Origin of the sequence: Bradyrhizobium sp. LVM 105, from assembly GCF_003957705.1 — a bacterium.
GTDB classification, from domain to species: Bacteria; Pseudomonadota; Alphaproteobacteria; order Rhizobiales; family Xanthobacteraceae; genus Bradyrhizobium; species Bradyrhizobium frederickii.
Genome location: NZ_QZMV01000004.1, coordinates 226,853 through 280,913 on the forward strand (window position 1 = coordinate 226,853; position 54,061 = coordinate 280,913).

The following is a 54,061-nucleotide window of genomic DNA, read 5'->3' on the forward strand; positions in this document are numbered from 1 at the left end:
CGTGCGGCGATACTCGCGTCCGAGCAGGCACAGGCGCGGCGCAATGCGGCCTCCAAGGAGATTGGTGACGCCAAGAAGGCCAAGGACGAGGCGCGCGCGGCCAAGCTGATGGCCGAAGTCGCCGAGCTCAAGACCACGATGCCGCAGCTCGAAGCCGCCGCGAAGGCCGCCGACGACGAGCTGACGAAAGAGCTGTCCGCGATCCCGAACATTCCGTTCGACGAGGTGCCCGATGGTGTCGACGAGCACGGCAACGTGCAGCGCCACGTGTTCGGCAACAAGCGCAACTACAATTTCGCGCCGAAGCTGCATGACGATCTCGGCACCGCGCTCGGCTACATGGACTTCGAGGCGGCGGCAAAGCTTTCCGGCGCGCGCTTCGTGGTGCTGAAGAAGGGCCTCGCGCGGCTCGAACGTGCGATCGGCCAGTTCATGCTCGACCTGCATACCACCGAGCACGGCTATACCGAGATCAACCCGCCGCTGCTGGTGCGCAACGAAGTGATGTTCGGCACCGGACAATTGCCGAAATTCGAGGACGATCAGTTCTGGGCGATCAAGGGCGAGCTTCTCGTTGCGCCCGACCAGGAGCGGCTGAGGACCGAGCGCCTCGGCCTCATCCCGACCGCCGAAGTCTCGCTCACCAATCTCGCGCGAGAATCCATCCTCGACGAGAAGCAGCTGCCGATGCGGCTCACCGCGCTGACGCCTTGCTTCCGCGCGGAGGCTGGAGCTGCCGGGCGCGACACGCGCGGCATGATCCGCCAGCACCAGTTCACCAAGGTCGAGCTGGTCTCGATCACGACGCCGGAGACCAGCAAGGACGAGCTGGAGCGGATGCTTTCCTGCGCCGAGCAGGTGCTGCAGAAACTCGACCTGCATTATCGCGTGATGACGTTGTGCGCGGGGGACATGGGCTTCTCGTCGCAAAAAACCTATGACATCGAGGTCTGGATGCCCGGGCAGGGCGAGGGCGGCATGTTCCGCGAGATCTCCAGCTGCTCGGTCTGCGGCGACTTCCAGGCGCGGCGCATGGATGCGCGCTCGCGCGGGCCCGACGGCAAGCCGCGCTTCGTGCACACGCTGAACGGCTCCGGCACCGCGGTCGGCCGCGCGCTGATCGCCGTGATGGAAACCTATCAGCAGGAGGACGGCTCGATCGCCGTCCCCGACGTGCTCCAGCCCTATATGGGCGGGGTGAAGGTGATCGCGCGCGGCTAAAGCATTTTCGAGCGAAGTGGATACCGGTTCGCGTCAAGAAAACGCGGCATGACGAGAATCGCGTTGCGAAGATCGGGCAGCCGGCTATCCTGCCGGCCCCTCAACGCGAACCCACCCCTCATGGCCTTGCACCGCGACATCTTCTGGATCGGTCGACAATGGGCGGTGACGGGGGCCGGCATCCAGGCCGTCGATCAGCGCCTGCGCGGCGTGCTCGACATCGACATCGCACGGCTCTGGGACGACCATCTCGTGCAAAGCCGGCGGGCCAAGCCCGGGGTGAATGCAGCCGATTTCGACAAGGCGCTGACGGTGGCCCGCGAGCGCTTTCCGCAGGCGCCGGCGTCGGACCCGTTCGTCGCGCAGCTGAGGGCGCTTGGCGTGATCGAGGCCCCCGTCGTGAGTTCGGCCGTACCGGCAATGCGGCTGCGGGCGGAAGGCCGGCTGGCGCGCTTCTTGCCGCAATGGCGCATCCGCCGCTGACGGGACCTGGCCGGGAACCTGCCGCCAGACCGCAATCACCCGGTTTGCCTGATCGGCCCCAGCCGGATAAGACGGCTCAGACCCCGCTTTTCCGGAATCGAACCTTTCGCATGCGCATTCTCTGCACCAATGACGACGGCATCCACGCTCCCGGCCTCCAGATCGTGGAGGAGATCGCGCGCGCTCTGTCCAACGACGTCTGGGTGGTGGCACCCGAGCTCGACCAGTCCGGCGTGTCGCATTCGCTGTCGTTGAACGATCCGTTGCGCCTGCGCGAAGTCGGGCCTCGGCATTTTGCCGTGCGCGGCACGCCGACCGACTGCGTCATCATGGGCGCGCGCCATATCCTTGGGCCCAAGCTGCCCGACGTCGTGCTCTCCGGGGTCAACAAAGGCCGCAACGTTGCCGAGGACGTGGTCTATTCCGGCACCATCGCCGGCGCGCTGGAGGGCACCATTCTGGGCCTGCCGTCGTTCGCGCTGTCGCAGGAGTTCAGCGTCGAGACCCGCGAGCGCCCGCCGTGGGACACCGCGCGCAAGTTCGGGCCTGACATCCTGCGCAAGGTGATTGCCGCCGGCATCCCGAAGGACACCGTCATCAACGTCAACTTCCCGTCCTGCGCGCCGGAGGATGTGCTCGGCATCCGCGTCACCCGCCAGGGCAAGCGCAATCTCGGTTTCCTGCGGGTCGACGAGCGCAAGGACGGCCGGGGCAATCCCTATTTCTGGATCGGCTTCGAGCGCGCCGCCATGATGGACACGCCGGCCGACGGCACCGATCTGGCGGCGCTGCGCGAGCGCTACGTCTCGGTCACCCCGCTCAGGCTCGATCGCACCAATGAGGCGTTTTCGGAAGAGCTCAGCGCAATGCTGAAATAGCGCCTATCCGCCGCCGCGGAGCGCGGCTTCAATGGTCTTGCCGAGCGCGTCGAGCTGAAACGGCTTCTGGAGCGCCGGCCGGTCGCGGTACTGCTCGGGCAGGCCGGAGGAGCCGTAGCCGGTGGCGAAGATGAAGGGGCAGCCCTTGGCCTTGATCACGTCGGCGACCGGCGAGATGACCTTGCCGTTGACGTTGACGTCGAGAATGGCGATGTCGAAATCGGTTGCCTGGGCGAGCCGCATGGCCTCGTTGATGTCGCCCGCCTCGGCCGCGACCTTGTAGCCGAGCTCTTCGAGCATGTCCGCGACCATCATCCTGATCATCACCTCGTCCTCGACGAGGAACACAGAGCGGCCGGAAAGCCCTGTCGCGGTCATGGTTGAGTCCTTGCCCATTGCCGAAAACGTTCGCAGATATCACGAATTGACGCAATGTGCGTTTCGACCGAGGGGTGCCTGAAAATGGTCATCGCAGTTCGCCCGCGGCAAGCCAATCTGTGGTCAAATGCTCCACTCGAACGTTATCATGAGTTCCTGAGCAGGAACACGATTCTCCTGCCCGGGCTTGACGCCCGCCGGGCCGGCCAAGACAGCACAAGCAGGCAATGACCTCCCATCAGCATCCGCCGGAAAAGATGATGTTTCAGCTCACGCTGAGGCGTCGGGGCATCAGCGATCAGGCGGTGCTGCGAACCATGGAGGAGGTGCCGCGCGAGCAATTCGTCGACGAGGCCGATCGCGACGGGGCTTACCGCGACAGCGCGCTGCCGATCGCCTGCGGGCAGACCATCAGCCAGCCCTTCGTCGTGGCCTACATGACCGAGCAGTTGCAGCTCCAGAAGCAGCACCGCGTGCTCGAGATCGGCACCGGTTCCGGCTATCAGGCCGCCGTGCTGTCGCGGCTCGCCGGCCAGGTCCTGACGGTCGAGCGCTATCGCAGGCTCGCGGACACCGCACGCGCTAGGCTCGAAAAGCTCGGCTGTCACAATGTCGAGGTGATGCTTGGCGACGGCCTCAATCTGCCGCCCAATATTGGCCCGTTCGATCGCATCATCGTCACCGCCGCGATGGAGCAGATCCCGGAGAATCTGATCGAGCGGCTGGAGGTTGGCGGCATCCTGATCGCGCCGGTCGGCCCGCATCAGGGCGTGCAGACGCTGATCCGCCTGACCCGCAGCGCGGCCGGGATCGAGCGCAAGGAACTCGTCGATGTCCGCTTCGTGCCGGCGCTGCCCGGGGTGGCGCGGGAGCTGTAGATTTCCGGATCGGCTGTGCGGCCAATATCTTATTGGGAGGGTTAAGCCGTTATTTACTCGGTGCGTGTTTACTTAAAAGACCAGTTCTGTTGCGTACGAGTGAGTAACCATGTCCGCTGTCGCCGAGTTGCTTTACTCGCGCCGCGTACCGCAGGTCGCGGTGCTGGCGCTGATCTCCTTCAGCTTCGCAGGGTGCAGCGCCGACATGTCGTCGCGGCTGTCCCAGTCGAATTTCTCCAATCCCTTCTCCTCCGAAGCGACCGGTACGGTGCAGCAGGCCCCGCCGCCGCAGCGTGAGTTGCCGCAATATGCGCGGCCGCAGACCCAGCCCGGCTCGTATCAGTCGCAGCCTTTGCCGCCGCCGGCGGTTTCCGCCCCGCAATCCTATCCCGTTGCGGCAGGTGGCGGGGTGTCCGGAGGCGGGCGCGGCGTCGGCTCCTACGCGCCGCCGGCGCAACCGCGTCTGGAGACCACGGCCACCGTGCCGTCGCGCTCGGTCGCGGCTGCCCAGCCGGCCGGCGGGACCAAGATCATCGTCGGCACCAGCGATACGCTGGAGGTGCTCGCCAAGCGTTATCACGTCACGCCGCAGGCAATCCTCGCCGCCAACGGCTACAAGGGCCCGCGCGCGCTGTCGCCCGGTCAGCAGCTGATCATCCCGCATCCGGCGACGGCGGCAGCGCCGGCTCCTGCGCCAACTCCGGTCGCGGCAGCTCCCGCAGCGAAGCCGGTTGCCGTCATGGCTGCGCCGCCGAGCACTCACTTCGTCAATCGTGGCGACACGCTCGCCAGCATTGCCCGCAAGAACCATATCTCGTCGGCTGATCTTGCCCGTGCCAACGGCCTCGATCCGTCGGCCAAGCTCAAGCTCGGCGCCAAGCTGACCGTGCCCGGCGCAAAGACCGCCGCCGCCGCGGCGCCGGTTGCCGCAGCTCCTGTCACGGCCGCTCCGGTTGCGGGCACGCTGCAGCCCGTTGCAGCCGCTCCCGCGCCCGCCACCAAGATGGCCGCGGCCGGCGCGCCCGTGCAGAGCGCGCGCCTCGCCCAGGCCACCACCAATGTCGAAGAGAAGCCCGCCGAGGCCCCGGCCAAGGCTGCGGAGACCACCAGCGCGCTGCCGACCTTCCGCTGGCCGGTGCGCGGCAAGGTGGTCACGAGCTACGGCGCCAAGACCAACGGCAAGTCCAACGACGGCATCAATCTCGCGGTGCCCGAGGGGACGCCGGTCAAGGCGGCCGAAGACGGCGTCGTCGCCTATTCCGGCAACGAGCTGAAAGGTTACGGCAATCTGGTTCTGGTTCGGCACTCCAACGGCTACGTCACCGCATATGCCCATGCGAGTGAGCTGTTGGTGAAGCGCGGCGACACCATCAAGCGCGGTCAGGTCATTGCCAAGTCGGGCCAATCCGGGGAGGTGGCGTCGCCGCAGCTCCACTTTGAGATCCGCAAGGGATCGAGCCCGGTTGATCCGCTTCAATTCCTGAATGGGGCGTGAGGCGCCGCCGGGATCTCACCATACGAACGGTGTCATCGCCCGCCTTGTGCGCAGTTGCGCACTGGAGCGGGCGATCCAGTATTCCAGAGACCTTGTGACCTAGCCGATAAACTGCGGCGTACTGGATTCCCCGCCTGCGCGGGGAATGACAGTTGTGGGTTGGGCGACAGCTCCCGCTACTGCGCCGTGAGCCTCACGCCCAGTCGGCCCGCCAGCTCCTGCACGAATTGCCAGGCGACGCGGCCCGAGCGTGAGCCGCGGGTGGTCGACCATTCCAGCGCCTCGCGCTCCAGCGCCTCATCGTCGACCTTGACGCCGAAATGGCCGCAATAGCCGCGCACCATGGCGAGGTATTCGTCCTGGCTGCAACGGTGGAAGCCGAGCCAGAGGCCGAAGCGATCGGACAGTGAGACCTTCTCCTCGACGGCTTCGCCGGGATTGATCGCGGTCGAGCGCTCGTTCTCGATCATGTCGCGTGCCAGCAGGTGACGGCGGTTGGAGGTGGCGTAGAGGATGACATTCTCGGGACGGCCCTCGATGCCGCCTTCGAGCACGGCCTTGAGCGATTTGTAGGACGCGTCATTGCCGTCGAAGGAGAGGTCGTCGATGAACACGATGAAGCGGAAGCTGGCGTCGCGGAGCTTCTCCATCAGCGTGGGCAGCGTTTCGATGTCCTCGCGGTGAATCTCGACCAGCTTCAGTCGGTCAGCCAGCTTGCGGTCCGCGTTGATGCTGGCATGCGCGGCCTTCACCAGCGACGATTTGCCCATGCCGCGCGCGCCCCAGAGCAGGGCGTTGTTGGCGGGCAGGCCGGCTGCGAACCGCTCGGTGTTCTCCATCAGGATGTCGCGCATCCGGTCGATGCCCTTGAGCAGGAACAGCTCGACGCGGCTGACCCGCGGCACGGGCGCGAGGCGGCCGTCGGGGTGCCAGACATAGGCATCTGCCCGTTCGAACGACTCAGCGGTGACGGCCGGCTTGGCCTGGGCGGAGAGGTGCGCCGCAATGGTCTCCAGCGCGCGGACGATGCGCTTCTGGGAGAGGTTGGGCGTTGCCTCGCGAGGGGCTTTGACGGTCCTCTTGATCGTCCCCTTGGGGCGATTTGCCGCGACGCGGGCCGGCTTTCCGGCAGGGGTACGGGGGCCTTTGCCGGCCGGGCTTTTGCTAAGGTTTTTGGGCATGTCCGAAGTTCCTGAGAACGCAGCCTTATCGGGCCTGAGGAGCCGCCGCAAGGTGGCTAAAAGGGCGGTCTGGCAGCGTTGCAATTGGGGCAATGGCCGCTATAGTCCGCGCGAATTTGACCGAACCGGTCGCCTTTGAAGGCCTGACCGGTTTTCCCCCGTTCCCACGAGGATTGTCCGAATGCTGATTACCCCTGCGTATGCCCAGGCTGCGGGCGCCGGTGACACCAACAGCATGTTGATGTCGCTGCTGCCGTTCGCCCTGATCTTCGTGATCATGTACTTCCTGATTCTGCGTCCGCAGCAGAAGAAGGTCCGCGAGCACGCCGACCTCGTCAAGAACATCCGGCGTGGCGACACCGTCGTGACCTCGGGCGGCCTCGTCGGCAAGGTCACCAAGGTCGTCGACGACGACCAGATCGAGTTCGAGATTTCCGACGGCGTGCGGGTGCGACAGATGCGCCAGATGATCTCGGGCGTGCGTGCCAAGGGCGAGCCGGCGAAGGAATCCAAGGATAGCGCGAAGGACGCCGCCAAGGACGACGCCGCGTCGAAGTGAGCGCGTTCGCGAGCATCTCAAGTCTCCTGATCTGACAGGTCCAGTCGATGTTGTATTTCACGCGGTGGAAGGCGCTCGGGATCATCCTGACGGCGCTGATCGTGTGCCTCTGCGCGGTCCCGAACTTCTTCCCCGAGGCCCAGGTCAAGACCTGGCCGGCATGGGCGCAGCGCCGGATCGTGCTCGGCCTCGACCTCCAGGGCGGCTCCTACCTGCTGCTCGAGGTCGACTCCAACTACGTGAAGAAGGAACGGCTCGACCAGGTCCGCGACGACGTCCGCCGGACGCTGCGCGATGCCAAGATCGGCTTCACTGGCGGCGTCATCGTGCGCAACGATGCGGCCGAAGTTCGCATCACCAAGGAATCCGACGTCCAGACGGCGCTCGGCAAGCTGCGCGAATTGTCTCAGCCGCTGGGCGGCCTGATGGGATCCAGCGGTCAGCGCGACCTCGAGGTGACGGATGCCGGTGGCGGGTTGATCCGCCTCAGCGTCCCGCAGGCCGCAATGCTCGATCGTCTGCGCAAGACCATCGAGCAGTCGATCCAGATCGTCGAGCGCCGCGTCAACGAGCTCGGCACCGTCGAGCCCGTGATCCAGCGCCAGGGCAATGACCGCATCCTGGTGCAGGTCCCCGGCCTGCAGGATCCGACCCGCCTGAAGAAGCTGCTCGGCGAGACCGCGAAGATGGAATTCCGCATGGTCGACACGACCGTGTCGCCGGACCAGGCGCAGCAGGGCAGGTTGCCGCCGGAATCCGAGCTGCTGATGAGCGCGTCGCCGCCGCCGACGCCCTATGTGGTCAAGAAGCAGGTCCTGGTCGCCGGCGGCGATTTGATCGATGCCCAGGCAACCTTCGACCAGCGTACGAGTGAGCCGGTCGTCAGCTTCAAGTTCAATACTTCGGGCGCGCGCAAATTCGCGCAGGCCACGCAAGAGAATGTCGGGCTGCCCTTTGCGATCGTGCTCGACAACAAGGTGATCTCCGCGCCCCGGATCAACGAGCCGATTACGGGCGGTCAGGGCCAGATCTCGGGCAGCTTCACGGTCCAGTCCGCCAACGATCTCGCGATCCTGATGCGTGCCGGCGCGCTGCCGGCGCCGCTCACCGTGGTCGAGGAGCGCACTGTCGGTCCGGGTCTCGGCCAGGACTCGATCGAGAAGGGCGAGCTGGCGGCCTATGTCGGCTCGATCCTCGTCGTCGTCTTCATGCTGCTGACCTACCGGCTGTTCGGGGTGTTCGCCAACGTCGCCGTGGCCATCAACGTCGCCATGATCTTCGGCCTGTTGTCGCTGCTCAACGCCACGCTGACGCTGCCCGGCATCGCCGGCATCGTGCTCACGGTGGGCATCGCGGTGGACTCCAACGTGCTGATCTACGAGCGCATCCGTGAGGAGCTGCGCGGCGGCCGCAACGCGATTTCGGCGATCGACGCCGGCTTCAAGCGGGCGCTGGCGACCATCCTCGATTCCAACATCACGACCTTCATTGCCGCCGCGGTGCTGTTCTACATCGGCACCGGCCCGGTGCGCGGCTTCGCCGTGACGCTGGGCATCGGCATCATCACCACGGTGTTCACCGCCTTCACCATGACCCGGCTCATCGTCGCGGGGTGGGTGCGGTGGAAGCGGCCGCAGAGCGTGCCGATCTAGGAGCTAAGACCGTGACATATTACGTTCTCATCGGGCTTGGCATTCTGATTGCCGTCCTCACCGTGGTCGCCGCGCTCGGCGTGCTGCCGTCGCTGCGTATCGTCCCGGACGACACGCATTTCGATTTCACGCGCTTCCGCCGCATCAGCTTTCCGATCTCGGCGGCGCTCTCGATCGTCGCCATCGTGCTGTTCTTCACCCACGGGCTGAACCTCGGCATCGACTTCAAGGGCGGCACGCTGCTGGAGGTGCGGGCGAAGTCCGGCGCTGCCGACATCGCGGCGATGCGCACGACGCTGGATGGCTTGCGTCTTGGCGAAATCCAGCTGCAGCAATTTGGCGGCCCGGAGAATGTCTTGATCCGCGTTGCCGAACAGCCCGGCGGCGACAAGGCGCAGCAGGATGCCGTGCAGAAGGTGCGCAGCGCGCTCGGTGATTCCATCGAATACCGTCGTGTCGAGGTGCTCGGGCCGCGCGTCGCCGGCGAGCTCCTGGCCTACGGCATGGTCGGCCTGATGCTCGCGATCGTCTCGATCCTGATCTATCTCTGGTTCCGGTTCGAATGGCAGTTCGCACTGGGCGCCATGATCGCCAACGTGCACGACATCGTGCTGACGATCGGATTCATGTCGATCAGCCAGGTCGATTTCGACCTGACCAGCATCGCCGCGCTGCTGACCATTCTGGGTTACTCGCTCAACGACACCGTCGTCATCTACGACCGCATCCGTGAAATGCTGCGTCGCTACAAGAAGATGCCGATGCCGCAGCTGCTCAACGAATCCATCAACTCGACGCTGTCGCGCTCGATCATCACCCACTTCACGGTGACGCTGGCGCTGCTGGCGCTGCTCTTGTTCGGCGGGCACGCGATCCACAGCTTCACCGCGGTGATGATGTTCGGCGTGGTGCTGGTCGGCACCTACACCTCGATCTTCATCGCGGCCCCGATCCTGATCTATCTCGGCGTCGGCGAGCATCGCGAGGATGCGCCGGACACGGCATCGCCGGCGAAGAAAAACAAGGCATGATCCGAACCGCACGCCCCCGCACGAGTTGGCGAGGGCAGTAAGCTCATTCGGACCAAGCTCATGGCCGGCGATCCCAACGCACCCCATTTCCCGCGCTCGGCGCCGATCGAGGCCTATGGCAAGGGCGGCTTCGCCTTCGCCGGCATGTCGCACCGGGGCTCGCTGCTGTGCCTGCCTGACGCGATCTGGGCCTGGGACGTGACGGATCCCCAGAAGATCGACCGCTATTCGCTCGATCGGGTGTTCACGGCCGCCAACGGCATCGACACGCTCCTGATCGGCACCGGAACCGGACCCTGGCTGCCGCCGCCGGAGCTGCGCCAGGCCTTGAAAGCGGTGAGGGTGGTGCTGGACACGATGCAGACCGGACCTGCCGTGCGCACCTACAACATCATGATCGGCGAGCGGCGGCGGGTTGCGGCTGCTCTGATCGCGGTGCCATGAACAGCACATGAGCAGCGCCGCGCCGCCGCCCGATTCCGCCAGCTTCTGCGCCGATCTCGTGCGCCGCCACGACTTTCCGCGCTATGCCGCGACCCTGTTCGTGCCTGCCGCCGAGCGCCGGGCGCTGCTTGCGCTCTACGCTTTCAATGTCGAGATCGTCCGCGTCCGCGACCAAGTGAGCCAGCCCTTGCCCGGCGAGATCCGCTTTCAATGGTGGACCGACCTGTTCTCGGGCCTGGTCCACGGCAGCGCCGAGGGCAATCCGGTCGCGGCCGAATTGCTGCAGGTGATCCGTGATTTCGACTTGCCGGTCGAACCGCTGTCGCTACTGGTCGAGGAGCACCAGTTCGACCTCTACAACGACCCGATGCCGACCATGGCGGCGCTGGAGGGCTATCTGGCCGCGACCTGTTCGGCGTTGTTTGGTCTGGCGGCGCGGATTCTGGCGCCGCCGTCGGAGGCGGTCGAACATGTCGCCCGTCATGCGGGGCTGGCGCAGGGCATCGCGCAGGTCATCACGAACCTGCCGCGCGATGCCTCGCACCGGCAGCTGTTCATGCCGCAGCAGCTGCTGGCGAGCCATGGCTGCCAGATGGAGGACGTGTTTGCCGGCAAGGAGACGCCGAACCTGCGCGCCGTGCTGGAGCAGCTTGCAGGCGAGGCGCAGCAGCACTTGACCACGGCCTTGTCGCTGCTGGCGGACGTGCCGGCAGCGGTGCGTCCGGCGTTCCTGCCGCTGAGCCAGGTCGAGGCGGATCTCAAGCGCCTGTCGCAGCCCGGCCGAAATCCGTTCGCGCTGCAGCCGACCTCGCGGCTGCGCACGCTCTGGACGCTGTGGCGGGCTTCACGTTCCCGGGAATTTACCAAATAGCGGCTGGCTTATCGCCTCGAACCGCCGGATGCTCTATGCTGTCCCATGGCTGAATTGTCCCAAACCACATCGCCCGATCTCAGCGGCTTTCCGGTCGCACCTGGTGACGTTCAAGCCGCCGCCGACACCATTCGCGGCGCCGTCGTCGAGACGCCCTGCAGCTACAGCCGCACGCTGAGCGGCATCTGCGGCTGCGAGATCTGGCTCAAATTCGAGAACCTTCAGTTCACCTCGTCGTTCAAGGAGCGCGGCGCGCTCAACCGTCTCACCGCCCTGACGCCGGAGGAGCGTGCGCGCGGTGTCATCGCCATGTCCGCCGGAAACCACGCCCAGGGCGTCGCTTATCACGCCAAGCGCCTCGGCATTCCCGCCACCATCGTCATGCCGATCGGCACGCCGATGGTGAAGGTCGAGAACACCAGGCATCACGGCGCGGAAGTGGTCGTCACCGGCGCGACGCTGGAGGAGGCGGCCGCGTTCGCGCGTCACCACGGCGAAGCCCGCGGCATGATCTTCGTCCACCCCTATGACGATCCGCTCGTGATCGCGGGGCAGGGCACCGTCGGGCTGGAGATGATGCGGGCGGTCCCCGAGCTCGATACGCTGGTGGTCCCCATCGGCGGCGGCGGCCTGATCAGCGGCATCGCTATCGCCGCGAAATCGATCAAGCCGTCATTGCGAATCCTGGGCGTAGAGGCCTGGCTCTATCCTTCGATGTACAACGCCATTCACGGCGGCAATCTGCCGGCGCGCGGCGATACTCTCGCCGAAGGCATCGCGGTGAAATCGCCGGGCAAGATCACCACCGAAATCGTCCGCCGCCTCGTCGACGACATTGCGCTGGTGAACGAAGCCGAGCTCGAGCGCGCGGTAGCGACCCTGATCTCGATCGAGAAGACCGTCGTCGAGGGCGCCGGCGCCGCCGGCCTCGCCGCGCTGATGTCCGATCCGCCCCGCTTTGCCGGCCAGAAGGTCGGCCTCGTCCTGAGCGGCGGCAATATCGACACGCGGCTGATCGCATCCGTTCTCACGCGCGAGCTCGCGCGCGAAGGGCGGCTGACCCAGCTCTCGCTCGATATCCCTGACAGACCCGGACAATTGGCCGCGGTGGCCGCGCTGCTCGCCGAAGCCGGTGCCAATATCATCGAGGTCTCGCACCAGCGCACCTTCTCCGAGCTGCCGGCCAAGGCGACGCTGCTGCAGCTCGTCATCGAGACCCGCGATGCTGCGCATCTCGACGAGGTGATGGCCAGGCTCAGCGCATCCGGATTGAGCGCGCGCTGTACGTGAGCGGCACGTTTCTCCTATCGCGAAGCCAGACCCGCCAGATGCTCGACCAACCTGTCGATCTCGGCTTCCGTGTTGTAATAATGCGGTGACGCCCGCACCACATGCGGCAACGCGCGAAGCTCGGCATCGATGCGCGTGCTCGACGGATCCGAGGCGCCTATCGTGATGCCGGCCGCCGCGGCGCTGGCGACAACGGCGTCCGCCTCATGCCCGTCCATGGTGAAGCTGACGATGGCGCCCGGCGCGCGTCCGAGGTCGCGAATGGTGACGCCGGCAAGAGCCGCAAGGCCGCTGCGGAGGCGGCCGGCAAGCAGGCGGCAGCGTTGTTCGATCGGAGCGATGCCGATCTCGAGGGCGTAGTCGACGGCCGCGCCCAAGCCAAGCCGGGCCGCGTAGTTGTTCTCCCAGGTCTCGAAGCGGCGGGCATCGTCCCGCAGTTGATAGGCGTCCCGGGAGACCCAGGGGGCGGCAAAGTGGTCGATCATCGGCGGCTCGAGCCGTTGCAGCATCGCGCGGCGGACATAGAGAAAGCCGGTGCCGCGCGGGCCGCGCAGGAATTTGCGTCCCGTGGCGGACAGCATGTCACAGCCGATGGCATCGACGTCGACTTCCATCTGGCCGACCGCCTGACAGGCGTCGAGCAGATAGGCAATGCCGTGCGTCCGCGCGATCCTGCCGATCGCCGCTGCCGGATTGACCAGCCCGCCATTGGTCGGAACCCAGGTGATCGCGATCAGTTTCACCCGCTCGTCGATCATCCGTTCGAGCGCGCCGACGTCGAGCTCGCCGCTGGCATCGCTCGGCACCACGTCGATGACCGCGCCGGTGCGCTTGGCGATCTGAAGGAAGGCAACATAATTGGCGGCGTATTCCGCTTCGGCGGTCAGGATGCGATCTCCTTTCCGAAACGGAAGCGAATAGAACGCCATCTGCCAGGCTACCGTCGCGTTCTCCACCAGCGCGATCTCGTCGGGCGCAGCATTGAGCAGGCGCGCCACCGAGCTGTAGACCGAGTCGAGCCGGTCGGCTTCGCGATCGGCGGCGGCATAACCTCCGATCTCGCTTTCCAGATCGATGTGTCCCTTGATCGCCGCGACAACCGGCGCCGGCATCAGGGCAGAGCCTGCATTGTGGAGATATGCGAGCCGCGAGGCGGCCGGCGTGTCGGCGCGTATTCGGTCGAGGTCGATCAAGTGCTGGTCTCCGCTTCTTGCGATCTCGTGCCTGAATTAGGCGCGTTGCCGAGCCTGAGCAAGATAGCCCGGCTCGCCTCAGATGCAGAGGCTGAGCAGCTTGATATGACAGCTGCTGGATTTCGGCTTGCTCGCGGGCGCAGCCTCGCGCTTCACGGCAACGACGGGCTCCTTGTCCTTCTTCTTGCCCTTGCCCTTGGGCTCGTAGTCGCCCGCGATCACCATGGCCCAGTAGGTGCGCTTGCCGCTGGCGTTCTTGGCGCTGGCGATGCCGACGCGGGAGGCGTTGTGCAGCAACAGGTTCTTGCGGTGGCCGGACGAGTCGATCCACTGTCCCAGGGTCTTATCGAAATTGTCGTAGCCGTAGGCGATGTTCTCGGCGGCGCGGCCCGCGCCGGCCGGCGCGACGCGGCGGTTGAACGGTCCGAGGGCGTCATGGCTGAGATTGTCCTTGGCGGCCATCGCGCGGGCCTGGTCCATGGCGATGCGGTCGAGGACGGCATCGCGGACGACACGGACTTCTCCGTGCTTGAGGCGGAAGTTCGAGATCAGCTCGGCGGGCGAGTCCGCCATTGCCGGCGCGGCTATGAGCAGCAGGAAGCCCGCGATCAGGCCGCCAACGACACGACGCATCATCGTCCCCCAATGCCCATGATCCCGCACGCCCGAAATGATCCGACCGCTTCTCTATCGTCAATGTGGACGCTTCAAGGCGCGGGGCACCCGTCAGCCTGTTGGCAGATCCGCCTCGAAGTTGAAGCGGTCGCGCAGGTTTTTTCGCTGTTCCAGGATGTCCTTGAGAAAGGCGCGGTCCTGGTCGTTCTTCATCATCGGCTCGATCAGATCGAGCTGGTTCATGGCAACCAGTTGCAGGATCTCGGTGCGGGGCTTGCCGCTGGTGTCGCGCGGCAGCGCGTGCACGACCTGGATGTGTTCCGGCGGCTTCGGCCCCTTTGCGGCCGTCAGCTCGTTGCGCAACTGGCCTTCGAGCGTGGCCTGGTCCGCCTCGACGAAGGCATAGAGCCCGACACCGGAGCGGCGGTCGGCGAAGGCGACGATGGCGGTATCGCGCACGGCCGGATTTTTGCGGATCAACGCGGTCAGCACCGGCGCATCATTGACCAGCCGGCGGCCGCCGCCTTCGCGGTCGGTGAAGTTGAACAGGCCGCGCGTGATGGCGCGGTAGACCTTCTTGCCGGTGGCGAGCCACAGGCTCGCGGCAAAGGACTTCTTGGCGAGGATCTTTCGCTCGCGCGGTGTCAGCGCTTCCGGTGCATAGGAGCGCTTGTGCTTGAGCAGATGCCGAAGATCCTCGTAAGCGAGAATGCGGTAGAGCCGGCCGCGGTGCGCGAAGCAGGCCGCGAGCTGGAAGTCGGTCACATAGGCGCGTCCGTCGCGACCGACCAGCCAGTTCTGCTCCTTGGCGAGATCGTTGTGGCAGATCCCGGCACGGCGCAGCCGGCGCAGCGCCGCCTTGGCCGAACGGAAATAGGCGAGGTCGCCATGGGGCTTTGCCAGATGCAGTGCGGCGCCGTCGACGAAGCCGCGCACCAGGGCGCGCTGTCCGGCCCAGAGCAGCTCGGGGCCGACATCGAGGCCCTTGGCGCGCGCCAGAGCATGCTTCTCGCGGGCGAACAGATGCCGCGCCAGCAGGAACGACCACCACGGCACTTCGTCGAGCCGGCGCAGCACGGCGTCGACCTCGCCGTTCTCGCCGCGGAAGCGGCCGCGCTCGACGGTCGAGAACACGTCGCGCTTGAGCAGCACGCCCTCGGTCCAGCGCGCCGAAAGCGCTGCGGCGTCGTCTTTGGGGAGGCTCATCGAAAGCTCACGCGGCGGCGGCCATGCGCAGGTGATCGGCGATCCAGCGATCGAGATCGGCGAGCGCCCGTGCGCTCAGCGCCTGCTTCTTGGCCACCGTCTTCTCGTTGCCGCGCAGCCGCGTGCCGTCGGGCTTCTTGGTCGGCACGGTCGCGAGCGGCGGGAACAGGCCGAAATTGATGTTCATCGGTTGGAACGAGCGCGTGCCCGGCTCGATGGTTTCGATATGGCCGCCGGTGATGTGGCCGAGCAGCGCGCCGAGCGCGGTCGTGCCGGGCGGGCCAACAAGCGCCTCGCCGCGCGCCTCTGCAGCCGCATAGAGACCGGCGATCAGGCCGACGCTGGCCGATTCCACATAGCCCTCGCAGCCCGTCATCTGGCCGGCAAAGCGCAGCCGCGGCTGCGCGCGCAGGCGCAACTGATTGTCGAGCAGTTTTGGCGAGTTCAGGAAGGTGTTGCGATGCAGGCCGCCGAGGCGGGCGAATTCGGCGTTCTCCAGCCCCGGAATGGTGCGGAAGATGCGCTGCTGCTCGCCGTATTTCAGCTTCGTCTGGAAGCCGACGATGTTGTAGAGCGTGCCGAGCTTGTTGTCCTGGCGCAGCTGCACGATCGCGTAGGCCTTGGTGGCAGGATCATGCGGGTTGGTGAGGCCGACCGGCTTCATCGGGCCGTGGCGCAGCGTCTCGGGGCCGCGCTCCGCCATCACCTCGATCGGCAGGCAGCCGTCGAAATAGGGCGTGTTGGTCTCCCACTCCTTGAACTCGGTTTTCTCGCCCGCGATCAGCGCGGCGACGAAGCCGTCATACTGCTCCTTGGTCATCGGGCAGTTGATGTAGTCGGCGCCGTTGCCGCCGGGACCGACCTTGTCGTAGCGCGACTGGAACCAGGCCACCGACATGTCGATGGACTCGCGGTGCACGATCGGTGCGATCGCGTCGAAGAAGGCGAGCGCGTTCTCGTCGGTCAGCGCGCGGATGGCCTCGGCCAGGGGAGCGGAGGTGAGCGGACCGGTGGCAACGATGACGTTGCTCCAGTCGGCCGGCGGCAGGCCTGCAACCTCGCCGCGGGCGATCTCGATCAGGGGATGGTCGTTGAGAGCCTTTGTGACCGCAGCCGAGAAGCCGTCGCGGTCGACCGCCAGCGCGCCGCCGGCGGGCACCTGGTTGGCATCGGCCGCGCGCATGATCAGCGAGCCGAGGCGGCGCATCTCCGCATGCAGCAGGCCGACGGCGTTGTTGGCGGCATCGTCCGAGCGGAACGAATTGGAGCAGACGAGCTCGGCGAGCCCGTCGGTGCGGTGCGCCTCGGTCATGCGGGTCGGCCGCATCTCGTGCAGCACCACGGGCACGCCGGCTTTCGCCACCTGCCAGGCGGCTTCAGAGCCGGCAAGGCCGGCGCCGATCACGTGCACGGGGTTGGATAGGGGTCCTGTCATGGGGCGGACAGGTAGCGCTTTTCGGTGGCCAGTGGAATCGCCGAGATCGAGTTTTCTGCCTCCGGAAACGACAACGCCCGCACGAGGCGGGCGCTATCGGTTCGTCCGGTTGAGGGCTGAACGATTTCAGCCCTGATACTGACCGGCGGCAACGCGCGGGATGTCCGAGCGATCGAGGCCGATATCGGCCAGTTCGCGATCGCTGAGCTGGGACAGCTCGGCAACATTGCGCTGATAGTCCCGGAAGGCCTGGATCATGCGGATGAGCGAGAGCAGCATAGGTAGTCTCCTGTAGTTCGATTCAGCCCTTGCCCGGGCCTCATCGTTGAAATGAATATAGATCAGGGTGGTGCAGTGCGAAAGTTCCGATGTTGCGATGCAGCTAAGCGATGGGCGCATAGCGAAGGTAACGGACGATTAACCGGAGGGCGCTCCTGCACAGAGCTTGCGCGCAAATGTCGAAAGACGGGGCGAAAGCTCCGTGGAATCACGGAGTTAAGTGCATCCCATTGATCTGGATCATTGTGGAAATAAGTTGCTCGCAAGGGCTCGGTTGGCCAATCGAGTAGCGTCCTGACCCAAGTCTCGGCTGCGTGATTCGCATAGGTAAAGTGAACCAATATTCAGTTCATAGTTTGATTCGGGAGCAGGCCCGACTCACGTCGGCGAGGCGAGCGCAGGGATTGGCAAGGAAAGGGTGGGGAGAGGGCAGTCGGATGATTCGGCGGAACGCCCGGCCCGATAAATCCGATAAGGGTTAGGGAGCGCGAGCGAGCTGGGCGGCGAAGTAGGCGATGGTCTTGGAATAGACCTCGCTCTTGTTCCACTGCTTGAGCACCTCGAAGTTCGGACTGCCCGGCTGCCAGTCCTTGCCCTTCTGCCAGCCATAGCCGGCGAGATAATTGGCGGTGGAGGCGAGCACGTCGGGCGCGTTGTGCAGGAGGTCGCGCTTGCCGTTGCCGTCGAAATCGACGGCGTATTTCATCCAGGACGAGGGCATGAACTGGGTCTGGCCGAGCTCACCGGCCCAGGCGCCCTTCATCTCGGCTGGTGCCAGATCGCCGCGCTGGACGATGCGCAGCGCATCCATCAGCTCGGCGCGAAACAGCTCGGACCGCCGGCAATCATAGGCCAGCGTCGCGAGCGAGCGGATCGTGGCGAACTTGCCGGTGTTGACGCCGTAATCGGTCTCCAGGCCCCAGATCGCGACCAGGACTTCGCCGGGAACGCCATAGGCCTGCTCGATGCGCGACAGCACGGAGCCGTATTGCTTCATCTTGTCAGAGCCGCGCTGCAGGCGCGGCGGCACCATGCGTCCGGAAAACTCCTCGAAGGTCTGGCTGAAGACCTTTTGCGAGCGGTCGCGGTTGAGCACGCTCGGATCCAGCGTCACGCCGGCAAGGCCCGTGGCAATGGCCTGTTGTGAGATGCCCTTGGCCGCGGCGTCGGTTTTGAGCTCCGCAAGCCAGGCATCGAAATTACCCGAGCCGCAAGCAACCGCGGCGAACGCTGGCTGGGCGGACAGGATTGACGCGGAGATGGCGAAGGCTGCGAGAGCGAGACGAGAAATCGTCGAGGTCATTCGAGTAAATGAATTCCGTGAAGCGATCTGACCGGTGGCGCAATCTCGGTCGGAACCGCGGCCAAAGCAAGGCGTGCGGCAGGGTGCGATCCTGCCCGAGCCGAATTCAAGCTCAAGATCGGCAGGATCGCATGTCACGATATCGTCAGGCGTCTGTCCTGTTCCGCCAGGGGAAGAGGTTGGCCGGGAAGTCGGCAGCCGGCTTGCGCGGACGCTGTGGTGGGGGCGGCAGCGGACGTGCGCCGGGCTCCGAGACGATCACCTTGCGGTAGAGATGCCAGGTGGCATGGCCGAGCAGGGGGATCACCACGGCAAGGCCGAGGAAGGCGGGAATGGTGCCGAGCGCGAGCAGCACCGCCACGATCAGGCCCCAGGCCGCCATCGGCACCGGGTTCCTCGCGACAACGCGCAGCGAGGTGCTCATCGCCTCGAGCGCGCCGGCATGGCGGTCCAGCATCAGCGGGAACGACACGGCGCTGAGGCAGAGCGCGGCGAGCGCGAACAGGAAGCCGGTGCCGCAACCGACCACGATCAGCCACCAGCCCTGCTGCGTCGTCAGCACACGCGTCATGAAGTCCGAGATGCCGGTGACGCCCTCATAGCCGAACGCCGCGACGTAGATCGCTTGCGCGGTTGCAACCCAGGTCACGAACAGAGCAAGCAGCAGCGCGCCGAGGCCGAGCATCGCGCCGAACGAGGGCGAGCGCAGCACCTCCATGGCGTCCCAGGCGGTCGCTTCTTCATAGCGTTCGCGCCGGCTGGAGAGCTCGTAGAGACCGAGCGCCGCGAAGGGGCCGATCAGCGCGAAGCCGGCGGCAAGCGGAAACAACAATGGCAGCACTGAATAGCCCATCACCACGCGGGCGAGCACGAGGCCGAGCACCGGATAGATCACGCAGAGGATGATGGCGTGGCTCGGAACGGCCTTGAAATCCTCCCAGCCGCGCCGGAGCGCATCGTGCAGATCGGACAGTTGGATGGTTCGGATCACCGGTCCGGCCGCATCTGCGGTCCCGCCCATCGTGGGGACATTGCCCGGGTAGAGTGTGGCCATGGTCGCTAGCTCCCTTGCCGAGCGGCCGAATTCGGCGCCTGCAAACGGCGCGAGCGGCCGCCATTCTTGAGTTTCGCGAGTCCGACCAGACGCGAATTCCGGAAGGCATCGCGAGCTGAATGCAAAGCGTACGCCTATTTCCGAGTCCTGTCCCTCACGCTTGGGTGAGATTCGATGCCGCAGCGCAACTTCGGGCGACGTCATTCTGTCGTCATTTCGCCGCAGATAAGCTGATGCTGCGTGTCGGTTCGCAGAACTTAGCGGGCGCTACGCAGCGACTTGGTCTATAAGTGCCACTCAAGGCCCTTCCAACGGATCCTTTTCGGGGAGCAGATATGAGCATTTTCGGGAAAATCATGAGCGCGATCTTCGGTAGCCAGCCGGCTTCCGCCGCACCCGCCGGCGGCGCGGCGTCGCCCGCCGGCGCGGCGCCGGGAGCGCCGGCTGCCGCGCCGATGGCCGCGGTCGACGTGGCGGCGATCGTCGACAAGGCGGCGGCCGCGCACAAGGGCGAGAAGCTCGAATGGCGCACCTCGATCGTCGACTTGATGAAGGCGCTCGACATCGATTCCAGCCTCGCGGCGCGCAAGGACCTCGCCAAGGAGCTCGGCTATAGCGGGGACATGAACGACTCCGCCAGCATGAACGTCTGGCTGCACAAGCAGGTGATGTCCAAGCTCGCCGCCAATGGCGGCAAGCTGCCGCCCGAGATCAAGCACTGACCGAGCGCCGGTCGTGCCGGAAGGGCCCGCCATCGCGCGGGCCCTTTTGCTTCAGGCGACCAGATCCGCATCCTCCGGATGCCGGTCGAGATAGTCGACGACGAAGCCGCAGCCGGCGATCACCTTCCTGCCGTCGCGGCGGATCAGATCCAGCGCGCCCTTGACCAGCTCGGAACCGATGCCGCGGCCGCGCAGCGCGCGCGGCGTCTCGGTATGGGTGATGATGACCGCCGTCGGGGTCAGCCGGTAATTGGCGAAGGCGATGTCGTTGCCGACATCGAGCTCGAAGCGGCTCCTGTCCTTGTTGTCCCGTACCGATGCCGCCATGCAAGATCCTTCCAACGTGCTGTCTCTCCCTGATCTAGGCGCCTGAACCGGTGCTTGCCAAGGTGCGACCAAGGAAGGTTGCCGCAGGGGAGATATCCGCAAAATGCGTGTCCCGTTCAGTCTCGTGGCGTTGCTCGCCGCGCTGATCTCGACGGCGCCGGCTGCGGCCGAAGGCGGTCCCGCCTGGGATGCATGCGTCGCGCTGACGAGCACGCCGGACCAGCGGGTCAAGGCCTGCTCTACCGTCATCGACACCAAGAGCGAGAGCGGCAAGCGGCTCGCCGGCGCCTATTGCAACCGCGGCCATGGTCTGACCGAGCAGCGCGAGCTCGACGCCGCGCTGTCCGATCTCGACGAGGCGGTCAGGCTCGATCCCGGCTATGCCTGCGCCTACAACAATCGCGGCCGGGTCTATTCGTTCAAGCGCGACTACGATCGCGCCATTGCCGATTACGACCAGGCCATCAAGCTCGATCCGTCGGCGGCGCTGGCCTACAGCAATCGCGGCGAGTCGCGGTTCAACAAGGGCGATCTCGACGCCGCCTTCGCCGACTTCGACGCTGCGATCAAGCGTGACCCCAACTATGCCATGGCCTACGGCAATCGGGCCCTGGTGTACTACCGCAAGCGCGACATGGCGCACGCCATCGCCGACTACACGATGCGGATCAGGCTTGCGCCCGATCTGCTGGTAGTCGCTGAGGAGGCTCGGGGCGCTATAGCGCAGTGCGGCATGAGTTCATGACCCGCGGACACCCGCGGCCAGCGAAATAATCCTCGATCCCGGTCTTGCGCAGCCGCCGGCGGTTCCCACGTCCTATGCAGGACATACGTCCGAATGCGGCCGGCAGGGTCGCGAGACATTCGGAAGTCGTGATCGCCAGCCGCCGACGTGTGCCTCTGTCATAGGAGGGAACGATGTCGGACTTCGGCTTCTTGAAGACTCATCGAACGTGGGAAGACTGGTGCGGGATGCTGCTCGGCGCGATGATCGTGGCGTCGCCGTGGTTTCCCGTCCAGGATGCGGCGATTAGCGGACAGCAGACGGTGATCCTGACTACGGTCGCCATCGGTCTGGTCGTCTTTGGCATCAGCCAGCTCGAATATGTCGCCTTGCAGCGCTGGCAGGAGGTGACGACGATCCTGATCGGATTGTGGCTCATCGCTTCGCCCTACGTCTTGGGCTATTCCGCTGACGGCTTTCTCCGCTTCTATCACACGGGCCTCGGCGCCGTGCTCGTGCTGCTCGGCGTGCTGCAGCTGTGGCAGGACTGGGACCTGAATGACCAGGACATGCTCAAGCACGGACAATAGGCCGTAGATATCGGCAGGCCCGCCGGCTGCAGGCGGCGGGCCCGTCTCCTATCTCGCCACGAGATCCTGATAGTCGGAGTGCTTCTCGATCCACGCTTTCACGAACGGGCATTGCGGGATCAGCTTCAATCCGGCCGCGCGGACCTGATCGAGCGCGCCTTGCACCAGCGTCGAGCCGACGCCCTTGCCGCCGAGCTCCTTCGGCACGTCGGTGTGCTCGAACGTGATGACGTCGCCGTCGAGCTTGTAATGTTCGGCCGCGATACGGCCTTCGACCTCGAGCTCGAAGCGGTGATCGGCCCTGTTGTCGATAACGTCGCTCATGTCGCCTCCGCTGTCGTCGATCTTCCAGCCATTGGCCCGCGCACGACGTCGTAACGCGTGATCAGGCCGGTGGGTTTCCGCTCTGAAGCCGTTCGTTCAATCGGCGGCTTTGGCGAGCCTGGAATCTTCGGGCTGCTGCTGCGGCCGCAGGCATCCCTGGCAGATCACCAGGGAGCGGTTGACCCGGGCATCCTGCTCGGCCTCGCTGCCGTCCTGCTGCTTCCACCATTCCTTCGAAGGCGGCTGAAGCCCGGCTTGCGACCTGCTGCGCCCGGAGCTGGCCACGGCGCGTGTCGGTTGCGAGGCTGCCTCCGGCCGATTGGGATCCTCACCGGCGCCATCCCAGGCATATCGGGCAGGCTTGAACGCGGGATCGTGCGCCAGGTGCGCTTGAGGACCCACGGCACATCCGGCCAGCGCCAGCGACAACAGGAGGAAAGCGGGCGCTTTGACCATGATACGGCACTCTGTACGCGAGAACTGAGCGAGGGTGCGCCGATCATGTTTAAAATTCCCTGAACGATTGCGGCTATGCCGGCGACCAACGCGCATGCGCCACCTGATGCTTCTGCTCGCCCTGATCGCCTCCGCCGCGCGTGCCGAGGATGCAAGGCCGTTCAATCCGTCCGACTATCCCCCCGGCGTGCAGCAGGCGCTGCGCTACGCCAATGAGGAATGCACCAGCCAGGACGGCGGCGAGGTGAGCTTCGCGCCCGATACGGTGCGCCGGATCGACCTCACCGGCGACGGCCGCGACGACTACATCGTCGATTTCAGCGACACCAAATGCGGTGACCGCGAGACCACTTATTGCGGAACCGGCGGCTGCGTCATGAACATCCTGGTGACGCTGCCGGACGGCAGCGTGCGCAAGGTGTTCGACGGCCATGTCCGCAGTTACAAGATCATGCCGCCGCGGAAGGCGCGTGGGGCCGCGCGCATCCGCTTCGATCTGCATGGCAGCTTTTGCGGCGGCTTCGGCCCGCAGGCCTGCGTCAAGCAGAAGGCCATCACGGCGAGCCCGTTCACGTTCAAGCAGCCGTAGGGCAGGTGTGCGGCCGGCGGCCTTGCAGGGGCGCGGGCGATGGCGATAAATGGGCCGCAATGAGCGGGGGGCCCGAGCGCCGTCCGCCCTCGAAGAGGAAGCCCGATGCAGCCCCTGCGCATGTCCCGCCGCGTCATGAATCTCGCTTACATGCTGACGCAGAATGCGCGGCGGCACGGTGCGCGTCCCGGCTTCGTCTGGGGTGACAGATCCTGGACCTGGCGGCAGATCGATGCGCAGGTCTCGGCGCTGGCGGCTGCGCTCGCTGCGCGCGGCATTACCAAGGGCGACCGCATCCTGGTGCATTCCAAGAATGGCGACGAGATGTTCCTCTCGATGTTCGCTGCATTCCGGCTCGGCGCGGTCTGGGTGCCCACCAATTTCCGTCTGATGCCGGACGAGGTCACCTATCTCGCGGAAGCTTCCGGCGCCAAGGCCTTTCTGTGCCATGTCGATTTTCCCGAGCACGCCGCGGCCGTGAAGGGCGGCGCGCTGGAGTTCACCTGGAGCGTCGACGGCAAGGGCGCGTTCGGCGAGACCTCGGTTGCCGAGGCCATCGCCTCGCGAGCCGGAGCGGCGGTCGAGAACGTTGCCGTCGAGCACGACGATCCCTGCTGGTTCTTCTTCACCTCGGGCACCACCGGGCGCTCCAAGGCGGCGGTGCTGACCCATGGCCAGATGGGTTTTGTCGTCACCAACCATCTCGCCGATCTGACACCCGGCGTGACCGAGAACGACGCATCGCTGGTGGTGGCGCCGCTGTCGCATGGCGCCGGCGTGCATCAGCTGGTGCAGACCGCGCGCGGCGTCTGCACGGTTCTGTTGCCGACCGAGAAGTTCGACATCAACGAGGCGTTCCGCCTGATCGAGAAGCATCGGGTCGCCAATCTCTTCACCGTGCCGACGATCCTCAAGATGATGGTCGAGCATCCCGCCGTCGACAAATACGATCATTCCTCGCTGCGTCACGTGATCTATGCGGGCGCGCCGATGTATCGGGAGGACCAGAAGACTGCGCTGAAGAAGCTCGGCAAGGTCATCGTGCAGTATTTCGGCCTCGGCGAGGTCACCGGCAACATCACCGTGCTGCCGGCGGCGCTGCACGACGCCGAGGATAGTCCGCACGCCAGGATCGGCACCTGCGGCTTCGAGCGCACGGCCATGCAGGTCTCGATCCAGGACGACGAGGGCCGTGAGCTCGCGGCCAACCAGAGCGGCGAGATCTGCGTGATCGGGCCTGCGGTGCTCGCCGGCTATTACGACAATCCCGAGGCCAATGCGAAGGCGTTCCGCAACGGCTGGTTTCGCACCGGCGATCTCGGCCACATGGACGAGGAGGGCTTCGTCTACATCACGGGCCGCGCCTCCGACATGTACATCTCCGGCGGCTCCAACATCTATCCACGCGAGATCGAGGAGAAGATTTTGACGCATCCCGCGGTCGGCGAGGTCGCCGTGCTCGGCGTGCCCGATGCGACCTGGGGCGAGGTCGGCGTTGCCGTCTGCGTGGCCCGCGAGGGTGAGAAGCCGGTGAGCGAGGCCGAGATGGCGGCGTTCCTCGGCCCGAAGGTGCCGCGCTACAAGATGCCGAAGCGCTTCTTCTTCTGGGACGCGCTGCCGAAGTCGGGCTATGGCAAGGTGCCGAAGCGCATGGTGCGCGACGAGCTCGAGGCACGAGGCCTGCTCGATCTCGACAAGACGAAGGCAGGCTGAGCGCAGGCGATGCGGAATATCAAGCAGCCGGGCGCGCCAATCGCAGAGCGCATCCAATGGGTGGAAGCGAAGGGGCGCGCCTTCTCGTTCACGCTTCAAGCTGGTCTGCCGCTGCTGGAAGCCGCGCGGCGCGGCTTTGCGGCCGAAGGCTTTACGAGCGGCGTGCTCAACTTCCGGCGCGGCGCGCTCGGGCCGTTCGCCTATGTGATGCCGGCGCTGTCGAAGACCGGCGAGCACGCCGCGTTCTACAGCGAGACCTATCGGCCCGGCGGCATGACGCGCACGACGCTCGGCAGCATGACGCTGGGTACGCGCGACGGCGCGCCGTTCTTTCACTGCCATGGGCTGTGGACGGAGGCGGACGGCAAGGCCGGCGGTGGCCACATGCTGCCGGACGAGACTGTCGTCGCCGAACCGTTCGAGGTCGAGGCCTTTGGTATCGACGGCGCGATGTTCACTGCGGAGCAAGATCCCGAGACTCACTTCAAGCTGTTCGGGCCAGTAGTGGCTGAGCGCAGCGGTGCACGCACGACGCGCCGCGCGTTTGCGCTGCGGTTGCGGCCGAACCAGGATTTTGCCGCCTGTCTCGAACAGTTCTGCCGTGCGCGCGGCATCGCGCGCGCGAAGATCCATGGCGGCGTCGGCTCGACCATCGGCGCGCGCTTCACCCATGGCGGGGTAACCGAGCCGTTTGCGACCGAACTGGCGGTGACGGCCGGGCTGATCGCGCCCGGGCGCTCCGGCGCGCTCGAAGCTGCGCTCGATGTCGCGCTGGTCGACTATACCGGCGGGCTGGCGGAGGGGCGCCTCGTCCGCGGCGACAATCCGGTGCTGATGACCATGGAGCTGGTGCTGGAGGCGCTGGATTAGATCGCCGCCTGGACTTGTCATTGGCTGCTGAAGCCACTTCTTCTGAATGTCTGTTCCTGATATGTTCTACGGATAGCGAGTTACTCGGACAGGGCAGGGAGTGGTGAATATGCGAGGGCGACAGCGCGACGTCAGGCTGCCTGCTCCTTATCTCCGGCGCGTCTGGCTCGACCGCGCGCTGGTTCCGGACTGGGAGGCATATCCGTATTGTCTGCCGATCTTCCGCGAGGAATTCGACCTGAGCTTCGACACTGCGATCACCATCGTCGTGGGCGAGAACGGCACCGGCAAGTCGACCATCCTGGAGGGTATTGCATCGCTCGCAGGTTTTGACGACGCTGGCGGCGGCAAGGGTTACCGCCCGGTCGATCATTCCAATGCGCGCGAGATCATGGGCGGCGAGTTGTCGGCCGCGCTTCGCGCCGGCTGGGTGCCGAAGATCACCAACGGCTGGTTCTTCCGCGCTGAGACCTTCTTCTCGGTTGCAAGATATCTCGACGAGGTTTCCGACAGGCCGCCGGATTTCTTGTCCTATTCGCATGGTGAGGGTTTCCTGCGCTTCTTCGAGGAGCGATGCCAGAAGCAGGGCATTTTCATTTTCGACGAGCCGGAATCGGCGCTGTCGCCGGCGCGCCAGATGGAGTTTCTCAAGCTGCTGCATCGCATGGATTCCTCCCGCAACTGCCAGGTTATCATGGCGACCCATGCGCCGATGCTGATGGCCTATCCGAACGCGCGGTTGTTGCGGTTGACCAAGTACGGCCTCGAGCCCGTGACGGTGGAGGAGACCGATCATTACCGGGTAATGCGCGAATTCTGCAACGATCCGCGCGGGTTCGTTGAGGCGGCGCTGGGGGAATGAATGTGCCATCCATTGTTGTTCAGGGCGATCGCAGGGGACAATGGGCCATGACTGTCAACGAGCGTTGGCGCATTTGTTTCGAATTCAGCAAGGGCGATGCCTACGAGGTAGAAATCGTCGATTATCACAAGGGCTGACATTCATGGCTCCACTCGTTCATCCCGGACGGCTGCTCAAGCGCGAATTGGTGGCGCGAGGGCTGAGCGCCAACAGGCTTTCACTCGACATCGGCGTTCCTTCGGGGCGGATCACCGATATTCTGAATGGACGCAGAGGTATCTCGGCTGACACCGCGGTGCGACTTGGTCGGTATTTCGGCAACAGTCCTCAATTCTGGTTGGACTTGCAGGGGCAGTACGACATCGGTGTCGTCGAGCGGGAGAAGGGCGCGGAGATCGCTCGGCGGGTTAGGCCCGCCGACGCGGCTTGATCGGCTCGCCACGTTGGTGTCCCGGACAAGCTGGAACGCCTGAGCGTTGCGGCGCAGAGCCGGGACCCAGCGGCCGAGCAACGCGCTGCTGCATGTGCCCCGGCTCTGCAGCGCATCGCACCGGACGACGCTTCGCATCGCCGGGAGGGCGCTGCGCTGCGTCCGGGGCACGAGAGCGAATTCATATTTCCGCTCGAAACTTAATCGCAGGCGCGGCGTCCCGTTCTCGCGGCGTATTCCGCCCGAGCTTTGAGTCCGTTGCCGCCCTCAAGAGTGCCGAGGGCGCAGGGAAGGCCGGGTGCCGGCTGGCACCCGCGGTCCACTGTGCGAAAGCGTGTGCTTTAAAAAAGCTGCACAGCGGCATACAGGTGAAGCCAAAACATCCGGCCTTCCCTGCGCAGTGGTTTGACGGCTTATGTCGTGCTCTCCTCGGGGAGCGTTGCACTATTGCCCCCGTCGCCTTGCGGATGGCTGATGCGCTTGCCCGGTCGGGCCGCGGCATCACCGCAAGACTTGGCGCACAGACCCCGGGCGCCGGGACCACACGATTTTGCCGTACGCACGCTGCACCGGTCGTGTCCGCGCAGGTAGTTGCTCACGGTGTGACCCGCCCTGCAACCACCGCCGCGGCAACGCAGCCTGCGTCCACCACGTCCCATCCCGCATGTCGTGACGATCGCGATACGCCCCTCGGCCGGGTGGGATGGCTTTCTATACGATAATCCGAAGTTCTGATAAAGAGAAATGTTTTGCCGCGCCGCCGTTGACCTTCCTGTGGGTGTTTCGCCCATCGGGCGGCGCAACAGGTTGTGGGACGTGCCGGGCGTCGGCCGCAACGGCGCCACGAACCGGTCTCCCCTCGGCCCCAAAATGCGCTAGGATGATCGCAGCGCGCCCGAAGTCGCGCACGATCAACTGGACGTATGAGGAAACGAGATGAGGGTGACGATTGGACGGCGCACGGCCGTGGCGGCGGTGCTGACTGCCGCAGGGGCGGCGGTTTTGACGGCAGCTTTTGCGCCGGCTTTTTCACCAGCCTGGGCGCACGGGCCGACCCGGCAGAAAGTGCGCGAATCCATCGAGATCAATGCGCCGCAGGACAAGGTCTGGGCGGCGATCCGCAACTTTCAGGACATGAGCTGGCTGCCGCCTGTTACCAAGACCACGGGCGAGAAGGGCAACGAGGTCGGCGCGACGCGGCAGCTGACGCTGACGGGCGGAGCGACCGTCGACGAGGAGCTCTACAAATACGAGCCCGACATGATGAGCTATTCGTACCGGATCACCAAGGTCGACGTGAAGGTGCTGCCGGTGACCAATTATTCCTCGACCTTGACGGTGTCACCGGCTCCCGACGGCAAGTCGAAGCTGGAATGGGCCGGTGCGTTCTACCGCGGCTTTCCCAACAACGATCCGCCGCCGGAGCTAAGCGACGAGGCGGCCAAGACCGCGGTGAGCGGGCTCTACAAGGCCGGTCTCGAGGCGCTGAAGAAGAAGATCGAGAGCGGTAGCTGATCGTGCGGGCACAGGCCTTGCGGGCGCTGCTCCTGGCGGCGCTCGCCGCCGGCCTTTGTTGTGCTGCTCTTGGCCCGGGCTTCGGCAGCGCGTCTGCCGAAGAAGCCTTCGTCACCAACCAGCTCAGCGACGATCTGATGATCGTGGATCTCACGACTGCGCGCGCGGTGGCAACCATTCCCATCGGCGGCAAGCCGGCCGGTGTGGCCGTCAGCGCGGACGGGCGCTTTGCCTATGTCACGAGTCCCGATGCCAAGGCGGTGACGGTGGTGGACGCGGCGACGCGGCAGGTGGCGGGCCGCGTTGAGATCGGCGGCGGCCCGCTCGGCATCGCCGTGGCGCCCGACGGCAAGACCGTCTATGTCGCCGACTGGTACGCCGCGGCGGTGCGGGTGATCGATGCGGCCTCGCGCAGCGTCACGGCCAGCATCGCGGTCGGCGCCTCGCCGTCGGGGCTGGCGGTGACGCCGGACGGCAAGCTGCTGCTCTCGGCTGATCGCGACGACGACAGCGTCTCGGTCGTCGACACCGCGACGCGCCAGCGCAAGACGACCATCAAGGTCGGCACCCGTCCGTTCGGGGTCACCATCGATACCGAGGGCAAGCGCGCCTACACCGCCAATGTCGGCTCCGACGACGTCTCTGTGATCGACATCGCGGAAGGGCGCGAGATCGGCCGCGTGCCGGTCGGCATGCGCCCCTACGCCGTGGCGCTGACGCAAGGCCGCGGCTTCGTGACCGACCAATATGGCGGCACCGTCAGCGTGTTCGATGTTGCGACGTTGAAGCCGATCAAGCGCATCAATGTCGGCGAGTATCCCGAGGGCATCAACGCGACCGCCGACGGCCAGCGCGTCATCGTCGCCTGCTGGGAGAGCAACACGCTTCATATCATCGACGCGGCCGAGCTGAAGGTGATCGGCGAGATCAAGACCGGCGACGGCCCAAGGGCGTTCGGGTTGTTTCTGCGCAGGACGGAGTAGGGCGGTCGTAGCCCGCATGAGCGGAGCGACATGCGGGACAGGGCCATCCTCATCCACTGACGTTCCCGGATGTCGCTTCGCTCATCCGGGCTACGGCACCGGGGCAGAGCGTCCATGCAATCTCATCCATCCGCTCGAACACATGGTCCGGGCCGAGCGCCCGCAGCGCCGCCGGGGCCGCATAGCCCCAGCACACCGCGCCGCAGGCAATGCCCACCGCGCGCGCCGCCTCGATGTCGCGCACCTCGTCGCCGATCGCGATCACCTGGGCTGGCTGCACGCCGGCGCGGCGAATGACCCTGCGGAATTTGGCGGCTTTGCCGAACAGCGATGCCGAGCAGTCGAAATGCGCGAACAACGATGCGGCATCTCCGAGCTTCTCTCGCGCATTGGCCTCGCTGTCCGAGGTAACCAGCGCCAGCTGCACGCCGTTCTCGGCCAGCGTCCGCAGCATCGCCTCGACACCCGCGAACAACGGAATCTCGCTGGCCGCCTCCGCCTTCAGCCGCCGCGCATGCCGCGCGATCGCCGGCAGCTTCCACAAGGGGACTTCGAGCCGGGCAAGAATCTCCCGCGTCGAGGCATGCCGCAGCCCCTCGACGTCCTCATCGGCGACACGGCGAAAGCCGAAGCGATCGGCGACATCGTTGATGGTGCGCAGGAACCAGGGGAAGCTGTCGGCGAGCGTGCCGTCGAGGTCGAAGATGGCGAGGGCGTAGGGCATGCGTTCCTGAAGGTCTGGTCGCAATTCGTGGCTGGATGTACAAGAGCGAAACAGGAATGCAAAGATGGCGGTCGATCAGATACACCTCAGCAGATTTCTGAGCTTTGTGCTGCGGCATAAGCCCGATGAGATCGGCCTGACGCTCGGCCCGGAGGGCTGGGCCAACATCGACGAGCTGGTCGAAAAGGCCAACGCGTCCGGGACCAAGTTTGCGCGCGCCGATCTGCTCGGCGTTGTCGCAAGCAGCGACAAGAAGAGGTTCTCGCTCTCCGCCGACGGACTCAGCATTCGCGCCGCGCAAGGCCACTCCGTCCCAGTGGAGCTTGGCCTCCCGCCGCGCGAGCCTCCCTCAATTCTCTATCACGGGACGGCGACACGGTTTGTCGAAGCGATCCTGTCCGAGGGCCTGAAGCCGCAGGCGCGCCAACACGTTCATCTGTCGTCCGACGAAGCCACGGCCGAGCGCGTCGGTCAGCGCCACGGCTTGCCACACATTTTCAGGGTCAATGCGGGCGGCATGCATATTGGAGGATACAAGTTCTACCGTGCGGACAACGGCGTGTGGCTGACGGGCCGCGTACCGCCGGAATTTTTGGCATCGATCTCGCCCGGATGAGACAATGAAAGAACACTCGCCCTTCATTTTTGGGTACGAGGATGCATCAAATCACTTGATCATTCGCGTCGAAATCCCGGCAGGCATCGCCAGTAAAGCAGGGCTGCTTGCCTCGATTGCGGCAAAGTTGAAGTTCCCAAATTACTTTGGGGACAATTGGGAGGCCCTTGAAGCGTGTCTCGGTGACCTATCCTGGTTGCCAAGCGGTCAAGTCATTCTGGAACATGCCGACCACCCCTGGCGGATGATGCCGCAAATGCGAAGATCTATGTCGCGATCCTCGCCGACGCTGCCAAGAAGATGTCGAGTTCGGAGGAGCATCCGCTGTCGGTCGTTTTTCCAATCAAATGGCGCGACCAAGTTTCGTGGCTGCTTCGATTATAGGGCCTATAGCTCGTAGCTCACTCCGCCGCCTCGCTCGCCGCGCGTCTCCGTTTCGGCTTCCGCGCCTTCTCCAACACGGGGGCCAAAAACTTCCCCGTATAGCTCCGCGGCGCTTTCGCGATATCCTCCGGCGGGCCCCAGGCGACGATCTCGCCGCCGCCGTCGCCGCCTTCGGGGCCGAGGTCGATGACCCAGTCGGCGGTCTTGATGACTTCGAGATTGTGCTCGATGACGACGACGGTGTTGCCCTGCGCGACCAGCTCGTGCAGCACCTCCAGCAGCTTCTTGACGTCGTGGAAGTGCAGGCCGGTGGTGGGCTCGTCCAGGATGTAGAGCGTGCGGCCGGTGGCGCGCTTGGACAGCTCCTTGGCGAGCTTGACGCGTTGCGCTTCGCCACCCGACAGCGTTGTCGCCTGTTGCCCCACGTGGATGTAGTCGAGCCCGACGCGGTGCAGGGTCTGGAAGGTTTCGCGGACGCGCGGCACCGCCTTGAAGAACTCGGCGGCTTCCTCGACCGTCATGTCGAGCACGTCGGCGATGGACTTGCCCTTGAACAGCACCTCCAGCGTCTCGCGGTTGTAGCGCTTGCCCTTGCAGACGTCGCAGGTGACGTAGACGTCGGGCAGGAAGTGCATCTCGATCTTGATCACGCCGTCGCCCTGGCAGGCCTCGCAGCGGCCGCCCTTGACGTTGAACGAGAAGCGGCCGGGCTCGTAGCCGCGCGCCTTGGACTCGGGCAGGCCGGCGAACCATTCGCGGATCGGGGTGAAGGCGCCGGTATAGGTCGCCGGGTTTGAGCGCGGGGTGCGGCCGATCGGCGACTGGTCGATGTCGATGATCTTGTCGATGTGCTCGAGGCCCTCGATGCGGTCGTGCGGGGCGGCGCCTTCGCTGGCATTGTTCAGCTTGCGGGCGATGGCGCGGTAAAGCGTGTCGATCAGCAGCGTCGACTTGCCGCCGCCGGAGACGCCGGTGACGCAGGTGAACAGGCCGAGCGGAATTTCCGCCGTGACGTTCTTGAGGTTATTGCCGCGCGCGTTGACCACCTTGATGGTGCGGCGATGGTTCGGCGGACGCCGCTCCGGCACCTCGACCTCGAGCTCGCCGGTCAGGTACTTGCCGGTGAGCGATTTCGGGTTGCGCATGATCTCGGCGGGCGTGCCTTCGGCGACGATGTGGCCGCCATGCATGCCGGCGCCGGGGCCGATGTCGAGCACGTAGTCGGCAAGCCGGATGGCGTCCTCGTCATGCTCGACCACGACCACGGTGTTGCCGAGGTCGCGCAGCCGCTTCAACGTGTCGAGCAGGCGGGCGTTGTCGCGCTGGTGCAGGCCGATCGAGGGCTCGTCCAGCACGTAGAGCACCCCGGTCAGGCCCGAGCCGATCTGCGAGGCGAGGCGGATGCGCTGACTCTCGCCGCCGGACAGCGTGCCGGAGGAGCGTGACAAGGTGAGGTAGTTGAGGCCGACGTCGAGCAGGAAGGTGAGGCGTTCGCGGATCTCTTTCAGAATGCGGCCGGCGATCTCGTTCTGCTGCGCGTTGAGCGCGGCGGGCACGGTCTCGAACCATTCGCCGGCCTTCCTGACCGACAGCTCCGAGATCTCGCCGATATGCTTTCCGCCGACCTTGACGCAGAGCGCCTCGGGCTTGAGGCGGAAGCCCTTGCAGGCCTCGCAGGGCACGTCGTGAAAATATTTCGCCAGCTCCTCGCGGGCCCACTCGCTCTCGGTCTCGCGGTAGCGGCGGTTGATGTTGGTGATGACGCCCTCGAACGGCTTCTTGGTGTCGTAGGAGCGCACCCCGTCCTCGTAGGAGAACTTGATCTCGTCCTCGCCGGAGCCGTGCAGGATGGCGTCTTTCGTCTTCTTGGGCAGGTCCTTCCACCTGGTGGTCAGGGTGAACTTGTAGTGCTTGCCGAGCGCGGTCAGCGTCTGCACGTAATAGGGCGAGGACGATTTGGCCCAGGGCGCGATCGCGCCCTTGCCGATGGCGAGCTCCTTGTCGGGGATGACGAGATCCTCGTCGACATGCTGCTCGACGCCGAGGCCGCCGCAGGCAGGACAGGCGCCATAGGGGTTGTTGAAGGAAAACAGTCTGGGCTCGACCTCGGGAATGGTGAAGCCGGAGACCGGGCAGGCGAACTTTTCCGAGAACAGCATGCGCTCGGGTCCGCTCTTGTCGTGGATCTTGGCGGTCTTCTTCTTCTCTTCGGTGGGAGCTGCCGCTGGCGCGTCGGCGAACTCAACGACGGCGAGGCCTTCGGCGAGCTTCAGCGCGGTCTCGAAGCTCTCGGCGAGGCGTTGGCCGATGTCGGCGCGCACCACGATGCGGTCGACGACCACGTCGATGTCGTGCGGGAATTTCTTGTCCAGGGTCGGCGCTTCCGCCAGTTCATGGAAGGTGCCGTCGACCTTGACGCGCTGAAAGCCCTTCTTGAGCCATTCGGCGAGCTCCTTGCGGTACTCGCCCTTGCGGCCGCGCACGACGGGCGCGAGAAGATAGAGCCGCGTGCCCTCGGGCAGCGCCAGCACGCGGTCGACCATCTGCGAGACGGTCTGGCTTTCGATCGGCAGGCCCGTGGCCGGCGAGTAGGGCACGCCGACGCGCGCCCAGAGCAGGCGCATATAGTCGTAGATCTCGGTGACGGTGCCGACGGTCGAGCGCGGGTTCTTCGAGGTGGTCTTCTGCTCGATCGAGATCGCCGGCGACAGGCCGTCGATCTGGTCGACGTCGGGCTTCTGCATCATCTCCAGGAACTGGCGCGCATAGGCCGACAGCGATTCGACGTAGCGGCGCTGGCCCTCGGCGTAGATGGTGTCGAAAGCGAGCGAGGATTTGCCGGAGCCGGACAGGCCGGTAAACACCACCAGCTTGTCGCGGGGAATCTCGACGTCGATGTTCTTGAGGTTGTGCTCGCGCGCGCCGCGGATCGTAATTGCGCGCAGGCTCGAGCCCGCGTTCTGTTGTTGGCGCTTCGCCTTGATCACTTCATCCATCCGAGTTGCCCTCAAGCAATCCCATGGGTGCGCGACCGCGCCAGCAAGAGAGCCGCGCTTCGTCCGGAACCGGATCGGCGCCGATGGGGTTGGCAGCGAACGTAGGAAGAACGGAGGCGGATTTCCAGAGGGAGTTGCGAATCGTCAACGGAATGTTGGGGTGCTGGCGGCATCTGGCAGCAGCAGACGTGGAACTGCATGGAACGCGCATGCCCCACAAAGAAGGCCAAGCAAAAAGGCCGGCACGAGGCCGGCCTTTCGTAACGGGAGAGTTGGGAGACGAAGCTCAGTACTTCGCAACCACCGGGCCGCCGAAGGTGTAGTTGAGGCGGACGGTGCCCATATCGACGTCCTGCTTGATCCGGTCGATGCGGTCGTTGACGCCGACAATCGTGAAGGAGTTGTTGCGCTTGCCCATGAACAGATGGGCGTACTCGATCGCCACGGACCAGTTCGGCGCGAAACCAAATTCGAGGCCGGTGCCGACCGCACCACCCCAGCGCGTCTCGCTTGCGCTATCGAAGACGGCGCCGCCCACCAGACCGGTGTATTTGGCGTGCGTGACGGCCGCGCCACCCTTCACATACCAGAGCACGTTGTTCCAGGCATAGCCGACCTGGCCGGTGAAGAGGCCAAGTGCGTCGATCTTGGTCTCGTTGACCAGCGGCGCAAACGTCAGGCTGGTATTTGAGCCTTTCAGATTGGCCCAGTCGCCCTGGGCTTCGAGACCGAAGACCCAGTTGGTCGACTGCCAGCGGTAACCGAGCTGGCCACCGACGACGCCGCCGGTCGCATTGTGACAGCCTTCAGCCGTGTCCGGACCCGGTACGCCAAAGATATTGTTGACGTCCCAGCAGTTGCGGCTCGAAGCGCCACCGCCGTTAATGCCGACGTAGAAACCGCTCCAATTGTACATCGCGATCGGCGCGACCGGAGCCTTGGTGTAGGGGCGAGCCGCCAAATCGGCCGCCGAGGCCGGTGCCAACGCGCTGATTGCGAGCAAACTGGCCGAAGCCAGCAAAAGCTTCCTCATATCCATTCCCCAGTATCCGTCTCTCTTTCTTGCCTTCCGGAATCGGAAGAGCAGCGGACCCTATGACCCAACCGAGCTTTACACCATTGAAGCCAAAGGTTGTGTCACCTGGGGGCCACATCTCTTGAAAAACATCAGCTGGCGATGTGGGTGGACGCGAGACAACAAAAAGGCCGGCGCGAGGCCGGCCTTTCGTAACGCGAGGAGCGTTGCAGCGAAGCTTAGTACTTGGCGACGACCGGGCCGCCGAAGTGATAGTTCACGCCGACCTGCACGGTGTGGAAGTTGATCGTGCCGGAGGCCAGCGGGGCACCGAGGTTCGAGAAGTAGTCCTCGCTGCCGAGGCTGCGATAGAGGTACTCGCCCTTGACCGACCACTGCGGAGCGAAGAACGCCTCGACGCCGGCACCGACGGTCCAGCCGGAGTGCCACTTGCTGTCCGACACGGACGCGCCCAGTGCGGAGACGGTGATCTTGTTGTCGATCCAGGCGTAACCACCGGTGCCGTAGAGCAGGATGTTGTTGACGGCCCAGCCGATGCGACCGCGCACGGTGCCGAGTGCGTCGGTCTTGGACGCCACGGTGACCCCGAGCGCCGTCGCCGAAGCGTTCACGTCAGCCCAGGCGCCATCGGCCTCGATGCCGAACACGACGTTGCCGGTCTGCCAGTTGTAGCCGGCGGTGCCGCCGACGAAACCACCCTGCATCTTCGGGTCACCCGAAGAGGCTTCCCAGGCGCCGCCGCCGACGATACCGAGATAGAAACCGGTCCAGTTGTAGACGGAAGCCAGCGGAGCGACCGGCGCCTTGGTGTAGGGGCGAGCCGCGAGATCAGCAGCCGAAGCGGGGGCCGCCAGAGCGAACAAACAGGCCGAAGCCAACAAAGCCTTTTTCATTTTCAACTTAATCCCAGTCCCAGTTTCTGTTGTTGCCTTCCTTGACGGAAGGGCATCGGACTCAAACGGCCCAACTGGGCGGTGCTTACACCACTGAAGCCGCAAGTTGTGTCTCCGAAAAGCCACAGCGGTCGAAAAGGTGATGGTTACTGACTCATTGCGTCGGTGAACCCTGCCGCCAAACGACAAAGGCCGGTGCGAGGCCGGCCTTCAATCATCGAACAATATCAGATGGATATCAGTATTTTACGATCAGCGGACCGCCCCAGCGGTAGTTCACCCGGATCAGGGCGATTCGACGTCCTGGCTGATACGCTCGGAGCGTGTAACAGCGCCAAGCGGGGCCGCCGGGAGGTTGCCCGAGCCGGTGAAAGTCATGGTGCGATTGCCGAGGAAGATGTGGTCGTACGCGAAGCCCACCGTCCAGCCTCGCAGGGTTCCCTTCGGCGGAACATTCCTGGGCGCCGGCGCGCTGAGTTGGCACGATCTGTTTCGGTGCACCGGCAGGAAGAACAAATCTGGAACGTTGCGGAGGTCGATGCTATATGTGGGGATAACCTTGGGGGTGATGGGCTGAGCGGCGCCCGCGAGCGTATAGGGTCGCCCCAACAGGGCGCAGAGGAACGCGGGCAGCGCGCTCGGCCTTTGAAATCAGTGGCATTCGGAGTGGAGAGCGGCGATGGCGGGAAGCGTCAACAAGGTCATTCTGGTTGGAAATCTCGGCAAGGATCCTGAAATCCGCCGCACCCAGGACGGGCGGCCGATTGCGAATTTGAGCATCGCGACATCGGAAACCTGGCGCGACAAGAATACTGGCGAGCGCAAGGAGAAGACCGAGTGGCATCGCGTCGTGATCTTCAACGAAGGGCTCTGCAAGGTCGCCGAGCAATATCTGAAGAAGGGCGCGAAGGTTTACATCGAGGGGGCGCTCCAGACCCGCAAATGGACCGACCAGAGCGGCGTCGAGAAATATTCCACCGAGGTTGTGCTCCAGGGCTTCAACTCGACCCTGACGATGCTCGATGGCCGCAGTGGCGGCGGCGGAGGCGGCAGCTTCGGTGACGAGCCGGGCGGCGATTTCGGCTCCTCCGGCCCGGTCAGCAGCGCGCCGCGCCGTCCCGTTGCCGCCGGCGGCGGCGGCGGCCGCAACAGCGACATGGACGACGATATCCCGTTCTAACGCTGGGGAGGAGACGGTTCGGTCCGGGACAGGAAACGGCGGATCCGGCTTTCGAGGATCCGAACCAAGACGAGATCCATGAATTCATGGTCGGCGGGAATGTCGGGGCAGCTGACCCGTTGGCCGCTCGGACTGGAGCAGAACTTCTAGTTGCCTGCCCGGCTTCGGCCAATCCGGAGAACGCGCCCCTTGAGCCTCGCACAGCTGCTTGATGCCGCTCCGCCGATCCCGCTGCATGCCTTCGCCGCCATGGCTGCGTTCTTCCTCGGGGCGATCCAACTCGTCGCTCCCAAGGGAAGGCTGCCACATCGGGCTCTGGGCTGGCTTTGGGTAGCACTAATGCTTGTCGTGGCGCTCAGCTCGTTCTGGATCCACGAGATTCGTCTGGTCGGGCCGTGGAGTCCGATCCATCTGCTATCGATCTTCACGCTGGCGACGCTGGTGCTCGGTGTGATGGCTGCGCGAACCCACAATGTCCGCCGCCACAGGATCACGATGATCTCGATCTTCTTCGGCGCACTCGTAGTTGCCGGGCTGTTCACGTTCATGCCCGGACGGATCATGCATACGGTGATTTTCGGGTCGTAGCGGCGGCCAGAACCGGCGCCCCCGGCGCGGGGCTGCCGGAGCGCGGAAACTGCTTCCGGCTTACCCTGTAAGTGCATGAAAAAACGAAGGGAAAAAGCGCTTTCGCGAACCCCTGCGAGGGTGGTTATCCGCCCCCCGATGCGCTATATGATTCCCAGACAAAAACTCACCGGATTCCCCCTTGGCTGACGACGACAACAAGCCCGGCGACCAGCCGGCGCAACCCTCGGACATTCGCCCCGTCTCCATCTTCGAGGAGATGAAGAAGTCCTATCTCGACTACGCCATGAGCGTGATCGTGGCGCGGGCGCTGCCCGATGCCCGCGACGGTCTGAAGCCGGTGCACCGCCGCATCCTGTTCTCGATGAACGAGCAGGGGCACACGCCCGACAAGAAATACGTCAAGTCCGCCCGCGTGGTCGGTGACGTCATCGGTAAGTATCATCCACACGGCGATCAGTCGATCTACGACGCCATGGTCCGGATGGCGCAGGACTTCTCGATGCGCGTGCCGCTGATCGACGGCCAAGGCAATTTCGGCTCGGTCGACGGCGATCCCCCTGCTGCCTATCGTTACACCGAAGCGCGCCTGACGAAGGCGGCGTTGGCCCTGTTGGCCGACATCGACAAGGACACCGTCGACTTCCAGCCCAACTACGACAACAACGAGACCGAACCGTCGGTCTTGCCGGCCAAGTTCCCGAACCTTCTCGTCAACGGTGCGGGCGGCATCGCGGTCGGCATGGCCACCAACATCCCGCCGCACAATCTCGGCGAGGTCATCGACGCCTGCGTCGCGCTGATCGACAACCCCGCGCTCACCATCGACGAGCTCATTAACATCGTGCCGGGACCGGACTTCCCGACCGGCGGTGTCATCCTCGGACGGCAGGGCATCCGCTCTGCCTATCACCTCGGCCGCGGCTCGATCGTGATGCGCGGCAAGGTCGCGATCGAGACCATCCGCAAGGAGCGCGAGGCGATCATCATCACCGAGATTCCCTACCAGGTGAACAAGGCGACGATGGTCGAGCGCATCGCCGAGCTGGTCAAGGAAAAGAAGATCGAGGGTATCGGCGACCTGCGCGATGAATCGGACCGCGACGGCTACCGCGTCGTCATCGAGTTGAAGCGTGACGCCGTGCCGGATGTGGTGCTGAACCAGCTCTACAGATTCACGCCGCTGCAGACCAGCTTCGGCGTCAACATGGTGGCGCTCGACAGCGGCCGTCCGCGGATCATGCATCTGAAGGACCTGCTGACCATCTTCGTCGACTTCCGCGAGCGGGTCGTCACGCGGCGCACCAAGTACCTGCTGGCCAAGGCGCGTGATCGCGCCCATATCCTCGTTGGTCTCGCGATCGCGGTCGCCAATATCGACGAGATGATCCGCGTGATCCGGACCTCGCCCGACCCGACCGCTGCGCGCGACACCCTGATGTCGCGCGACTGGCCGGCCCGGGACGTCGAGGACATGCTGACGCTGATCGACGATCCGCGCCATCGCATCAGCGCGGATGGCACGATCCGGCTGTCGATGGAACAGGCGAGGGCCATCCTCGACCTGCGCCTTCAGCGCCTCACCGCACTCGGCCGTGACGAAATCCGCGAGGAGCTCGACAAGCTCGCCGGCGAGATCGCCGACTATCTCGACATCCTGCGCTCGCGCGAACGCGTGCTCGGCATCATCAAGACCGAGCTCGCCGAAGTGAAGGCCGAGTTCGCCACGCCGCGCCGCACCGTTATCATCGAGCAGGAGGGTGAGGTCGAGGATGAGGACCTGATCCAGCGCGAGGACATGGTCGTCACCGTCTCGCACGCCGGTTACGTCAAGCGCGTGCCGCTGTCGGCCTACCGCGCCCAGCGCCGCGGCGGCAAGGGCCGCTCCGGCATGCAGACCCGCGACGAGGATTTCGTCAGCCGCCTGTTCGTGGCCTCCACGCACACGCCGGTGCTGTTCTTCTCCTCGCGCGGCCAAGTCTACAAGGAGAAGGTCTGGCGTCTGCCGGTGGCCGCGCCGAACGGGCGCGGCAAGGCGCTGATCAACATCCTGCCGCTGGAGCAGGGTGAGCGCATCACCACCATCATGCCGCTGCCGGAGGACGAATCGACCTGGGGCAACCTCGACGTGATGTTCGCCACGACAGGCGGCAACGTCCGGCGCAACAAGCTGTCGGACTTCGTCGACGTCCGCCGCTCCGGCATCATCGCGATGAAGCTCGACGACAACGAGGCGATCGTCGACGTGCAGATCTGCACCGAGCGCGACGACGTGCTGCTGACCGCCGCCGGCGGCCAGTGCATCCGCTTCCCCGTCACCGACGTGCGCGTGTTCACCGGACGCACCTCGATGGGCGTGCGCGGCATCGCGCTCGCCGATTCCGACAAGGTGATTTCGCTGGCGATCCTGCGCCACGTCGAGACCACCTCGGACGAGCGCTCGGCCTATTTGAAGATGCGCCGCGCGGTCGCCGGCGAAGCCGGGGCCGAAGAGGCCGCCGTGGATGCCGAGGCCGAGGAGACGTCCGGCAGCTTCCAGCTCGCCCAGGAACGTTACGCCGAGATGTCGGCCCAGGAGCAGGTCGTGCTCACCGTGTCGGTCAACGGCTACGGCAAGCGGACCTCGTCCTACGAATACCGCACCACGGGACGCGGCGGCAAAGGCATCGTCGCCATGAGCGTCAACAACCGCAACGGCAACCTGGTTGCCTCGTTCCCGGTCGAGGACGCCGATCAGATCATGCTGGTCACCGACAAGGGCCAGCTGATCCGCTGCCCGGTCGAAGGCATCCGCATCGCCGGCCGCTCGACGCAAGGCGTCATCGTGTTCGACACGGCCGAGGACGAGCACGTGGTGTCTGTCGAGCACATCACGGAAGAGGCGGAGAGCGGCAACGGGACGAACGGCGAATAGGGAGTAGCGACCAGGACTTGCTGCCCGATTCGCTGTTCGCCGCTCATCATTCGAACCTGACAGGCCCGACTACGGGGTCCGATTGGCGGTCACGAGGCGCGCCTCGCGGATCGTGGCCTTGGTGCCGGCCTTGCGCAGGCACGAGGCCTCGAAATTGGGCCACGCCTGCTGCGAGCAGTCCTTGCCGATGGCGCGGATATCGAGCCGGTCGCTCTTGGCCAGCGGCTGCGGCACGCTGGCTTCGACCGCCGGGGCAAAGCCGGGCAGGAGCGTGAGGGCTGCGGCAACACACGCAGAGAGTGCGATCGCTGAAAGAGTCTTGATCATTGACAGTCCCCTGTGATGCGGCCGCCTACGCCCAGTGTGCGGCCCGTCATTCGTTGGCCGGATTAGTAACCATGGCCAGTTTCCGGACGTCTTCGCCGGCGCGGGAAATGGTTTCGTCTCGGCCCCCGTTTGTTTCGTGACTACGCTCAGGACGAAACAAACCGGCCATTCCCGACAGGGCCGGCCGGATATTGCCGGAAACGGCCGGGAACCGGCCCGGCTTGCCGGGCCGGGCCGGGCGCGGTAGGAGGGGGCTATGCCGCGTATCGCCTTCTATCCCGGTTCCTTCGACCCCATCACCAACGGCCATCTGGACGTGGTCCGGCACAGCGTGTCGCTGTGCGATAAGCTCGTGGTCGCGATCGGGGTCCATCCCGGCAAGAAGCCGCTGTTCTCGACCGAGGAGCGGCTCAAGATGCTCCATGACGTCTGCGGGCCGGTGGCGGCCAAGGCCGGCTGCGTGCTCGAAGCCGTGACGTTTGACGATCTGTCGGTGACGTCGGCGCGCAAGCACGGCGCGACCATCATGATTCGGGGCCTGCGGGACGGCAGCGACCTCGACTACGAGATGCAGCTCGCCGGCATGAACGAGGCGATGGCGCCGGAGGTGCACACGGTCTTCCTGCCGGCCTCGCCGATGGTCCGCCCGATCACCGCCACTTTGGTGCGCCAGATCGCCGGCATGGGCGGGGACGTTTCGACCTTCGTCCCGCCGATTGTCGCGGCCCAGCTCAAGGCAAAATTCGCCGGATAACGGCGCGCGTCCTCTTCCCTCTGATCCGGAGTTGTCATGATCCGAATTCTCGCAGTCCTTGCCGCGCTTCTGCTCGCGGTGCCGGCCGTGGCGCAGCAATTGCCGGCCAACCTCGACAAGGCCAACGCTATCGTCATCGACAGCACCAAGGGCCGCATCGTCATCAAGCTGCGCACCGATATCGCGCCTCAGCATGCCGAGCGCATCAAGCAGCTCGCGCGCGAGGGCTACTACAACAACGTGCCGTTCCACCGCGTCATGGACGGCTTCATGGCGCAGACCGGCGACGGCCAGAACTTCAACGGCACCGGCGGCTCGAAATATCCGAACCTGAAGCAGGAATTCTCCAAGGTGCATTTTGCCCGCGGCATCGTCGGCATGGCCCGGCGCGGCGACAGCGTCGACAGCGCCAACTCGCAGTTCTTCATCATGTTCGCCGACGGCGGCAGCCTCGATGGCCAGTACACCGTGATCGGCGAGGTCGTGCAGGGCATGGACGTCGTCGACAAGCTGAAGAAGGCTCCGCCCGGCTCCGCCGGCGGTGCCGTGACCGATCCCGACAAGATGGTGAAGGTGCAGGTCGCCTCCGACATCAAGTAGGAGGCGGCGATGGCGCGCTGTGGCGACAAGCTCGTGCTGGTTGCCGCGGTGCTGCTGCTCGGCACCTCGGGCGCGGCCGCCGAGGATCGGCAGGTCAACACCATCCAGGACGTGTTCCGGCACTTGCGTACCTGCTGGCGACCGCCGCCCGCCACCAAGGCCCGCCCACTCGACATCACCGTCGTCGTGAGCTTTAACCGGTCCGGCGACATTCTGGGCCATCCAAGGATCACCTATGAATCCGCGGAGGCCTCCGACAATGACCGGCTGCAATACCGGATCGCGGTGATGGAGGCGTTGCAACGCTGCACGCCGGTGCCATTTACCGAAGCAATGGCCGGCGCCGCCGCGGGACGTCCATTCGCGATCCAGTTCCGTAACCGCAAAACGTCACCTGACAAGACTTCACCCCCAACGCAAGAGAGACGAGCATGAGCGTCACCGAAAACACCCTGATCCTCGAAACCACGCAGGGCCCCGTCACCATCGAGATGCGCCCCGACCTCGCACCCGGCCACGTCGCCCGCATCAAGGAACTGGTCCGTGAGGGCTTCTACGACGGCATCGTGTTCCACCGCGTGATCGAGGGCTTCATGGCGCAGACCGGCTGCCCGCAGGGCACCGGCACCGGCGGCTCCGGCAAGAAGCTGAAGGCCGAGTTCAACAAGGAGCCGCATGTGCGCGGCACCGCCTCGATGGCGCGCGCCGCCAATCCCGATTCCGGCGACAGCCAGTTCTTCATCTGCTTCGACGACGCACGCTTCCTCGACAACCAGTACACGGTGTGGGGCAAGGTCACCGAGGGCATGGAGAATGTCGACAAGATCAAGCGCGGCGAGCCGGTGCAGAACCCCGACAAGATCGTCAAGGCGCGGATGGCCGCGGACAAGGAATAAGTCCATCCCCTCATGGTGAGGAGGCGCGCAGCGCCGTCTCGAACCATGAAGGCCGAGCTGCCGCAGCGGGGCCTTCATCCTTCGAGACGCGCGTTCCGCGCTCCTCAGGATGAGGAATGACTATGTGGCGCTGACTCCGACATGCGCACCGATCTGTTCGATTTCGACCTGCCCGCCGAGCGCATCGCGTTGCGCCCGGCAAGTCCGCGCGACTCCGCCAAGATGCTGGTCGTGGAAAACGGTGCGCTGCGCGACCAGAGCGTCGCCGACCTGCCGTCATGGCTGAAGGCGGGCGACCAGCTCGTCGTTAACGACACCAAGGTGATCGCGGCGCAGCTGAAGGGCCGCCGCATCGGCCGCGAGACCGAACCCCGAATCGAGGCGACGCTGATCAAGCGGCTCGACGGCTCGCGCTGGCAGGCGCTGGTGAAGCCCGCCAAGAAGCTCGCCGCCGGCGACCGCATCCGCTTCGGCAATGAAGGCAAGGTCTGCCTGCTCGGCCATCTCGACGCCGAGGTCGAGGCCAAGGGCACCGAGGGCGAGGTCTCGTTGTCGTTGTCGTTCTCGTTCCATGGCCCGGCGCTGGACCAGGCCATCGCCGATCTCGGCAGCCCGCCGCTGCCGCCCTACATCGCCTCCAAGCGCACGCCCGACGATCAGGACCTCGCCGACTACCAGACCATGTTCGCGGTGAACGAAGGCGCGGTCGCAGCGCCGACCGCCGGGCTGCATTTCACCCCGGCGCTGGAGCAGGCGCTGCGCGCGCGCGGCGTCGGCATCAACCAGGTCACGCTGCATGTCGGGGCAGGGACGTTCCTGCCGGTGAAGGTCGACGACACCGAATCCCACAAGATGCACGCCGAGTGGGGCACGATCTCGGCGGAGACGGCGGAGCGCCTCAACAGCGCCCGAAAAAATGGCGGCCGCATCATCGCCGTCGGCACCACGTCTTTGCGCCTGCTCGAGAGCGCAGCGCGCGAGGACGGCACGATCCAGCCCTTCGCGGCCGAGACCGCGATCTTCATCACGCCCGGTTATCGCTTCCGCGCCGTCGATGTCCTGATGACCAATTTCCACCTGCCGAAGTCGACGCTGTTCATGCTGGTGTCGGCATTCTCCGGCCTGGCGACGATGAAGGCAGCCTATGCGCACGCCATCGCCAATGGGTATCGGTTTTATTCGTATGGGGATGCGTGTCTGCTGTTTCGGGCAGTGCCGTAGGGTGGGTTAGCCGTAAGGCGTAACCCACCACTATCGATCTCCGCGGAAGCGGAAAAGGTGGATTACGCCTTCGGCTAATCCACCCTACGCACCTTGCTACGCCATCACCCGCTGCGGCAGGAGCTCGGCGATCTGCACCGCGTTCAGCGCGGCGCCCTTGAGCAGCTGATCGGCCGCCACGAACATCGAGATCGAATGCCCGCTGGCGTCGCTGAGATCCTTGCGGATGCGGCCGACCAGGACGTCGTCCTGGCCCGAGGCGTCGATCGGCATCGGGAAGTAGTTCTTCACGCGATCGTCGACCACCTTCACGCCGGGCGCCTGCGCCATGATGGCGCGGACCTGGTCTTCGCTGATCGGCTTCTCGCATTCGAAGGTGATGGCCTCGCAATGGGCGCGCAGCACCGGCACGCGCACGCAGGTGACGCCGACCGCGATGGTGTCGTCCTCGAAGATCTTGCGGGTCTCCTTGATGACCTTGGTCTCTTCGTCGTTGTAGCCGGTGTCGGGGTCGACGGCCGTATTGTGGTTGAAGAGGTTGAAGGCGTAGGGATGTGGCATCACCTTCGGCGTATAGAGCTGCCCGTTGAGATTGGCGCGGGTGGATTCGACCAGCTCCTCCATCGCGGCGGCGCCGGCGCCCGAGGCGGCCTGGTAGGTCGAGATAATGACGCGCTTGATGCGGTTCTTCTGGTGGATCGGCCACAACGGCACCAGCGCGGTGATCGCCGCGCAGTTCGGATTGGCAATGATGCCCTTGTGGTCGCGGATGCGGCTGGCGTTGATCTCGGGGATCACCAGCGGCACGTTCGGGTCCATGCGGAACGCGGAGGAGTTGTCGACCACGACCGCGCCAGCCTTGACCGCGATCGGCGCATACTTCTTCGAGATGCTGCCGCCGGCGGAGAACAGGGCGATATCGACACCTTCGAAGGACCGCTCGGTCAGCTCCTCGATCACGACCGGCTGGCCGCGGAACGATACCGTCTTGCCGGCCGAGCGGGCGCTGGCGAGCGCCTTGAGCTTGCCGACGCGAAAGCCGCGCTTGTCCATGGTGGCGATGAATTCGGCGCCCACCGCACCGGTGACGCCGACAATCGCGACGACGGGATCGTTACTCACTTTGTCCTCCATTGAGATTTGCGAATGAGACAACAAAAAAGCCCCGGACCATCGAGGGCGGGGCTTCGGTAGAGCTGATGCGTTCCAGTCGACGACTACGCGCGCACGCCTCCCCGGGCCCCTGAGGCCGTGGTGGTTTTGGTCGTGCGTTTGGTGGTCGTGAACATGGCGGCGACTTATGCGGGAGAGTCTTGCGGTCGTCAATGGCTTTTCGCCCCGGTCGATGCCGGGGGCGAACCCTGCCGCTATCGGGCAGCCGCTATTTCGCAGCCGCTACTTTGCCCTGGCGCCCGGGGGCTCCAGGATGACCTCCTTGAGGTCGTCGCCGCTGATCACGACGATCGCGAAACTGAGCCGGCCGCGTTCGCGCACGAGGCCGCCGCTGATCGCCTTGCCCGAGGCCGCGCGCTCGGCAACACGCACGGCATCCGCGAGGCGGTGCCTGATCGCACCAAGTGCTGCAAGGTTGTTGCGGTCGTCGTGGTCGAGCTCGGCGAGGGGCAGGGCTGCTTCCCCGCCGACGAGTTCGCCCGTCGCAGCGTTGATGGTGTGGCGCCAGATCCGGTCGTTGTGCAGGGTCTTGACCCGATACACCGCGACGCCGGAGCCGCCGTCAAAACTCACATCTGCGGTGGTGGCGCCGGCGTGGCGGGCTTCGGCGATCGCCATGGCCTGGCTGATCGAGATCGACGAGCTGCGGAAGCGCTCGATCTCGCGGCTGACGGCCTGGCGGTCTGCCTCGGCATCACCATCTGTGTCGCTGTGAAGCGCGGTCGGTGTGCCCGCGATCACGGTCGCCTGCAACGGTGCGACGAGGAGCAGCGCGGGCAAGGCGATCGCGAGCAGTTGCAAGGTCCGTCGTCTGGCTGTCGTCATGTGCGAAACCTTCGGCCTGCGAGTGTGCCGGATGAACGTAAAGAATTCGCGGCCGGCCCCGGGCAAAGGCCGGCCGCCGAACGCCGCGGCGGGCTGTACCTGCCGTGGCGATCGAATCGGTCCGGACCTCCTTGGGGCTGGCTTAAAAGCGGCCCGTACCGACTTATAACTAAACCATACCGTATCGTTTTGTTTTGGTCAATGCCGTTGCGGCGGCCCCTTAGGGAAAGAGCGCGCGTTCACGGAATCGTCAGCGGGAGGAGCGGCGCCGCGCCGGGCCCTTTGCGGCGTCCCGGACCCGGTCGGCAGGACCCAGCGCGCCGGCAAGGAACAGCTTGATCGCGATGCGCATGCGCTTCTCGGCCGATTTCGGCTCGAGGGCCGTTCCGAAGGTCGCCATGCGGTGGGTGTGTCCGACGACCACGTCGAGAAACACCTCGGCCGCAATGGTGGTGTCCTCGACGTCGAGCGCGCCTTGCGCAACCAGATGATCGAAGAAGCGCGCAGTGGTGGCAACGGCCTTGAGCCAGCCTTCCTCCTTGCCGAGCTTGGCGACGTCGGGGAAGTTGATAGCCTGTGACGTCATCATGCGGCTGAAGGCGACGGCGTCGGGACCGCAGGTGAATGAGAGCATCTCGCGCCCGATCTCGACCAGCCGCTGCTCGACCGAGATGTCGGCGGCACTGCTCAGCTGGGTCTCTGCCGCGGCCGACAGCGGCGCAAGCCAGCGCGCAATCTCGCGCCTCAGCACGGCGGCAAACAGGCCGCGCTTGTCGCCGTAGCGGGAATAGACGGTGGGCTTGCTCACCCGGGCCGCTTCCGCGACCGCGTCGAGCGAGGTCGCGTCGAAACCGCGATCCAGGAACAGGCGGGTGGCGACCTCGATCAGCCGCTGGTCGCGCTCGATGGCGGCGGTCTTGGTCGGCCGGCCGCCGCGGGATTTCGGCACCTCGCGCCGCGGCGCTGCCGGTCTCGTCCTGGTCGCAGTCAATCCCATGCCCAATGATTCCTGCGCGTTTCTGACGTTCGTCATTCGCTCTATATCGCGCAGGAGCCGGGGCGTCATCGCGAATCTGGCCGAATTGGCCGTATCGTCAACGGTTTCAGCGGTTCCGTCATCGATTCTCACGGCAGCGCCGAGCTCCAGGCCTGGCCGGACGCGGCCTTGTCATATCCGTATTGATAGAGCGCCCGCATATAGGCGGTGTCGAACCCTTCCGACGGCGGCGCCGGATAGTCGCGCGCGATGTAGGAGAGATGAAAGCCGAGACGGTTGCGCCTCGCGAAATCATAGGTCGAGAAGATGATCGAGCGCGTCTGCGACTGGGTGATCGCCGACAGGCTGCGCGAGGCGACGTCGATGGTGCCGTTGGAGACGAGCTCGAAATTGCGCTCGATCTTCTTGTTGACGAGGATGTAGATGTCAAATTTCGCACTACCCGGCAGCCGGCTGCCCTGGAACAGCAGGGCTTCCGGCAGCGTCAGCACCGGCGCGGTCACGCCGCCGTCGACATGCATCTCCTGAAACTTGCGGCCCTGGCCCTCGGCGTCGATCATGATCGGCGGAAACACCAGGGGAATGCTGGCGGAGGCCGCCATCACGTCGCGAAACAGCTTGAGCGCCTCGGGCGTGCCGACGGCGGCGATCTTGCCCATGTCCCAGATCGCGGTACGCTGGGTGTCGAGATCGGTCGTCACGATCAGCAGCTTTCGTCCCTTGGTGTTTTCGCGCGCGACCTGGGCCAGAATCTCCGGCCCGACATAGCGTGCGACCAGCTCGCGCAGCCGCGTGTTGCCGAACAGGCCGGATCCGAACAGCACGCGCACGATGCTGGGATCGTTGAGGAGGCTCTCCGCGATGCCGGAGGTGTAGACGTCCTTCAGGGTGTCGTCATATTGCGGGCCGAGGAACGCGAACGGCGCGATCAGGCCGCCGGTGCTGACGCCCGAGACGACGGAGAAGGTGGGGCGGGTTCTGGCCGCGGTCCAGCCGTTGAGCACGCCGACGCCGTAGGCGCCATCGGCGCCGCCGCCGGAGAGCGCCAGATAGGATCTCGTCGCGGTGCTGATGTTCTTGTCGAAGCTGAATTTCGTGACGGGGTCGTCGGCGTAGCGCCTGAGGCCATCGATCTCGAGCACGCGCGATACGCTGGCTTCATTGGCCGTATAGGGCGTGCGGGGCATGGAGGTGCAGGCGGCGAGCGCCAGGCTGCACGTCAGGACCAGGATTCCGGTCAGGCGGCCGGTTGTGTGCCTGATCCGGTCGTGCGGGCGGCCGGAGAGGTCAGTCGAACAGGAAGGAAGCGGCATTGTCGGTGGCTGGCGATCACGCATTTGGCGCCGCCGGCACATTCTTGCCGCGGCACCTCGTCCAGCCCTTGGTAAAACTACACTGTTTCGTTTTGTTTAACAAGGCTGGCAGCGGGAATAATCGGCTCGATTTTGTCCCAGTCTGAGGCACCGTGGGTTGAGCGGGTTGATCGACTTGCTCCGACACGCAATAAGCACCGCCATGAATCCCGACAATGATCTTCCCAATCACTTTGAGTTGCTCGCCACCGATGGCGCCGCGCGCACCGGGCGCCTGACCACACCTCACGGCGTGGTGCGGACGCCGGCCTTCATGCCGGTCGGCACCGCCGGCGCCATGAAGGGCATGCACTGGCGCGAGGTGCGCGATGCCGGTGCCGACATCGTGCTCGGCAACACCTATCACCTGATGCTGCGCCCGACCGCCGAGCGGATCGCGGCGCTCGGCGGCTTGCAGCTTTTCACCGGCTGGAACGGGCCGATGCTGACGGATTCCGGCGGCTTCCAGGTGATGTCGCTGTCGGACCTGCGCAAGGTCACCGAGAACGCCGTCACCTTCCGCTCGCATATCGACGGCGCCAAGGTCGAGCTGTCGCCGGAGCGCTCGATCGAGGTGCAGCGCTTGCTCGGCTCCGACATCGCCATGCAGATGGACGAGTGCGTGCGGCTGCCGGCCGAGCACGCCGACATCGAGCGCGCGATGCAATTGTCGCTGCGCTGGGCCGAGCGCTCGAAGCGCGCCTTCGAGAGCGCGCCCGACGGCTACATGCTGTTCGGCATCGTGCAGGGCGGCGACGTCCCCCGGCTTCGTCACGCGAGTGCGCAAGGCCTGGTCGAGATCGGCTTCCATGGCTATGCGATCGGCGGCCTTGCCGTCGGCGAGCCGCAGGAGGTGATGCTGGCGATGATCGACGAGACCGCGCCGGTGCTGCCGAAACAGCGCCCGCGCTATCTGATGGGCGTCGGCACGCCCGACGACATCCTCGAAGCCGTGAAGCGCGGCATCGACATGTTCGACTGCGTGATGCCGACGCGCAACGGCCGCCACGGCGTCGCCTTCACGCGTTTCGGCCAGGTGAATTTGCGCAATGCACGCCACGCCGACGATCCGCGTCCGCTGGATGAGGAGAGCTCATGGCCGTCGACGCGCAACTGCGCGCGCGCCTATCTGCACCATCTCGTCAAGGCGGGCGAGACGCTAGGGGCGATGCTGCTGTCCGAAATCAATATCGCCTACTACCAGTTCCTGATGCAGGGCATCAGAGACGCGATCGCGGGCGGAACGTTTGAGGAGTTCTATCGGCGTACGCGCGAGGGCTGGGCGAGGGGCGACATCGCCCCACGCTAGCTCAGTTGCACACGAAGCGTTGCTTCACGGCATGCTTGGTCACGAAGCCATAGCCGCAATTATCGCAGGTCCAGAGATAGCTGATCATGTGGTCCGAGACGTAGGCGGATGCTTCGGCGGCGACCATGGAGTCGGCACAGACAGGACAGGTGGGCAATTCGCTGCAACGCGGATCGCGGTTCGGCGCGACGGTCGACAACACTTCAGCAATTGCTGACATCGTGGTGACCTCCCTGCTTTAAGACGTAAGTCTAACATAAGCAGAAACGGTTGACGAGGTCGCAACACAAATGCGTTGGTTTTCTGATCTTCGCCGCTCACGTGATTTTGCGATGCAGCGTATTTAACATGTGCCGCATTGCCGCTTGCGTGTCGCCGCAAGCTGTCTGTAACTGCGCAATGCCGCGATAGAAGAGCAGATTGTCGCCACAGGGAGTTCATCATGGACGCATCGTCCAACACGGGTGCAGCGCACCAAGCCGGCCGCGGCCGGATCTATGACTCGATCGTCGAGGCCTTCGGCAATACGCCGATCGTGCGCTTGCGTCGGCTGCCGGGCATGCACGGCGTGAATGCGACGATTTTGGCAAAACTTGAATATTTCAATCCTGCCGCAAGCGTGAAGGACCGCATCGGCGCGGCCATGATCGTCGCGATGGAAAAGGCCGGCATCGTCAAGCCCGACACCGTGCTGATCGAGCCGACCTCCGGCAATACCGGCATCGCGCTCGCCTTCGTGGCGGCGTCGCGCGGCTACCGCCTCAAGCTGGTGATGCCGGAATCGATGTCGATCGAGCGGCGCAAGATGCTGGCTTTTCTCGGCGCCGAACTGGTGCTGACGCCGGCGGCGCAAGGCATGAAGGGCGCGATCGCCGCCGCCGAGGAGCTGTTGAAGACGACGCCGAACTCGGTGATGCCGCAGCAGTTCAAGAACCTCGCCAATCCCGAGGTGCACCGCCGCACCACCGCGGAAGAGATCTGGAACGACACCGCCGGCAACATCGACTTCTTCGTCGCCGGTGTCGGCACCGGCGGCACGATCACCGGCGTCGGCCAGGTGCTCAAGCCACGCAAGGCCGGCTTGCGCGTAGTCGCGGTCGAGCCGGAGGAGAGCCCGGTGCTGTCGGGCGGACAGCATACCCCGCACAAGATTCAGGGCATCGGCGCCGGCTTCATCCCCGACATCCTCGACCGCGCCGTGATCGACGAGATCGTCAAGATCAACTCGACGACCGCCATCGAGACCGCGCGCGCGCTGGCGCGGCATGAGGGCATTCCCGGCGGCATCTCCTCGGGAGCTGCGATTGCGGCCGCGCTGCAGATCGGCAAGCGGCCGGACGCTGCGGGAAAAACCATCCTGGCGATCGTGCCGTCCTTCTCCGAGCGGTATCTTTCGACGGCTTTGTTTGAAGGAATCTAGGACATGGCGGAGCAACCACCGAGGCGGCCGCGCACACTGGGCGATGCCAGGACGGAAGCAGAGGCAGCGTTCAAGAAGGTGACGGCCAAGGTCGCCGTGGCGCCGCCTAAACAGACGGCTGTTCCCGGCGTCAAGGAGCAGGTCACGTTGCGCATCGATCAGGACGTGCTGGAGTTCTTCCAGGAGGGTGGCCCCGGCTGGCAGGATCGCATCAACGAGGCGCTGCGAAAGGCCGCGGGGAAGTAGGGCTCTCTCTCGCCACGCGGCGCTGCGAGAGCGGGGCCTTCATGGTTCGAGACGGCGCTTCGCGCCTCCTCACCATGAGGATCACAAACGAAAAAGCCCGGCGTGAGCCGGGCTTTTGCATTCTGAGATCGTCGTCTCGCCTCAGCGGCGGAACATGCCGCCCATCATGCCGCCGACGACACCGCCGACGAAGGCCGCACCGGCGGCATCGCCGGGGCTGCTGCGTTGAGGGGCGGGTGCCGGCGCGCTGCTCTGGGCCGGGGCGCTGGCGGCGCGGCGGGCCGGCTTCTGGCTGGTGTCGCTCGCGGTCGCCGGGGCAGCCACGATCTCCGAGAGCAGAGCCTTGTGCTGAAGCTTGTTGAGGTAGCCTGATGAGGGATAGCCGCGCGCCGTCTGCCAGCGCTTGAGCACCGATCGCGTCTCCTCGTCGAATGCGCCGCTCTGCTTGGTGTCGAAGCCGAGCGCCGTCAGGCGACGCTGCACGTCGCGGCGCTTGGTCTTGTCGAGGCCGATCTGGTCCTCGGTGACCTGGGTGGCCTCGTCGGTGAAGGTTGCGGGATCGACGCCAGCGTTGAGGGCGCGGGTCGCGGTCGAGGGGCCGCTCTTGATGGCGGCGAGGCGTGCCAGCGCCAGCGCCTTGAACTGACCGTTCGGATAGGCGGTGAGATAGGCGTTGAGCTCTTCCGGCTTGTTGGACTCCTTCACCGAGCGCCAATATTCGAGCTCGACGCCGTCCGAGCCGGCGGTCGCAGCCGGCACCATGCCCGAAGCGGTCGGAGCCGCGTTGGCGACCTGCGTGGTCGGGGCCTGATTGAGATAGACCGAGCCGGTCAGGTTGGTGTGGCCCCAGGGCAGCTGGCCCTTGCGGGTCTCTTCATTGACCTGGGCGCGCACTGACGTCATGGCCTGCTGGATCTCGACGCCGGGCTTGGTGATGTTGTCGATCAGCGCACGCGTGAACGGGCTGTTGTTGCCCTCCTGACCATCGAGCGCGGTCTGGCCGGGACCGGTGGCGAACGCGATGAGGGTGCCTTCACCGGATTTCATCTCGGCAAGACCGCTCTGCACGTTGACGCTGCGGGTCGCGGAGTTCGACTTGATCTTGGCGGCGAACGGATTGTCGCGGCAGGCATCGAGGAAGACGAGCTTGACCTTGGCATCGCCCATGGTCTGCTCGAGCGTCAGGTCGATGTTGATGGCCGCGCCCAGCTTGACGTCCATCTCCGACTTGATGTCGGCGTCGACGGGCAGCAGGTAGTTGGTGCCGCTGACGGCGATGCCGTGGCCGGCATAGTAGAACAGCGCGATGTCGGAGCCCTGCGCCTTGCGGCCGAAATCGAGCAGCTTCTCCGTCATCTGGTCGCGGCTGAGATTGGAGCCTTCGATCACCTCGAAGCCGACATTGCGCAGCGTCGATGCCATCGCCTTGGCGTCGATCGGCGGGTTCGGCAATTGCGCGACGTTCTTGTAGGAGCCGTTGCCCACGACAAAAGCGACGCGGCGGTCAGCCTTCGCGGCACTGACCGACAGCGCCATGCACATCAGCGAGGCGAGGAGGGTGAGATAGCGCATTCTGAAATCCCCAGAATCGAATTGCAGGCAGCAACAAATTGGCAACGAACCTACACGAAGTGCCCGACCTCGCGCCACCAAAACGGCAGGACGTCCGTTTCAACCCGCTGCTGTGTGGCCGAATATGCACGGTGGAGGGTCGCTCCAACGTGATCTAAATCACACGGCCACTTCGTTTTGTCGCGCGAGGCGGCGCGAGGTTCATTGGGCGCGGGCAGGAACCGGCGGCACCGGCTTCAGATTCAGGAGATTGCCGCACAGGATCAGCGCCGCGCCGAGCACGGTCCAGCCGTCGAGCCGCTCGGAATAAAGCAGCCAGCCGGCTGTCGCAGTCAGCGGAACCCGCAGGAAATCCATGGGCACCACGATCGTCGCATCCGCGTGGCGGAGCGCACTGGCGAGGCAATAATGGGAGAAGGTGCCGCAGACCCCGATGACGAACAGCCAGCCCCATAAACGCGGCGACGGCCAGATCCACACGGCGAGC

At 65.2% G+C, this 54,061-nt stretch carries 58 protein-coding genes (2 of these 58 cut by a window edge); 34 read left to right on the plus strand and 24 right to left on the minus strand.

Translation table 11 applies throughout. The features are described from left to right. The 3 genes from serS to surE form a co-directional block, all read left to right on the plus strand. Window positions 1-1,221, plus strand: the 3' portion of a protein-coding gene (gene serS, locus D6B98_RS13480; RefSeq protein WP_126257491.1) for a serine--tRNA ligase. The gene continues 111 nt to the left of window position 1, outside the view; only the last 1,221 of its 1,332 coding nucleotides appear in the window; its start codon lies beyond the left edge, outside the window; the stop codon is at window positions 1,219-1,221. A 120-nt stretch (window positions 1,222-1,341) separates the two neighbouring features. Continuing rightward, window positions 1,342-1,704 carry a hypothetical protein gene (locus D6B98_RS13485; protein ID WP_126257492.1) on the plus strand — a complete coding sequence of 121 codons (363 nt, stop codon included), beginning with the start codon at window positions 1,342-1,344 and terminating at the stop codon, window positions 1,702-1,704. A gap of 110 nt (window positions 1,705-1,814) precedes the next feature. Next, window positions 1,815-2,582, plus strand: a complete 768-nt coding sequence (gene surE / locus D6B98_RS13490) for a 5'/3'-nucleotidase SurE (protein ID WP_126257493.1) — start codon at window positions 1,815-1,817, stop codon at window positions 2,580-2,582. 3 nt (window positions 2,583-2,585) lie between these two features. On the opposite strand, the gene D6B98_RS13495 is transcribed toward surE, so the two are convergent. Then, window positions 2,586-2,960 (minus strand): response regulator, encoded by a 375-nt coding sequence (locus D6B98_RS13495; protein WP_126257494.1) that lies wholly within the window; start codon window positions 2,958-2,960, stop codon window positions 2,586-2,588. 227 nt (window positions 2,961-3,187) lie between these two features. Between D6B98_RS13495 and D6B98_RS13500 the strand changes: the two genes are divergently transcribed. Then, a complete protein-coding gene (locus D6B98_RS13500) occupies window positions 3,188-3,838 on the plus strand; it encodes a protein-L-isoaspartate(D-aspartate) O-methyltransferase (RefSeq protein WP_126257495.1) in 651 nt (216 codons plus the stop codon). Window positions 3,839-3,947: 109 nt separating this feature from the next. Then, window positions 3,948-5,333 (plus strand): LysM peptidoglycan-binding domain-containing M23 family metallopeptidase, encoded by a 1,386-nt coding sequence (locus tag D6B98_RS13505; RefSeq protein WP_126257496.1) that lies wholly within the window; start codon window positions 3,948-3,950, stop codon window positions 5,331-5,333. A 176-nt stretch (window positions 5,334-5,509) separates the two neighbouring features. Here the strand turns inward: D6B98_RS13505 and D6B98_RS13510 are convergent, their stop codons facing one another. Next, window positions 5,510-6,514 (minus strand): ATP-binding protein, encoded by a 1,005-nt coding sequence (locus tag D6B98_RS13510; RefSeq protein WP_126257497.1) that lies wholly within the window; start codon window positions 6,512-6,514, stop codon window positions 5,510-5,512. Between the two features lie 181 nt (window positions 6,515-6,695). On the opposite strand from D6B98_RS13510, the gene yajC reads away from it, so the two are divergent. The 6 genes from yajC to D6B98_RS13540 are packed head-to-tail and all read left to right on the plus strand — an operon-like array spanning window position 6,696 to window position 12,361. Beyond that, the gene (gene yajC / locus D6B98_RS13515; RefSeq protein ID WP_126257498.1) at window positions 6,696-7,073 is read left to right on the plus strand and encodes a preprotein translocase subunit YajC; all 378 of its coding nucleotides are present in this window, start codon (window positions 6,696-6,698) and stop codon (window positions 7,071-7,073) included. Window positions 7,074-7,120: 47 nt separating this feature from the next. Beyond that, the gene (gene secD / locus D6B98_RS13520; RefSeq protein ID WP_126257499.1) at window positions 7,121-8,725 is read left to right on the plus strand and encodes a protein translocase subunit SecD; all 1,605 of its coding nucleotides are present in this window, start codon (window positions 7,121-7,123) and stop codon (window positions 8,723-8,725) included. An 11-nt stretch (window positions 8,726-8,736) separates the two neighbouring features. Beyond that, the gene (gene secF / locus D6B98_RS13525; protein WP_126257500.1) at window positions 8,737-9,756 is read left to right on the plus strand and encodes a protein translocase subunit SecF; all 1,020 of its coding nucleotides are present in this window, start codon (window positions 8,737-8,739) and stop codon (window positions 9,754-9,756) included. A 60-nt stretch (window positions 9,757-9,816) separates the two neighbouring features. Further along, entirely contained in the window at window positions 9,817-10,200 is a 384-nt protein-coding gene (locus tag D6B98_RS13530) for an Mth938-like domain-containing protein (RefSeq protein WP_126257501.1), read from the plus strand. A 7-nt stretch (window positions 10,201-10,207) separates the two neighbouring features. Further along, window positions 10,208-11,071, plus strand: a complete 864-nt coding sequence (locus D6B98_RS13535; RefSeq protein WP_126257502.1) for a phytoene/squalene synthase family protein — start codon at window positions 10,208-10,210, stop codon at window positions 11,069-11,071. 45 nt (window positions 11,072-11,116) lie between these two features. Further along, window positions 11,117-12,361: a threonine ammonia-lyase gene (locus D6B98_RS13540; protein ID WP_126257503.1), complete on the plus strand. Its 1,245-nt coding sequence runs from the start codon at window positions 11,117-11,119 to the stop codon at window positions 12,359-12,361. A 14-nt stretch (window positions 12,362-12,375) separates the two neighbouring features. Here D6B98_RS13540 and D6B98_RS13545 read toward each other — a convergent pair whose 3' ends face one another. From D6B98_RS13545 to D6B98_RS13575, 7 genes are all read right to left on the minus strand, one after another. Continuing rightward, window positions 12,376-13,554 carry an aminotransferase class V-fold PLP-dependent enzyme gene (locus D6B98_RS13545; protein ID WP_126257504.1) on the minus strand — a complete coding sequence of 393 codons (1,179 nt, stop codon included), beginning with the start codon at window positions 13,552-13,554 and terminating at the stop codon, window positions 12,376-12,378. A gap of 78 nt (window positions 13,555-13,632) precedes the next feature. After that, window positions 13,633-14,187 (minus strand): CAP domain-containing protein, encoded by a 555-nt coding sequence (locus D6B98_RS13550; protein WP_126257505.1) that lies wholly within the window; start codon window positions 14,185-14,187, stop codon window positions 13,633-13,635. Window positions 14,188-14,280: 93 nt separating this feature from the next. Further along, window positions 14,281-15,375, minus strand: coding sequence for a serine/threonine protein kinase (locus tag D6B98_RS13555; RefSeq protein WP_164718581.1), 1,095 nt, complete (start codon window positions 15,373-15,375; stop codon window positions 14,281-14,283). Window positions 15,376-15,382: 7 nt separating this feature from the next. Further along, window positions 15,383-16,810, minus strand: a complete 1,428-nt coding sequence (trmFO, locus tag D6B98_RS13560; protein WP_126257507.1) for a methylenetetrahydrofolate--tRNA-(uracil(54)-C(5))-methyltransferase (FADH(2)-oxidizing) TrmFO — start codon at window positions 16,808-16,810, stop codon at window positions 15,383-15,385. Window positions 16,811-16,936: 126 nt separating this feature from the next. After that, entirely contained in the window at window positions 16,937-17,089 is a 153-nt protein-coding gene (locus D6B98_RS13565) for a DUF1127 domain-containing protein (RefSeq protein WP_007590701.1), read from the minus strand. 478 nt (window positions 17,090-17,567) lie between these two features. Beyond that, a complete protein-coding gene (locus tag D6B98_RS13570; RefSeq protein WP_126257508.1) occupies window positions 17,568-18,392 on the minus strand; it encodes a lytic murein transglycosylase in 825 nt (274 codons plus the stop codon). A 145-nt stretch (window positions 18,393-18,537) separates the two neighbouring features. Beyond that, window positions 18,538-19,446 carry a DUF2189 domain-containing protein gene (locus D6B98_RS13575; protein ID WP_126257509.1) on the minus strand — a complete coding sequence of 303 codons (909 nt, stop codon included), beginning with the start codon at window positions 19,444-19,446 and terminating at the stop codon, window positions 18,538-18,540. Between the two features lie 335 nt (window positions 19,447-19,781). Here D6B98_RS13575 and D6B98_RS13580 point away from each other — a divergent pair, with 335 nt between their 5' ends. Continuing rightward, window positions 19,782-20,168, plus strand: coding sequence for a DUF3597 domain-containing protein (locus tag D6B98_RS13580; protein ID WP_164718582.1), 387 nt, complete (start codon window positions 19,782-19,784; stop codon window positions 20,166-20,168). 51 nt (window positions 20,169-20,219) lie between these two features. Here D6B98_RS13580 and D6B98_RS13585 read toward each other — a convergent pair whose 3' ends face one another. After that, complete coding sequence (locus tag D6B98_RS13585) at window positions 20,220-20,495, minus strand: GNAT family N-acetyltransferase (RefSeq protein ID WP_126257511.1); 276 nt, start codon at window positions 20,493-20,495, stop codon at window positions 20,220-20,222. 103 nt (window positions 20,496-20,598) lie between these two features. Here D6B98_RS13585 and D6B98_RS13590 point away from each other — a divergent pair, with 103 nt between their 5' ends. Both D6B98_RS13590 and D6B98_RS13595 read left to right on the plus strand, forming a co-directional pair. Then, complete coding sequence (locus D6B98_RS13590) at window positions 20,599-21,240, plus strand: tetratricopeptide repeat protein (RefSeq protein WP_245481358.1); 642 nt, start codon at window positions 20,599-20,601, stop codon at window positions 21,238-21,240. Window positions 21,241-21,413: 173 nt separating this feature from the next. Beyond that, window positions 21,414-21,809, plus strand: a complete 396-nt coding sequence (locus D6B98_RS13595) for an SPW repeat domain-containing protein (RefSeq protein WP_126257512.1) — start codon at window positions 21,414-21,416, stop codon at window positions 21,807-21,809. Between the two features lie 48 nt (window positions 21,810-21,857). Here the strand turns inward: D6B98_RS13595 and D6B98_RS13600 are convergent, their stop codons facing one another. Both D6B98_RS13600 and D6B98_RS13605 read right to left on the minus strand, forming a co-directional pair. Next, window positions 21,858-22,133 (minus strand): GNAT family N-acetyltransferase, encoded by a 276-nt coding sequence (locus tag D6B98_RS13600; protein WP_126257513.1) that lies wholly within the window; start codon window positions 22,131-22,133, stop codon window positions 21,858-21,860. Between the two features lie 96 nt (window positions 22,134-22,229). Beyond that, a complete protein-coding gene (locus D6B98_RS13605) occupies window positions 22,230-22,589 on the minus strand; it encodes a hypothetical protein (RefSeq protein WP_126257514.1) in 360 nt (119 codons plus the stop codon). 94 nt (window positions 22,590-22,683) lie between these two features. On the opposite strand from D6B98_RS13605, the gene D6B98_RS13610 reads away from it, so the two are divergent. The 7 genes from D6B98_RS13610 to D6B98_RS13655 all read left to right on the plus strand — a co-directional run bounded on the left by D6B98_RS13610 (window position 22,684) and on the right by D6B98_RS13655 (window position 29,551). Further along, window positions 22,684-23,178, plus strand: a complete 495-nt coding sequence (locus D6B98_RS13610; RefSeq protein WP_126257515.1) for a hypothetical protein — start codon at window positions 22,684-22,686, stop codon at window positions 23,176-23,178. 105 nt (window positions 23,179-23,283) lie between these two features. After that, entirely contained in the window at window positions 23,284-24,891 is a 1,608-nt protein-coding gene (locus tag D6B98_RS13615; RefSeq protein WP_126257516.1) for an acyl-CoA synthetase, read from the plus strand. Between the two features lie 9 nt (window positions 24,892-24,900). Then, complete coding sequence (locus D6B98_RS13620) at window positions 24,901-25,761, plus strand: PCC domain-containing protein (RefSeq protein ID WP_126257517.1); 861 nt, start codon at window positions 24,901-24,903, stop codon at window positions 25,759-25,761. 109 nt (window positions 25,762-25,870) lie between these two features. After that, window positions 25,871-26,623, plus strand: a complete 753-nt coding sequence (locus D6B98_RS13625) for an AAA family ATPase (RefSeq protein WP_126257518.1) — start codon at window positions 25,871-25,873, stop codon at window positions 26,621-26,623. A gap of 142 nt (window positions 26,624-26,765) precedes the next feature. Further along, window positions 26,766-27,053 (plus strand): HigA family addiction module antitoxin, encoded by a 288-nt coding sequence (locus D6B98_RS13635; RefSeq protein WP_028136268.1) that lies wholly within the window; start codon window positions 26,766-26,768, stop codon window positions 27,051-27,053. A 936-nt stretch (window positions 27,054-27,989) separates the two neighbouring features. Further along, a complete protein-coding gene (locus D6B98_RS13650) occupies window positions 27,990-28,568 on the plus strand; it encodes an SRPBCC family protein (protein ID WP_126257520.1) in 579 nt (192 codons plus the stop codon). Window positions 28,569-28,585: 17 nt separating this feature from the next. Beyond that, entirely contained in the window at window positions 28,586-29,551 is a 966-nt protein-coding gene (locus tag D6B98_RS13655) for a YVTN family beta-propeller repeat protein (protein WP_126257803.1), read from the plus strand. Between the two features lie 49 nt (window positions 29,552-29,600). On the opposite strand, the gene D6B98_RS13660 is transcribed toward D6B98_RS13655, so the two are convergent. Beyond that, window positions 29,601-30,275 (minus strand): HAD family hydrolase, encoded by a 675-nt coding sequence (locus D6B98_RS13660; RefSeq protein WP_126257521.1) that lies wholly within the window; start codon window positions 30,273-30,275, stop codon window positions 29,601-29,603. 64 nt (window positions 30,276-30,339) lie between these two features. Between D6B98_RS13660 and D6B98_RS13665 the strand changes: the two genes are divergently transcribed. Next, the gene (locus D6B98_RS13665) at window positions 30,340-30,891 is read left to right on the plus strand and encodes an RNA 2'-phosphotransferase (RefSeq protein ID WP_126257522.1); all 552 of its coding nucleotides are present in this window, start codon (window positions 30,340-30,342) and stop codon (window positions 30,889-30,891) included. A gap of 4 nt (window positions 30,892-30,895) precedes the next feature. Further along, window positions 30,896-31,291 (plus strand): barstar family protein, encoded by a 396-nt coding sequence (locus D6B98_RS41930; protein ID WP_126257523.1) that lies wholly within the window; start codon window positions 30,896-30,898, stop codon window positions 31,289-31,291. A 1-nt stretch (window position 31,292) separates the two neighbouring features. On the opposite strand, the gene uvrA is transcribed toward D6B98_RS41930, so the two are convergent. The 3 genes from uvrA to D6B98_RS13685 form a co-directional block, all read right to left on the minus strand. Beyond that, complete coding sequence (gene uvrA, locus D6B98_RS13675; protein ID WP_126257524.1) at window positions 31,293-34,271, minus strand: excinuclease ABC subunit UvrA; 2,979 nt, start codon at window positions 34,269-34,271, stop codon at window positions 31,293-31,295. Between the two features lie 286 nt (window positions 34,272-34,557). Then, a complete protein-coding gene (locus D6B98_RS13680; RefSeq protein WP_126257525.1) occupies window positions 34,558-35,304 on the minus strand; it encodes an outer membrane protein in 747 nt (248 codons plus the stop codon). Window positions 35,305-35,525: 221 nt separating this feature from the next. Next, entirely contained in the window at window positions 35,526-36,200 is a 675-nt protein-coding gene (locus D6B98_RS13685) for an outer membrane protein (protein ID WP_126257526.1), read from the minus strand. Between the two features lie 679 nt (window positions 36,201-36,879). Here D6B98_RS13685 and D6B98_RS13695 point away from each other — a divergent pair. The 3 genes from D6B98_RS13695 to gyrA all read left to right on the plus strand — a co-directional run bounded on the left by D6B98_RS13695 (window position 36,880) and on the right by gyrA (window position 40,882). Further along, window positions 36,880-37,380 (plus strand): single-stranded DNA-binding protein, encoded by a 501-nt coding sequence (locus D6B98_RS13695; protein WP_126257527.1) that lies wholly within the window; start codon window positions 36,880-36,882, stop codon window positions 37,378-37,380. Between the two features lie 189 nt (window positions 37,381-37,569). After that, window positions 37,570-37,968: a DUF2306 domain-containing protein gene (locus D6B98_RS13700; RefSeq protein WP_126257528.1), complete on the plus strand. Its 399-nt coding sequence runs from the start codon at window positions 37,570-37,572 to the stop codon at window positions 37,966-37,968. A 181-nt stretch (window positions 37,969-38,149) separates the two neighbouring features. Next, window positions 38,150-40,882: a DNA gyrase subunit A gene (gyrA, locus tag D6B98_RS13705; RefSeq protein WP_126257529.1), complete on the plus strand. Its 2,733-nt coding sequence runs from the start codon at window positions 38,150-38,152 to the stop codon at window positions 40,880-40,882. A 69-nt stretch (window positions 40,883-40,951) separates the two neighbouring features. On the opposite strand, the gene D6B98_RS13710 is transcribed toward gyrA, so the two are convergent. After that, window positions 40,952-41,209 (minus strand): hypothetical protein, encoded by a 258-nt coding sequence (locus tag D6B98_RS13710; RefSeq protein WP_126257530.1) that lies wholly within the window; start codon window positions 41,207-41,209, stop codon window positions 40,952-40,954. A 256-nt stretch (window positions 41,210-41,465) separates the two neighbouring features. On the opposite strand from D6B98_RS13710, the gene coaD reads away from it, so the two are divergent. The 5 genes from coaD (at window position 41,466) to queA (ending at window position 44,680) form a co-directional block, all read left to right on the plus strand. Next, window positions 41,466-41,963 (plus strand): pantetheine-phosphate adenylyltransferase, encoded by a 498-nt coding sequence (gene coaD, locus D6B98_RS13715; RefSeq protein ID WP_126257531.1) that lies wholly within the window; start codon window positions 41,466-41,468, stop codon window positions 41,961-41,963. A 36-nt stretch (window positions 41,964-41,999) separates the two neighbouring features. Next, window positions 42,000-42,563, plus strand: a complete 564-nt coding sequence (locus D6B98_RS13720) for a peptidylprolyl isomerase (RefSeq protein WP_126257532.1) — start codon at window positions 42,000-42,002, stop codon at window positions 42,561-42,563. 9 nt (window positions 42,564-42,572) lie between these two features. Next, entirely contained in the window at window positions 42,573-42,998 is a 426-nt protein-coding gene (locus D6B98_RS13725) for a UCP034077 family protein (RefSeq protein ID WP_126257533.1), read from the plus strand. Then, complete coding sequence (locus D6B98_RS13730) at window positions 42,995-43,459, plus strand: peptidylprolyl isomerase (RefSeq protein WP_126257534.1); 465 nt, start codon at window positions 42,995-42,997, stop codon at window positions 43,457-43,459. Before D6B98_RS13725 ends, D6B98_RS13730 begins: the two co-directional genes overlap by 4 nt. Before the next feature lie 141 nt (window positions 43,460-43,600). After that, complete coding sequence (queA, locus tag D6B98_RS13735; protein WP_126257535.1) at window positions 43,601-44,680, plus strand: tRNA preQ1(34) S-adenosylmethionine ribosyltransferase-isomerase QueA; 1,080 nt, start codon at window positions 43,601-43,603, stop codon at window positions 44,678-44,680. A gap of 96 nt (window positions 44,681-44,776) precedes the next feature. Here queA and D6B98_RS13740 read toward each other — a convergent pair whose 3' ends face one another. From D6B98_RS13740 to D6B98_RS13755, 4 genes are all read right to left on the minus strand, one after another. Further along, a complete protein-coding gene (locus D6B98_RS13740) occupies window positions 44,777-45,814 on the minus strand; it encodes an aspartate-semialdehyde dehydrogenase (RefSeq protein WP_126257536.1) in 1,038 nt (345 codons plus the stop codon). A 261-nt stretch (window positions 45,815-46,075) separates the two neighbouring features. Continuing rightward, window positions 46,076-46,678, minus strand: coding sequence for a PepSY domain-containing protein (locus D6B98_RS13745; protein ID WP_164718583.1), 603 nt, complete (start codon window positions 46,676-46,678; stop codon window positions 46,076-46,078). Between the two features lie 250 nt (window positions 46,679-46,928). Continuing rightward, entirely contained in the window at window positions 46,929-47,675 is a 747-nt protein-coding gene (locus tag D6B98_RS13750) for a TetR/AcrR family transcriptional regulator (RefSeq protein WP_126257538.1), read from the minus strand. A 128-nt stretch (window positions 47,676-47,803) separates the two neighbouring features. After that, the gene (locus D6B98_RS13755; protein WP_126257539.1) at window positions 47,804-49,012 is read right to left on the minus strand and encodes a patatin-like phospholipase family protein; all 1,209 of its coding nucleotides are present in this window, start codon (window positions 49,010-49,012) and stop codon (window positions 47,804-47,806) included. 178 nt (window positions 49,013-49,190) lie between these two features. On the opposite strand from D6B98_RS13755, the gene tgt reads away from it, so the two are divergent. Continuing rightward, complete coding sequence (gene tgt, locus D6B98_RS13760) at window positions 49,191-50,336, plus strand: tRNA guanosine(34) transglycosylase Tgt (protein ID WP_135171215.1); 1,146 nt, start codon at window positions 49,191-49,193, stop codon at window positions 50,334-50,336. A 1-nt stretch (window position 50,337) separates the two neighbouring features. Here the strand turns inward: tgt and D6B98_RS13765 are convergent, their stop codons facing one another. Next, window positions 50,338-50,556, minus strand: a complete 219-nt coding sequence (locus D6B98_RS13765; RefSeq protein ID WP_126257541.1) for a hypothetical protein — start codon at window positions 50,554-50,556, stop codon at window positions 50,338-50,340. Window positions 50,557-50,778: 222 nt separating this feature from the next. Between D6B98_RS13765 and cysK the strand changes: the two genes are divergently transcribed. Continuing rightward, window positions 50,779-51,756, plus strand: coding sequence for a cysteine synthase A (cysK, locus tag D6B98_RS13770; RefSeq protein WP_126257542.1), 978 nt, complete (start codon window positions 50,779-50,781; stop codon window positions 51,754-51,756). A gap of 3 nt (window positions 51,757-51,759) precedes the next feature. After that, window positions 51,760-52,002 carry a BrnA antitoxin family protein gene (locus D6B98_RS13775; RefSeq protein WP_126257543.1) on the plus strand — a complete coding sequence of 81 codons (243 nt, stop codon included), beginning with the start codon at window positions 51,760-51,762 and terminating at the stop codon, window positions 52,000-52,002. Between the two features lie 141 nt (window positions 52,003-52,143). Here the strand turns inward: D6B98_RS13775 and D6B98_RS13780 are convergent, their stop codons facing one another. Together D6B98_RS13780 and D6B98_RS13785 are read right to left on the minus strand one after the other, a co-directional pair. Next, window positions 52,144-53,574, minus strand: a complete 1,431-nt coding sequence (locus D6B98_RS13780) for a caspase family protein (RefSeq protein ID WP_126257544.1) — start codon at window positions 53,572-53,574, stop codon at window positions 52,144-52,146. Window positions 53,575-53,775: 201 nt separating this feature from the next. Next, on the minus strand, window positions 53,776-54,061 hold the end of the coding sequence (locus D6B98_RS13785; protein ID WP_126257545.1) for a DMT family transporter. It continues 590 nt past the right edge of the window; 286 of the gene's 876 nt are visible here — the last part of the coding sequence; the start codon falls outside the window, past its right edge; its stop codon occupies window positions 53,776-53,778.

Excerpts from the sequence above, each read along its gene's own strand:
- D6B98_RS13565 (WP_007590701.1), bottom strand. The coding sequence starts at position 17,089 with ATGCTGCTCTCGCTCATCCGCATGATCCAGGCCTTCCGGGACTATCAG.
- D6B98_RS13550 (WP_126257505.1), bottom strand. The coding sequence starts at position 14,187 with ATGCGTCGTGTCGTTGGCGGCCTGATCGCGGGCTTCCTGCTGCTCATA.
- secD (WP_126257499.1), top strand. The coding sequence starts at position 7,121 with ATGTTGTATTTCACGCGGTGGAAGGCGCTCGGGATCATCCTGACGGCG.
- D6B98_RS13505 (WP_126257496.1), top strand. The coding sequence starts at position 3,948 with ATGTCCGCTGTCGCCGAGTTGCTTTACTCGCGCCGCGTACCGCAGGTC.
- D6B98_RS41930 (WP_126257523.1), top strand. The coding sequence starts at position 30,896 with ATGAAAGAACACTCGCCCTTCATTTTTGGGTACGAGGATGCATCAAAT.
- D6B98_RS13495 (WP_126257494.1), bottom strand. The coding sequence starts at position 2,960 with ATGACCGCGACAGGGCTTTCCGGCCGCTCTGTGTTCCTCGTCGAGGAC.
- D6B98_RS13590 (WP_245481358.1), top strand. The coding sequence starts at position 20,599 with ATGCGTGTCCCGTTCAGTCTCGTGGCGTTGCTCGCCGCGCTGATCTCG.
- D6B98_RS13780 (WP_126257544.1), bottom strand. The coding sequence starts at position 53,574 with ATGCGCTATCTCACCCTCCTCGCCTCGCTGATGTGCATGGCGCTGTCG.
- tgt (WP_135171215.1), top strand. The coding sequence starts at position 49,191 with ATGAATCCCGACAATGATCTTCCCAATCACTTTGAGTTGCTCGCCACC.
- trmFO (WP_126257507.1), bottom strand. The coding sequence starts at position 16,810 with ATGACAGGACCCCTATCCAACCCCGTGCACGTGATCGGCGCCGGCCTT.
- D6B98_RS13755 (WP_126257539.1), bottom strand. The coding sequence starts at position 49,012 with ATGCGTGATCGCCAGCCACCGACAATGCCGCTTCCTTCCTGTTCGACT.
- D6B98_RS13620 (WP_126257517.1), top strand. The coding sequence starts at position 24,901 with ATGCGGAATATCAAGCAGCCGGGCGCGCCAATCGCAGAGCGCATCCAA.
- D6B98_RS13750 (WP_126257538.1), bottom strand. The coding sequence starts at position 47,675 with ATGGGATTGACTGCGACCAGGACGAGACCGGCAGCGCCGCGGCGCGAG.
- D6B98_RS13580 (WP_164718582.1), top strand. The coding sequence starts at position 19,782 with ATGAGCATTTTCGGGAAAATCATGAGCGCGATCTTCGGTAGCCAGCCG.
- D6B98_RS13610 (WP_126257515.1), top strand. The coding sequence starts at position 22,684 with ATGCGCCACCTGATGCTTCTGCTCGCCCTGATCGCCTCCGCCGCGCGT.
- D6B98_RS13600 (WP_126257513.1), bottom strand. The coding sequence starts at position 22,133 with ATGAGCGACGTTATCGACAACAGGGCCGATCACCGCTTCGAGCTCGAG.
- D6B98_RS13665 (WP_126257522.1), top strand. The coding sequence starts at position 30,340 with ATGGCGGTCGATCAGATACACCTCAGCAGATTTCTGAGCTTTGTGCTG.
- coaD (WP_126257531.1), top strand. The coding sequence starts at position 41,466 with ATGCCGCGTATCGCCTTCTATCCCGGTTCCTTCGACCCCATCACCAAC.
- D6B98_RS13745 (WP_164718583.1), bottom strand. The coding sequence starts at position 46,678 with ATGACGACAGCCAGACGACGGACCTTGCAACTGCTCGCGATCGCCTTG.
- D6B98_RS13685 (WP_126257526.1), bottom strand. The coding sequence starts at position 36,200 with ATGAAAAAGGCTTTGTTGGCTTCGGCCTGTTTGTTCGCTCTGGCGGCC.
- D6B98_RS13720 (WP_126257532.1), top strand. The coding sequence starts at position 42,000 with ATGATCCGAATTCTCGCAGTCCTTGCCGCGCTTCTGCTCGCGGTGCCG.
- D6B98_RS13695 (WP_126257527.1), top strand. The coding sequence starts at position 36,880 with ATGGCGGGAAGCGTCAACAAGGTCATTCTGGTTGGAAATCTCGGCAAG.
- D6B98_RS13555 (WP_164718581.1), bottom strand. The coding sequence starts at position 15,375 with ATGAGCCTCCCCAAAGACGACGCCGCAGCGCTTTCGGCGCGCTGGACC.
- D6B98_RS13775 (WP_126257543.1), top strand. The coding sequence starts at position 51,760 with ATGGCGGAGCAACCACCGAGGCGGCCGCGCACACTGGGCGATGCCAGG.
- D6B98_RS13660 (WP_126257521.1), bottom strand. The coding sequence starts at position 30,275 with ATGCCCTACGCCCTCGCCATCTTCGACCTCGACGGCACGCTCGCCGAC.
- D6B98_RS13635 (WP_028136268.1), top strand. The coding sequence starts at position 26,766 with ATGGCTCCACTCGTTCATCCCGGACGGCTGCTCAAGCGCGAATTGGTG.
- D6B98_RS13650 (WP_126257520.1), top strand. The coding sequence starts at position 27,990 with ATGAGGGTGACGATTGGACGGCGCACGGCCGTGGCGGCGGTGCTGACT.
- D6B98_RS13605 (WP_126257514.1), bottom strand. The coding sequence starts at position 22,589 with ATGGTCAAAGCGCCCGCTTTCCTCCTGTTGTCGCTGGCGCTGGCCGGA.
- D6B98_RS13510 (WP_126257497.1), bottom strand. The coding sequence starts at position 6,514 with ATGCCCAAAAACCTTAGCAAAAGCCCGGCCGGCAAAGGCCCCCGTACC.
- D6B98_RS13585 (WP_126257511.1), bottom strand. The coding sequence starts at position 20,495 with ATGGCGGCATCGGTACGGGACAACAAGGACAGGAGCCGCTTCGAGCTC.
- D6B98_RS13500 (WP_126257495.1), top strand. The coding sequence starts at position 3,188 with ATGACCTCCCATCAGCATCCGCCGGAAAAGATGATGTTTCAGCTCACG.
- D6B98_RS13740 (WP_126257536.1), bottom strand. The coding sequence starts at position 45,814 with ATGGAGGACAAAGTGAGTAACGATCCCGTCGTCGCGATTGTCGGCGTC.
- surE (WP_126257493.1), top strand. The coding sequence starts at position 1,815 with ATGCGCATTCTCTGCACCAATGACGACGGCATCCACGCTCCCGGCCTC.
- D6B98_RS13625 (WP_126257518.1), top strand. The coding sequence starts at position 25,871 with ATGCGAGGGCGACAGCGCGACGTCAGGCTGCCTGCTCCTTATCTCCGG.
- cysK (WP_126257542.1), top strand. The coding sequence starts at position 50,779 with ATGGACGCATCGTCCAACACGGGTGCAGCGCACCAAGCCGGCCGCGGC.
- D6B98_RS13680 (WP_126257525.1), bottom strand. The coding sequence starts at position 35,304 with ATGAGGAAGCTTTTGCTGGCTTCGGCCAGTTTGCTCGCAATCAGCGCG.
- D6B98_RS13575 (WP_126257509.1), bottom strand. The coding sequence starts at position 19,446 with ATGGCCACACTCTACCCGGGCAATGTCCCCACGATGGGCGGGACCGCA.
- queA (WP_126257535.1), top strand. The coding sequence starts at position 43,601 with ATGCGCACCGATCTGTTCGATTTCGACCTGCCCGCCGAGCGCATCGCG.
- uvrA (WP_126257524.1), bottom strand. The coding sequence starts at position 34,271 with ATGGATGAAGTGATCAAGGCGAAGCGCCAACAACAGAACGCGGGCTCG.
- D6B98_RS13730 (WP_126257534.1), top strand. The coding sequence starts at position 42,995 with ATGAGCGTCACCGAAAACACCCTGATCCTCGAAACCACGCAGGGCCCC.
- D6B98_RS13595 (WP_126257512.1), top strand. The coding sequence starts at position 21,414 with ATGTCGGACTTCGGCTTCTTGAAGACTCATCGAACGTGGGAAGACTGG.
- D6B98_RS13615 (WP_126257516.1), top strand. The coding sequence starts at position 23,284 with ATGCAGCCCCTGCGCATGTCCCGCCGCGTCATGAATCTCGCTTACATG.
- D6B98_RS13710 (WP_126257530.1), bottom strand. The coding sequence starts at position 41,209 with ATGATCAAGACTCTTTCAGCGATCGCACTCTCTGCGTGTGTTGCCGCA.
- D6B98_RS13765 (WP_126257541.1), bottom strand. The coding sequence starts at position 50,556 with ATGTCAGCAATTGCTGAAGTGTTGTCGACCGTCGCGCCGAACCGCGAT.
- D6B98_RS13725 (WP_126257533.1), top strand. The coding sequence starts at position 42,573 with ATGGCGCGCTGTGGCGACAAGCTCGTGCTGGTTGCCGCGGTGCTGCTG.
- yajC (WP_126257498.1), top strand. The coding sequence starts at position 6,696 with ATGCTGATTACCCCTGCGTATGCCCAGGCTGCGGGCGCCGGTGACACC.
- D6B98_RS13570 (WP_126257508.1), bottom strand. The coding sequence starts at position 18,392 with ATGACCTCGACGATTTCTCGTCTCGCTCTCGCAGCCTTCGCCATCTCC.
- D6B98_RS13530 (WP_126257501.1), top strand. The coding sequence starts at position 9,817 with ATGGCCGGCGATCCCAACGCACCCCATTTCCCGCGCTCGGCGCCGATC.
- D6B98_RS13485 (WP_126257492.1), top strand. The coding sequence starts at position 1,342 with ATGGCCTTGCACCGCGACATCTTCTGGATCGGTCGACAATGGGCGGTG.
- D6B98_RS13535 (WP_126257502.1), top strand. The coding sequence starts at position 10,208 with ATGAGCAGCGCCGCGCCGCCGCCCGATTCCGCCAGCTTCTGCGCCGAT.
- D6B98_RS13540 (WP_126257503.1), top strand. The coding sequence starts at position 11,117 with ATGGCTGAATTGTCCCAAACCACATCGCCCGATCTCAGCGGCTTTCCG.